This is a genomic window from Geodermatophilus sp. SYSU D00815, from assembly GCF_054050035.1.
Map to the genome: position 1 here is coordinate 1 of NZ_JBJGYO010000027.1, position 55120 is coordinate 55120.

Annotated in this window: 62 protein-coding genes, 2 pseudogenes and 1 riboswitch; of the genes and pseudogenes, 50 read left to right on the forward strand and 14 right to left on the reverse strand. The window is 75.8% G+C overall.

The window, feature by feature from the left end:
• Positions 1 to 152: 152 nt before the first annotated feature.
• On the forward strand, positions 153 to 1901 hold the full coding sequence (locus ACI78S_RS21190; protein ID WP_456976952.1) for a proline--tRNA ligase: 1749 nt from the start codon (positions 153 to 155) through the stop codon (positions 1899 to 1901).
• Here the strand turns inward: ACI78S_RS21190 and ACI78S_RS21195 are convergent.
• Positions 1898 to 2323: pseudogene (locus tag ACI78S_RS21195) on the reverse strand (bestrophin-like domain); the annotation flags it as partial. The gene ACI78S_RS21190 and the pseudogene ACI78S_RS21195 overlap by 4 nt on opposite strands.
• A gap of 346 nt (positions 2324 to 2669) precedes the next feature.
• On the opposite strand from ACI78S_RS21195, the gene rpsP reads away from it, so the two are divergent.
• The 17 genes from rpsP to ACI78S_RS21280 all read left to right on the forward strand — a co-directional run bounded on the left by rpsP (position 2670) and on the right by ACI78S_RS21280 (position 14962).
• The gene (gene rpsP, locus ACI78S_RS21200; protein WP_456976953.1) at positions 2670 to 3158 is read left to right on the forward strand and encodes a 30S ribosomal protein S16; all 489 of its coding nucleotides are present in this window, start codon (positions 2670 to 2672) and stop codon (positions 3156 to 3158) included.
• A gap of 3 nt (positions 3159 to 3161) precedes the next feature.
• Positions 3162 to 3398, forward strand: a complete 237-nt coding sequence (locus tag ACI78S_RS21205) for an RNA-binding protein (RefSeq protein WP_263551940.1) — start codon at positions 3162 to 3164, stop codon at positions 3396 to 3398.
• 40 nt (positions 3399 to 3438) lie between these two features.
• The gene (rimM, locus tag ACI78S_RS21210; RefSeq protein ID WP_456976954.1) at positions 3439 to 3939 is read left to right on the forward strand and encodes a ribosome maturation factor RimM; all 501 of its coding nucleotides are present in this window, start codon (positions 3439 to 3441) and stop codon (positions 3937 to 3939) included.
• Complete coding sequence (gene trmD / locus ACI78S_RS21215; RefSeq protein WP_456976955.1) at positions 3939 to 4703, forward strand: tRNA (guanosine(37)-N1)-methyltransferase TrmD; 765 nt, start codon at positions 3939 to 3941, stop codon at positions 4701 to 4703. Before rimM ends, trmD begins: the two co-directional genes overlap by 1 nt.
• Positions 4696 to 5196, forward strand: coding sequence for an NUDIX hydrolase (locus ACI78S_RS21220; RefSeq protein WP_456976956.1), 501 nt, complete (start codon positions 4696 to 4698; stop codon positions 5194 to 5196). Before trmD ends, ACI78S_RS21220 begins: the two co-directional genes overlap by 8 nt.
• 146 nt (positions 5197 to 5342) lie before the next feature.
• Entirely contained in the window at positions 5343 to 5699 is a 357-nt protein-coding gene (gene rplS, locus ACI78S_RS21225; protein WP_456976957.1) for a 50S ribosomal protein L19, read from the forward strand.
• A gap of 79 nt (positions 5700 to 5778) precedes the next feature.
• Positions 5779 to 6681: a signal peptidase I gene (lepB, locus tag ACI78S_RS21230; protein WP_456976958.1), complete on the forward strand. Its 903-nt coding sequence runs from the start codon at positions 5779 to 5781 to the stop codon at positions 6679 to 6681.
• A 173-nt stretch (positions 6682 to 6854) separates the two neighbouring features.
• The gene (locus tag ACI78S_RS21235) at positions 6855 to 7562 is read left to right on the forward strand and encodes a LuxR C-terminal-related transcriptional regulator (RefSeq protein WP_456976959.1); all 708 of its coding nucleotides are present in this window, start codon (positions 6855 to 6857) and stop codon (positions 7560 to 7562) included.
• A 136-nt stretch (positions 7563 to 7698) separates the two neighbouring features.
• Complete coding sequence (locus tag ACI78S_RS21240; protein WP_456976960.1) at positions 7699 to 8493, forward strand: ribonuclease HII; 795 nt, start codon at positions 7699 to 7701, stop codon at positions 8491 to 8493.
• The gene (locus ACI78S_RS21245; RefSeq protein WP_456976961.1) at positions 8490 to 8798 is read left to right on the forward strand and encodes a DUF2469 domain-containing protein; all 309 of its coding nucleotides are present in this window, start codon (positions 8490 to 8492) and stop codon (positions 8796 to 8798) included. Before ACI78S_RS21240 ends, ACI78S_RS21245 begins: the two co-directional genes overlap by 4 nt.
• A 79-nt stretch (positions 8799 to 8877) precedes the next feature.
• Positions 8878 to 9237, forward strand: a complete 360-nt coding sequence (locus ACI78S_RS21250) for a YraN family protein (RefSeq protein ID WP_456976962.1) — start codon at positions 8878 to 8880, stop codon at positions 9235 to 9237.
• Positions 9234 to 10754 carry a YifB family Mg chelatase-like AAA ATPase gene (locus ACI78S_RS21255; protein ID WP_456976963.1) on the forward strand — a complete coding sequence of 507 codons (1521 nt, stop codon included), beginning with the start codon at positions 9234 to 9236 and terminating at the stop codon, positions 10752 to 10754. The genes ACI78S_RS21250 and ACI78S_RS21255 overlap by 4 nt, the downstream gene beginning before the upstream one ends.
• Positions 10751 to 11992 carry a DNA-processing protein DprA gene (gene dprA / locus ACI78S_RS21260; RefSeq protein ID WP_456976964.1) on the forward strand — a complete coding sequence of 414 codons (1242 nt, stop codon included), beginning with the start codon at positions 10751 to 10753 and terminating at the stop codon, positions 11990 to 11992. Before ACI78S_RS21255 ends, dprA begins: the two co-directional genes overlap by 4 nt.
• Before the next feature lie 77 nt (positions 11993 to 12069).
• The gene (locus ACI78S_RS21265; RefSeq protein ID WP_456976965.1) at positions 12070 to 13005 is read left to right on the forward strand and encodes a tyrosine recombinase XerC; all 936 of its coding nucleotides are present in this window, start codon (positions 12070 to 12072) and stop codon (positions 13003 to 13005) included.
• A gap of 79 nt (positions 13006 to 13084) precedes the next feature.
• The gene (whiG, locus tag ACI78S_RS21270) at positions 13085 to 13888 is read left to right on the forward strand and encodes an RNA polymerase sigma factor WhiG (RefSeq protein ID WP_456976966.1); all 804 of its coding nucleotides are present in this window, start codon (positions 13085 to 13087) and stop codon (positions 13886 to 13888) included.
• 25 nt (positions 13889 to 13913) lie between these two features.
• The gene (locus ACI78S_RS21275; protein ID WP_456976967.1) at positions 13914 to 14489 is read left to right on the forward strand and encodes a GrpB family protein; all 576 of its coding nucleotides are present in this window, start codon (positions 13914 to 13916) and stop codon (positions 14487 to 14489) included.
• A 44-nt stretch (positions 14490 to 14533) separates the two neighbouring features.
• Complete coding sequence (locus tag ACI78S_RS21280; RefSeq protein WP_456976968.1) at positions 14534 to 14962, forward strand: hypothetical protein; 429 nt, start codon at positions 14534 to 14536, stop codon at positions 14960 to 14962.
• A gap of 9 nt (positions 14963 to 14971) precedes the next feature.
• Here the strand turns inward: ACI78S_RS21280 and ACI78S_RS21285 are convergent, their stop codons facing one another.
• From ACI78S_RS21285 to ACI78S_RS21295, 3 genes are read right to left on the reverse strand one after another with little or no spacing between them, the layout of a single operon-like run.
• Positions 14972 to 15256, reverse strand: coding sequence for a hypothetical protein (locus tag ACI78S_RS21285; protein WP_456976969.1), 285 nt, complete (start codon positions 15254 to 15256; stop codon positions 14972 to 14974).
• A 31-nt stretch (positions 15257 to 15287) separates the two neighbouring features.
• Positions 15288 to 15893, reverse strand: a complete 606-nt coding sequence (locus ACI78S_RS21290; RefSeq protein WP_456976970.1) for a TMEM175 family protein — start codon at positions 15891 to 15893, stop codon at positions 15288 to 15290.
• 9 nt (positions 15894 to 15902) lie between these two features.
• Positions 15903 to 16409, reverse strand: a complete 507-nt coding sequence (locus tag ACI78S_RS21295) for a murein hydrolase activator EnvC family protein (protein WP_456976971.1) — start codon at positions 16407 to 16409, stop codon at positions 15903 to 15905.
• A gap of 318 nt (positions 16410 to 16727) precedes the next feature.
• On the opposite strand from ACI78S_RS21295, the gene rpsB reads away from it, so the two are divergent.
• From rpsB to ACI78S_RS21320, 5 genes are all read left to right on the forward strand, one after another.
• Positions 16728 to 17648 (forward strand): 30S ribosomal protein S2, encoded by a 921-nt coding sequence (gene rpsB, locus ACI78S_RS21300; protein ID WP_456976972.1) that lies wholly within the window; start codon positions 16728 to 16730, stop codon positions 17646 to 17648.
• Positions 17649 to 17694: 46 nt separating this feature from the next.
• Positions 17695 to 18510: a translation elongation factor Ts gene (gene tsf, locus ACI78S_RS21305; RefSeq protein ID WP_456976973.1), complete on the forward strand. Its 816-nt coding sequence runs from the start codon at positions 17695 to 17697 to the stop codon at positions 18508 to 18510.
• A gap of 182 nt (positions 18511 to 18692) precedes the next feature.
• On the forward strand, positions 18693 to 19472 hold the full coding sequence (gene pyrH / locus ACI78S_RS21310) for a UMP kinase (protein ID WP_456976974.1): 780 nt from the start codon (positions 18693 to 18695) through the stop codon (positions 19470 to 19472).
• A gap of 68 nt (positions 19473 to 19540) precedes the next feature.
• Positions 19541 to 20098, forward strand: a complete 558-nt coding sequence (gene frr / locus ACI78S_RS21315) for a ribosome recycling factor (RefSeq protein WP_456976975.1) — start codon at positions 19541 to 19543, stop codon at positions 20096 to 20098.
• Between the two features lie 19 nt (positions 20099 to 20117).
• Positions 20118 to 21179: a phosphatidate cytidylyltransferase gene (locus ACI78S_RS21320; RefSeq protein WP_456976976.1), complete on the forward strand. Its 1062-nt coding sequence runs from the start codon at positions 20118 to 20120 to the stop codon at positions 21177 to 21179.
• Here the strand turns inward: ACI78S_RS21320 and ACI78S_RS21325 are convergent.
• Positions 21146 to 22294, reverse strand: a complete 1149-nt coding sequence (locus ACI78S_RS21325) for a GNAT family N-acetyltransferase (RefSeq protein ID WP_456976977.1) — start codon at positions 22292 to 22294, stop codon at positions 21146 to 21148. The two genes, ACI78S_RS21320 and ACI78S_RS21325, sit on opposite strands and share 34 nt — an antisense overlap.
• Before the next feature lie 32 nt (positions 22295 to 22326).
• Between ACI78S_RS21325 and ACI78S_RS21330 the strand changes: the two genes are divergently transcribed.
• Positions 22327 to 22977, forward strand: a complete 651-nt coding sequence (locus tag ACI78S_RS21330) for a TrmH family RNA methyltransferase (protein ID WP_456976978.1) — start codon at positions 22327 to 22329, stop codon at positions 22975 to 22977.
• 1 nt (position 22978) lies between these two features.
• On the opposite strand, the gene ACI78S_RS21335 is transcribed toward ACI78S_RS21330, so the two are convergent.
• The gene (locus ACI78S_RS21335; protein WP_456976979.1) at positions 22979 to 23743 is read right to left on the reverse strand and encodes a polyphosphate kinase 2 family protein; all 765 of its coding nucleotides are present in this window, start codon (positions 23741 to 23743) and stop codon (positions 22979 to 22981) included.
• Between the two features lie 152 nt (positions 23744 to 23895).
• On the opposite strand from ACI78S_RS21335, the gene ACI78S_RS21340 reads away from it, so the two are divergent.
• On the forward strand, positions 23896 to 25047 hold the full coding sequence (locus ACI78S_RS21340) for a hypothetical protein (RefSeq protein ID WP_456976980.1): 1152 nt from the start codon (positions 23896 to 23898) through the stop codon (positions 25045 to 25047).
• 9 nt (positions 25048 to 25056) lie between these two features.
• Here the strand turns inward: ACI78S_RS21340 and ACI78S_RS21345 are convergent, their stop codons facing one another.
• Complete coding sequence (locus tag ACI78S_RS21345; RefSeq protein WP_456976981.1) at positions 25057 to 25716, reverse strand: response regulator; 660 nt, start codon at positions 25714 to 25716, stop codon at positions 25057 to 25059.
• Positions 25713 to 26852: a sensor histidine kinase gene (locus ACI78S_RS21350; protein WP_456976982.1), complete on the reverse strand. Its 1140-nt coding sequence runs from the start codon at positions 26850 to 26852 to the stop codon at positions 25713 to 25715. The genes ACI78S_RS21345 and ACI78S_RS21350 overlap by 4 nt, the downstream gene beginning before the upstream one ends.
• A 141-nt stretch (positions 26853 to 26993) precedes the next feature.
• On the opposite strand from ACI78S_RS21350, the gene ACI78S_RS21355 reads away from it, so the two are divergent.
• From ACI78S_RS21355 to ACI78S_RS21365, 3 genes are all read left to right on the forward strand, one after another.
• Entirely contained in the window at positions 26994 to 27398 is a 405-nt protein-coding gene (locus ACI78S_RS21355) for a hypothetical protein (protein WP_456976983.1), read from the forward strand.
• A gap of 78 nt (positions 27399 to 27476) precedes the next feature.
• Positions 27477 to 28652 (forward strand): 23S rRNA (adenine(2503)-C(2))-methyltransferase RlmN, encoded by a 1176-nt coding sequence (gene rlmN / locus ACI78S_RS21360; RefSeq protein ID WP_456976984.1) that lies wholly within the window; start codon positions 27477 to 27479, stop codon positions 28650 to 28652.
• A complete protein-coding gene (locus ACI78S_RS21365; protein ID WP_456976985.1) occupies positions 28649 to 29368 on the forward strand; it encodes a VIT1/CCC1 transporter family protein in 720 nt (239 codons plus the stop codon). Before rlmN ends, ACI78S_RS21365 begins: the two co-directional genes overlap by 4 nt.
• Positions 29369 to 29389: 21 nt before the next feature.
• Here the strand turns inward: ACI78S_RS21365 and ACI78S_RS21370 are convergent, their stop codons facing one another.
• Positions 29390 to 29710, reverse strand: coding sequence for a DUF2631 domain-containing protein (locus ACI78S_RS21370; RefSeq protein WP_456976986.1), 321 nt, complete (start codon positions 29708 to 29710; stop codon positions 29390 to 29392).
• An 82-nt stretch (positions 29711 to 29792) separates the two neighbouring features.
• Between ACI78S_RS21370 and dxr the strand changes: the two genes are divergently transcribed.
• From dxr to ACI78S_RS21400, 6 genes are all read left to right on the forward strand, one after another.
• The gene (dxr, locus tag ACI78S_RS21375) at positions 29793 to 30986 is read left to right on the forward strand and encodes a 1-deoxy-D-xylulose-5-phosphate reductoisomerase (protein ID WP_456976987.1); all 1194 of its coding nucleotides are present in this window, start codon (positions 29793 to 29795) and stop codon (positions 30984 to 30986) included.
• Positions 30987 to 31029: 43 nt separating this feature from the next.
• Positions 31030 to 32364 carry a M50 family metallopeptidase gene (locus tag ACI78S_RS21380; protein ID WP_456977014.1) on the forward strand — a complete coding sequence of 445 codons (1335 nt, stop codon included), beginning with the start codon at positions 31030 to 31032 and terminating at the stop codon, positions 32362 to 32364.
• Between the two features lie 65 nt (positions 32365 to 32429).
• On the forward strand, positions 32430 to 33614 hold the full coding sequence (gene ispG / locus ACI78S_RS21385; RefSeq protein ID WP_456976988.1) for a flavodoxin-dependent (E)-4-hydroxy-3-methylbut-2-enyl-diphosphate synthase: 1185 nt from the start codon (positions 32430 to 32432) through the stop codon (positions 33612 to 33614).
• 8 nt (positions 33615 to 33622) lie between these two features.
• Positions 33623 to 34474, forward strand: coding sequence for a GNAT family N-acetyltransferase (locus tag ACI78S_RS21390; protein WP_456976989.1), 852 nt, complete (start codon positions 33623 to 33625; stop codon positions 34472 to 34474).
• Positions 34475 to 34672: 198 nt separating this feature from the next.
• On the forward strand, positions 34673 to 35155 hold the full coding sequence (locus ACI78S_RS21395; RefSeq protein WP_456976990.1) for a GyrI-like domain-containing protein: 483 nt from the start codon (positions 34673 to 34675) through the stop codon (positions 35153 to 35155).
• 58 nt (positions 35156 to 35213) lie between these two features.
• Positions 35214 to 37112: a penicillin-binding transpeptidase domain-containing protein gene (locus ACI78S_RS21400; RefSeq protein ID WP_456976991.1), complete on the forward strand. Its 1899-nt coding sequence runs from the start codon at positions 35214 to 35216 to the stop codon at positions 37110 to 37112.
• Between the two features lie 25 nt (positions 37113 to 37137).
• Here the strand turns inward: ACI78S_RS21400 and ACI78S_RS21405 are convergent, their stop codons facing one another.
• From ACI78S_RS21405 to ACI78S_RS21415, 3 genes are all read right to left on the reverse strand, one after another.
• Complete coding sequence (locus ACI78S_RS21405; protein ID WP_456976992.1) at positions 37138 to 37857, reverse strand: hemerythrin domain-containing protein; 720 nt, start codon at positions 37855 to 37857, stop codon at positions 37138 to 37140.
• A gap of 163 nt (positions 37858 to 38020) precedes the next feature.
• Positions 38021 to 38479, reverse strand: a complete 459-nt coding sequence (locus ACI78S_RS21410; protein WP_456976993.1) for a ferritin-like domain-containing protein — start codon at positions 38477 to 38479, stop codon at positions 38021 to 38023.
• A gap of 2 nt (positions 38480 to 38481) precedes the next feature.
• On the reverse strand, positions 38482 to 38970 hold the full coding sequence (locus ACI78S_RS21415) for a hypothetical protein (RefSeq protein ID WP_456976994.1): 489 nt from the start codon (positions 38968 to 38970) through the stop codon (positions 38482 to 38484).
• Positions 38971 to 39241: 271 nt separating this feature from the next.
• On the opposite strand from ACI78S_RS21415, the gene rimP reads away from it, so the two are divergent.
• The 12 genes and pseudogenes from rimP to larE all read left to right on the forward strand — a co-directional run bounded on the left by rimP (position 39242) and on the right by larE (position 49732).
• Positions 39242 to 39835 (forward strand): ribosome maturation factor RimP, encoded by a 594-nt coding sequence (gene rimP / locus ACI78S_RS21420; RefSeq protein ID WP_456976995.1) that lies wholly within the window; start codon positions 39242 to 39244, stop codon positions 39833 to 39835.
• Complete coding sequence (nusA, locus tag ACI78S_RS21425; RefSeq protein ID WP_456976996.1) at positions 39832 to 40971, forward strand: transcription termination factor NusA; 1140 nt, start codon at positions 39832 to 39834, stop codon at positions 40969 to 40971. Before rimP ends, nusA begins: the two co-directional genes overlap by 4 nt.
• 41 nt (positions 40972 to 41012) lie before the next feature.
• Positions 41013 to 41357, forward strand: coding sequence for a YlxR family protein (locus tag ACI78S_RS21430; RefSeq protein WP_456977015.1), 345 nt, complete (start codon positions 41013 to 41015; stop codon positions 41355 to 41357).
• Positions 41358 to 41443: 86 nt separating this feature from the next.
• Positions 41444 to 41584, forward strand: a pseudogene (locus ACI78S_RS21435) (translation initiation factor IF-2 N-terminal domain-containing protein); the annotation flags it as partial.
• Positions 41585 to 42565: 981 nt separating this feature from the next.
• Positions 42566 to 44398 (forward strand): translation initiation factor IF-2, encoded by a 1833-nt coding sequence (infB, locus tag ACI78S_RS21440; protein ID WP_456977016.1) that lies wholly within the window; start codon positions 42566 to 42568, stop codon positions 44396 to 44398.
• A gap of 88 nt (positions 44399 to 44486) precedes the next feature.
• Complete coding sequence (locus ACI78S_RS21445; RefSeq protein ID WP_456976997.1) at positions 44487 to 44780, forward strand: DUF503 domain-containing protein; 294 nt, start codon at positions 44487 to 44489, stop codon at positions 44778 to 44780.
• An 80-nt stretch (positions 44781 to 44860) separates the two neighbouring features.
• Entirely contained in the window at positions 44861 to 45349 is a 489-nt protein-coding gene (gene rbfA / locus ACI78S_RS21450) for a 30S ribosome-binding factor RbfA (protein WP_456976998.1), read from the forward strand.
• Positions 45346 to 45588, forward strand: coding sequence for a hypothetical protein (locus ACI78S_RS21455; RefSeq protein WP_456976999.1), 243 nt, complete (start codon positions 45346 to 45348; stop codon positions 45586 to 45588). Before rbfA ends, ACI78S_RS21455 begins: the two co-directional genes overlap by 4 nt.
• Before the next feature lie 3 nt (positions 45589 to 45591).
• Positions 45592 to 46620, forward strand: a complete 1029-nt coding sequence (locus tag ACI78S_RS21460; RefSeq protein WP_456977000.1) for a DHH family phosphoesterase — start codon at positions 45592 to 45594, stop codon at positions 46618 to 46620.
• A 1-nt stretch (position 46621) separates the two neighbouring features.
• A complete protein-coding gene (locus ACI78S_RS21465; protein WP_456977001.1) occupies positions 46622 to 47968 on the forward strand; it encodes an MATE family efflux transporter in 1347 nt (448 codons plus the stop codon).
• On the forward strand, positions 47965 to 48885 hold the full coding sequence (gene truB / locus ACI78S_RS21470; RefSeq protein ID WP_456977002.1) for a tRNA pseudouridine(55) synthase TruB: 921 nt from the start codon (positions 47965 to 47967) through the stop codon (positions 48883 to 48885). The genes ACI78S_RS21465 and truB overlap by 4 nt, the downstream gene beginning before the upstream one ends.
• A 10-nt stretch (positions 48886 to 48895) precedes the next feature.
• Complete coding sequence (gene larE, locus ACI78S_RS21475; protein WP_456977003.1) at positions 48896 to 49732, forward strand: ATP-dependent sacrificial sulfur transferase LarE; 837 nt, start codon at positions 48896 to 48898, stop codon at positions 49730 to 49732.
• 59 nt (positions 49733 to 49791) lie between these two features.
• On the opposite strand, the gene ACI78S_RS21480 is transcribed toward larE, so the two are convergent.
• Both ACI78S_RS21480 and larB read right to left on the reverse strand, forming a co-directional pair.
• Positions 49792 to 50904, reverse strand: a complete 1113-nt coding sequence (locus ACI78S_RS21480; protein ID WP_456977004.1) for a transglycosylase family protein — start codon at positions 50902 to 50904, stop codon at positions 49792 to 49794.
• A gap of 5 nt (positions 50905 to 50909) precedes the next feature.
• Positions 50910 to 51057, reverse strand: a riboswitch (cyclic di-AMP (ydaO/yuaA leader).
• A 314-nt stretch (positions 51058 to 51371) separates the two neighbouring features.
• Positions 51372 to 52058, reverse strand: coding sequence for a nickel pincer cofactor biosynthesis protein LarB (gene larB / locus ACI78S_RS21485; RefSeq protein ID WP_456977005.1), 687 nt, complete (start codon positions 52056 to 52058; stop codon positions 51372 to 51374).
• A gap of 51 nt (positions 52059 to 52109) precedes the next feature.
• Here larB and ACI78S_RS21490 point away from each other — a divergent pair, with 51 nt between their 5' ends.
• The 4 genes from ACI78S_RS21490 to rpsO all read left to right on the forward strand — a co-directional run bounded on the left by ACI78S_RS21490 (position 52110) and on the right by rpsO (position 55059).
• Positions 52110 to 52439 carry an antibiotic biosynthesis monooxygenase family protein gene (locus tag ACI78S_RS21490; RefSeq protein WP_456977006.1) on the forward strand — a complete coding sequence of 110 codons (330 nt, stop codon included), beginning with the start codon at positions 52110 to 52112 and terminating at the stop codon, positions 52437 to 52439.
• Positions 52440 to 52505: 66 nt separating this feature from the next.
• Positions 52506 to 53645, forward strand: a complete 1140-nt coding sequence (locus ACI78S_RS21495; RefSeq protein ID WP_456977007.1) for a branched-chain amino acid aminotransferase — start codon at positions 52506 to 52508, stop codon at positions 53643 to 53645.
• A gap of 2 nt (positions 53646 to 53647) precedes the next feature.
• Positions 53648 to 54625 (forward strand): bifunctional riboflavin kinase/FAD synthetase, encoded by a 978-nt coding sequence (locus ACI78S_RS21500; RefSeq protein WP_456977008.1) that lies wholly within the window; start codon positions 53648 to 53650, stop codon positions 54623 to 54625.
• A 164-nt stretch (positions 54626 to 54789) separates the two neighbouring features.
• The gene (gene rpsO / locus ACI78S_RS21505; RefSeq protein WP_456977009.1) at positions 54790 to 55059 is read left to right on the forward strand and encodes a 30S ribosomal protein S15; all 270 of its coding nucleotides are present in this window, start codon (positions 54790 to 54792) and stop codon (positions 55057 to 55059) included.
• Positions 55060 to 55120 lie beyond the last annotated feature (61 nt).

A 55120-nucleotide genomic window follows, 5' to 3' on the forward strand; every position in this document is an offset into this window, starting at 1 on the left:
CCCCCCCCCCCCCCCCCCCCCCCCCCCCCCCCCCCCCCACCCCCCCCCCCCCCCCCCCCCCCCCCCCCCCCCCCCCCCCCCCCCCCCCCCCCCCCCCCCCCCCCCCCCCCCCCCCCCCGTATTCCGCTGGCACGGGCTGGGAGACTGGGCCCGTGCTGTTGCGGATGTCCTCCTTGTTCCTGCGCACGCTGCGCGACGACCCGGCCGACGCCGAGGTGCCGAGCCACAGGCTGCTCGTGCGGGCCGGCTACATCCGCCGCGCCGCCCCCGGCGGCTTCACCTGGCTGCCACTGGGCTACCGGGTCTTCCGCAACGTCGAGCGGGTGATCCGCGAGGAGATGGACGCCATGGGCGCCCAGGAGGTGCACTTCCCGGCCCTCCTGCCGCGCGAGCCCTACGAGGCGACCGGCCGCTGGACCGAGTACGGCGACAGCCTGTTCCGGCTCAAGGACAGGCGCGACGCCGACTACCTGCTCGGCCCGACGCACGAGGAGATGTTCACGCTCCTGGTGAAGGACCTGTACTCGTCGTACAAGGACCTGCCGCTGTCGCTGTACCAGATCCAGACCAAGTTCCGGGACGAGGCGCGGCCCCGGGCGGGCCTGATGCGCGGCCGCGAGTTCACGATGAAGGACAGCTACTCCTTCGACGTCGACGACGCCGGGCTCGAGGCCTCCTACACCGCGCACCGCGACGCCTACATCCGCATCTTCGACCGGCTCGGCCTCGAGTACGTCGTCGTCTCGGCGATGTCCGGGGCGATGGGCGGGTCGAAGAGCGAGGAGTTCCTGCACCCGACCGAGATCGGCGAGGACACCTTCGTCCGCTCCCCGGGCGGCTACGCGGCCAACGTGGAGGCGGTGCGCACCGTCGTCCCCGACCCGGTCCCGCTCGACGGGCTGCCGGCCGCGCACGTCGAGGACACCCCCGACACCCCCACCATCGAGACCCTGGTCGCGGTGGCCCGGCAGCTGTTCCCCGACGAGGGCTACACGGCGGCCTCGACGCTGAAGAACGTCGTGGTCACCCTCGTGCACCCGGACGGCGTCCGCGAGCCGCTGGTGGTCGGCGTCCCCGGCGACCGCGAGGTCGACGCCAAGCGGCTGGAGGCGCAGGTCTCGCCGGCCGAGGTGGAGCCGTTCACCGACTTCGAGGAGCACCCGGCGCTGGTCAAGGGCTACATCGGCCCCGAGGTGCTGGGCAAGGACAGCCCGACCGCCATCCGCTACCTGGTCGACCCGCGGGTCGTGCCCGGCACCCGGTGGATCACCGGCGCCAACGAGGCCGGCAAGCACGTCTTCGACCTGGTCGCCGGCCGCGACTTCACCTGGGACGGCGTCATCGAGGCCGCCGAGGTGCTCCCCGGCGACCCGGCGCCGGACGGCTCGGGCCCGCTCGAGCTCGCCCGCGGGGTCGAGATCGGCCACATCTTCCAGCTCGGCCGCAAGTACGCCGACGCCCTCGGCCTGCAGGTGCTCGACGAGAACGGCAAGCTCGTCACGGTCACCATGGGCTCCTACGGCATCGGGGTCTCCCGTGCCGTCGCCGCGATCGCCGAGTCCACGCACGACGAGCTCGGCCTGTGCTGGCCGCGGGAGGTCGCGCCCGCCGACGTGCACCTCGTCGCCACGGGCAAGGACGCCGCGGTCTTCGAGGCCGCCGAGGCGCTGGCCGGTGAGCTGGTCGGCGCCGGCCTCACGGTGCTCTACGACGACCGGCCCAAGGTCAGCCCGGGGGTGAAGTTCAAGGACGCCGAGCTGCTCGGCATGCCGACCATCGTCACCGTGGGCCGCGGCCTGGCCGACGGCGTGGTCGAGCTGCGCGACCGCACGAGCGGGGAGCGCCAGGAGGTGCCGGTCGGCGAGGCCGCCGCGCGGGTGCTTGCCGCCGTCCGGGGCTAGTCGCCGTCCGCGGGGCCGCCGAAGTCGTCGAGCACCCGCTCGAAGGGTGTGGGGTGCACGGCGACGTCGCCGGCGAACGGGTAGTTGAACCCGACCGCGACGAACAGGAGGCCACCGATCAGCACCGAGAGGCTGCCCACCATCACCACGTGCAGCTCGGCGCGCTCCAGGCCGAACAGCAGCGCGAAGCCGACGGTGACCAGTGCCCCCACGACCAGCGCGATCCACAGGCTCGCGGGGATGCCGCCCTCGACGAAGTCCAGCCGCTGGCTGCGCAGGCTCACGAGGTCGTTCAGCCGCTCCACCTCCGCGCCCACGAACGCCTGCTCCGCGGGCGTGGTGACGGTCGTGCCGGCGAGCGCGTCGGCCATCTCCTGCAGGATGTCGCGGGCCATGCCGGCTTCCCGGCGCTCCTGGTCCCGGGCGCCCGGGCCCGCGTCGCGGTCGAGGTCAGGGTCGCACTCCCCGCCGGGCGCGGGAACCCGATCCGGTGCCGGCTCCCCGCGCCGCGGCGCCCGGGCGGGTGGGCAGCCGGCCCCACGAGCCCTCGGCCCGGCCGGGACCGGGCACCCACGACCCCGCGTGGCGGAGCCGACCCGAGCTGGCCGTGAAGGGTTCCGCCGGCATCTGGCATGATGGACGGTCGAACACGGCGGTGGGCGGCCCTCTCACCGTTGCCGGCCGTGTCCCTGGCTCCGCCACCGGCGTACCCCCACACGTCGCGTCCGGCGAGCACCGACACTGCGTTCGAGGAGTACACCACCCACCGTGGCCACCAAGATCAAGCTCATGCGCCTGGGCAAGATGCGCGCGCCGTACTACCGCATCGTCGTCGCCGACGCCCGTACCAAGCGCGACGGCCGCTCGATCGAGACGATCGGCAAGTACCACCCGAAGGAGGACCCCTCCTTCATCGAGGTCGACAGCGAGCGCGCCCAGTACTGGCTGGGCGTCGGCGCCCAGCCGACCGAGGCCGTGGCGGCCATCCTCCGGGTCACCGGCGACTGGCAGAAGTTCAAGGGCGAGCCGGCCCCGGCCCCGATGAAGGTCGCCGAGCCCAAGCCGGACAAGAAGGCGCTCTACGAGGCCGCCGTCAAGGCCGCCGGTGGAGAGGAGCCCGCCGCGGGCGCCACCACGCCGAAGAAGAAGGCCGCCCCGAAGAACGCCGACGCGCCGGCCGACACCGTCGCCGAGGCCGCGGCCGCCGGCGGCGAGGGCCCGGCCTCCGGCGGGCCGGCTGCGACGCCCGCCGAGTAAGACGTGCTCGAAGAAGCGCTCGAGCACCTGGTCAAGGGCATCGTCGACCACCCCGACGACGTCACCGTCGACCTGCTCACCAGCCGCCGCGGCAAGACCCTCGAGGTCCGGGTGCACCCCGACGACCTCGGCAAGGTCATCGGCCGCGGCGGGCGCACCGCCAAGGCGCTGCGCCAGGTCATGACCGGCGTGGGCGGCCGCGGCCTGCGGGTCGACGTCGTCGACACCGACGGACGCTGAGCTCACTCCTCTGAGCACTCTACCCGGCACCCCGGACACCGTGGTCGTCGGCCGCATCGGCCGGCCCCACGGTGTCCGGGGTGAGGTGACCCTGGAGGTCCGCACCGACGACCCCGACCTGCGTTTCACCCCCGGGGCCGTCCTGCGCACCGATCCCGCGTCGCGCGGCCCGCTGACCGTCGCCCGCGCCCGCTGGCACCGCGAGGTCCTGCTGCTCACCCTCGAGGGTGTCGAGAGCCGCGAGGGCGCCGAGGAGCTGCGCGACACCCTCCTGCTCGTCGACGTGGCCGCGCTGCCGGCGCTGGACGACCCCGACGACTTCTACGACCACCAGCTGGTCGGCCTGACCGCCCGGCTGACCGACGACTCCGTGCTGGGCGAGGTCGCGGCGGTGCGCCACGAGGGCGCCGACCTGCTGGTCGTGCGCCGGCCCGACGGCGGCGAGGTGCTGATCCCCTTCGCCAAGGCGATCGTGCCCACCGTCGACCTCGCGGCCGGGCACGTCGTGGTCGACCCGCCCGAAGGCCTGCTGGAGCTCTGATGGGCCACCTGATGGGCCACCGCGTCGACGGCTTCCGGATCGATGTCGTCACGATCTTCCCCGAGTACCTGGCGCCGCTGCGCCAGTCCCTGCTCGGCAAGGCCGCCGAGCGCGGGCTGGTCAGCATCGCCGTCCACGACCTGCGGCGGTGGACCGACGACGTGCACCGCACCGTGGACGACGCCCCGTACGGCGGCGGCCCGGGCATGGTCATGCGGCCCGAGCCGTGGGGCCGGGCCCTCGACGAGGTGCGCCCGCCCGGCACCCGCCTGGTCGTGCCCACGCCGGCCGGCCGTCGGTTCACCCAGGCGATGGCCGCCGAGTGGGCGGCCGAGCCGGGCCTGGTCTTCGCCTGCGGCCGCTACGAGGGCATCGACCAGCGGGTCGCCGACTGGGCCGCGGGCGCCGGCCCGGTGTCCGAGGTCTCCCTGGGCGACTACGTGCTCGCCGGCGGCGAGTCCGCGGTGCTGGTGATGGTCGAGGCGGTCACCCGCCTGCTGCCGGGCGTCGTCGGCAACCGCGAGTCCGTCGAGCTCGACTCGCACGCCGACGGGCTGCTCGAGGGCCCCTCCTACACGCGGCCGGCGTCCTGGCGGGGCCTCGACGTCCCGCCGGTGCTGCTCTCCGGCGACCACGCGGCGATCGCTCGCTGGCGGCGCGCGGAGTCGCTGCGGCGCACCGCGGCCCGCCGTCCCGACCTGCTGGCCGCGCTGCCGGAGGACGCGCTCTCGGACGCCGACCGGGCGGTCCTCGAGGGTGGCTGACCGACCGCGGATCCGCGTCAGCGCGCGCGTCGTCCTGCTCGACCCGGCGGGCCGGGTCCTGCTGTTCGGCGCGCGGCTGGTCGACCTGAGCACCCCGCCCGGGCCGGTCCTGTACTGGTACACGCCCGGCGGCGAGGTGGAGCCGGGGGAGCCGGTGCGGCTGGCCGCGGCCCGGGAGCTCGCCGAGGAGATCGGTCTCGTCGTCGACCCGGCGGCCCTCGAGGGCCCGGTCTGGATCCGGCGCGTCGTCGTCCCGTTCCTGGGCGAGCTGATCGACGCGCGCGAGACCTACTTCGTCCTGCGCGACGTCGAGCACGAGGTGGACGTCAGCGGCCAGACCGAGCTGGAGGCGTACGAGGACCAGCCGTGGCGGTGGTGGCCCCTCGAGGACGTCGCCGCGAGCGGCGAGCGGTTCGCCCCGCGGGAGCTGGCCGCGGTGCTCCCCGAGCTGCTCGCCGGGCCCTGGACGGGGCCGCCGCGCGCCGTCGACTGAAGTTGTGGCACAGTAGAGAGCTGCTGCAGACGTCAGCGCCGCTGACGCGCGCTCTCCGCGAGAGCCGAGGCCCCCGGGAACGACCGCCGGGGCCGCGGGCTGTCCGGACCGGAACGAGCCACCGCTAGGACGACAGGACTGCTGAGATGAACACCCTGGACGCACTCGACGCCGACTCGCTGCGCGACGACATCCCCGAGTTCCGTCCCGGCGACACCGTCAAGGTGCACGTCCGCGTCGTCGAGGGCAACCGGTCGCGCATCCAGGTCTTCCAGGGCGTCGTCATCCGCCGTCAGGGCGGCGGCATCCGCGAGTCGTTCACCGTGCGCAAGGTGAGCTTCGGCGTGGGCGTCGAGCGCACCTTCCCGGTGCACACCCCGGTCGTCGAGAAGATCGAGGTCGTCACCCGCGGTGACGTCCGCCGGGCGAAGCTGTACTACCTCCGCGAGCTGCGCGGCAAGGCCGCCAAGATCAAGGAGAAGCGCGAGCCGGTCGCCCGCTGACCGCACGCACCGACATGTCGCGCCCGGGTCGCCCCGGGCTGCCCACGGCGGGTCCCGCCCGGCCGTACGCTGGTCCCCGATGAGCAGCGATCGGCCCGCGGGGCCCGCCGACCGCGTACCGGGGGACGACGGCCTGCCCGGCTCCGGGGAGCCGGAGGTCACCGAGGAGCAGCGGCCGGCGCGCTCCCGGCGCCGTCACGGCGGGGCGCCGAAGAAGAAGGGCTCGCTGCTGCGCGAGCTGCCGGTGCTGCTGCTGATCGCCTTCGTCCTGGCCCTGCTGGTCAAGACGTTCTTCGTGCAGGCGTTCTTCATCCCCTCCGGGTCGATGGAGCGGACCCTGCACGGCTGCACCGGGTGCACCGGCGACCGCGTGCTGGTCAACAAGGTCCCGTACTGGTTCGGCGAGCCCGAGCCCGGTGACATCGTCGTGTTCGAGGGCCCCGACACCTGGTCGCCGGAGATCCAGGTCTCCGAGCCCGGCAACTGGTTCTCCGGCGCGCTGCTCTGGCTGGGGCGCTCGATCGGCGTCGCGCCGCCCAGCGAGGACGACTACGTCAAGCGGGTGATCGCCACCGGGGGCCAGACCGTCGCCTGCTGCGACCCGCAGGGCCGCGTCACGGTCGACGGCGAGCCGCTCGACGAGCCCTACATCTACGAGGACAACCCGCTGGAATCGCGCGCCTTCGGCCCGGTGACCGTGCCGGAGGGGCGGCTGTGGGTGATGGGTGACCACCGGTCGGCGTCGGCCGATTCGCGCACCCACGTCGGCGACGAGCACGCAGGCACGATCGCCGTCTCCGACGTCATCGGAAAGGCCGCGGTCATCGTGTGGCCGCTCGACCGGTTCGGGTTGCTCGATTCCCCCGACATCCAGGGCACCGAGGCCGCGGGCGCGCCCGGCGCCGTGGTGGCCCCCGAGGTCGTGGGCCTGGCCACCGTCGTGCCCTTCGCGATGTGGCGCCGCCGGCGCCGGAATCGCTGACACCATTTCCGGAATGCCGTTCCCCGTTGCGGATGGGACTCGAACCGCGCGGAACGGCCGGCCGGTATTGCTCGCAGAAAATTCTCGGAGAAAGTTAAAGCAACCGTTTCACCCTTCCGATGGAGGTGTTGGAACTTCCCGGAGTTGAAACGGAGTCAGTTGTGTCTGCACCCATGGCGAGCACCGCCCGCGGCGTGACCCGCGTGCTCCTCCTCGCCGACAGCCCCGTGCTGCGTCGCGGCCTGGTCAGCATGGTCAACGAGACCGCCGGCATGCAGGCCGTGGGCACCCCGGGCGAGCTGCGCCGGGCCCTGACCCTGGTCGAGACCGCCCGTCCCGACGCCGTCGTGGTGGAGCTGGGCTCGGGCAGGGCCGCGACCCTCAACGCCTGCCGGGACCTGCGCCGCCGCTTCCCCCGCGTGACCATCGTGGCGCTGGCCACCTCCGAGGACCCGGCCGTGGTGAACGAGGCGATCGCCGCCGGCGTCCGCGGCTACCTGCTGCTCAACACCTCGCCGACCCTGCTCGGCTGGGCGATCCTGGCCGCCCGTGCCGGGCGCACCGTCGTCGACCCGCAGATCCGCCGGGTCGAGCCGTCGGCCGCGCCGGTGGGCAAGCCGTTCGTCCCCGAGGTGCCGCTGACCCGCCGCGAGCAGGACGTGCTCGACGAGCTCATCCAGGGCCAGTCCAACCGCCAGATCGGCCGCAACCTGTTCATCAGCGAAGACACGGTCAAGAGCCACGTGAAGGCGATCCTGCGCAAGCTGGGTGCCCGCGACCGCGCCCACGCGGTGTCGCTGGTCCTCTCCTCGCGGGGCGGCGGCGCGGGCGCCTGCACGTGCGGCGCGCACCCGCTGACCCCGGCCGACGCGGAGGCCTGACCCCCCGCTCCGCAGCCCCGGACCGTCCGCCTCCTCGGCGGTCCGACCGGCCCGGGCCGGTCCCCTCCGACGGGGACCGGCCCGAGCCATGTCCGGACGCCCTCGCGTCGGTCCCCCGTCGTAGGGTCGGACGGCGATGGCTCTGCTTCCTCCCCCCGCCCGCTCCGCTTCCCCCGAGCAGCCGGCCGACGAGCGTGCCGACGCGCTGTGGGACATGGAACGCCGCCTGCGCCGCCGCGGCTTCGCCGCGATCGCCGGCGCCGACGAGGCCGGCCGCGGCGCCTGCGCCGGGCCGCTGGTGGCCGCCGCCTGCATCCTCCCCGCGGGCCGGCGCGGCCGCGTGCCCGGGCTGGCCGACTCCAAGCTGCTCACCGCCGCCGCGCGCGAGCGGGTCCACGCCGAGGTGGTCGACCGCGCCGTGGCGTGGTCGGTCGTCGTCATCCCGGTCGAGGACCTCGACGCCCGCGGGATGCACGTCACCAACCTCGAGGCGCTGCGCCGTGCCGTCTGCGCCCTCGACCCGTCCCCGGACTACGTGCTCACCGACGGCTTCCCGGTACCGGGGCTGGCCGCGCCCACCCTCGCCGTCTGGAAGGGCGACCGGGTGGCCGCGTGCGTGGCCGCCGCCTCGGTGCTGGCCAAGGTCACCCGCGACCGGATCATGCTCGAACTGCACGACCGCTGGCCCGAGTACGACTTCGCCGGGCACAAGGGCTACATCACCGACGTCCACAGCGCCGCCCTCGAGCGCCACGGGCCCTGCCCGGAGCACCGGATGCGCTTCGTCAACGTGGCCCGGGCCCGCGATGCCCACCGCGCCGCCGACCGCGCCGCCCACCTCGCCACCCACGCCGGTCGGGCCCTCCAGCTGACCGGTTCCGGCGCGATGGTCGAGAATGGGTCCATGCGTCCGGTCGGAGACCTGCGATGAGCACCGAGGATCTCGAGAAGTACGAGACCGAGATGGAGCTGCAGCTCTATCGCGAGTACCGGGACATCGTGCGCCAGTTCACCTACGTGGTGGAGACCGAGCGCCGCTTCTACCTGGCCAACGCGGTGGACCTGCAGGTCCGGGAGGCCGGCGGCGAGGTCTTCTTCGAGCTCAAGCTCAGCGACGCCTGGGTGTGGGACATGTACCGGCCGGCCCGGTTCGTGCGCAACGTGCGCGTGCTGACGTTCAAGGACGTCAACGTCGAGGAGCTGGACAAGCCCGACCTCGAGCTGCCCTCGTCCTAGCCCGTCCACAGCCGGGGGGCGGATCCACAGACCGCGCCGGACGGCTGACCGCGGGCCGCCGGCGGGCGAGGGTCGAGGGGTGTCCACCACCTCGGACCTGGGGGTCCACGGCGAGCGGGTCGCCGCCGCCTACCTGACCGACGCCGGCCTGCGCGTGCTCGCCCGCAACTGGCGCTGCCGCGAGGGCGAGCTCGACATCGTGGCCCGCGAGGGCGACGCGCTGGTGTTCTGCGAGGTGAAGACCCGGCGCGGCACCGGCTTCGGCCACCCCGTCGAGGCGGTGACCCCGGTGAAGCAGCGGCGGCTGCGCACCCTCGCGCAGCGCTGGCTGGCCGCGCACGACGAGCACGCCCCGGAGCTCCGCTTCGACGTCGTCGGCGTGCTGGTCCGCCCGGACCGCCCGGCGCTGGTCACCCACCTGCGGGGAGCGTTCTCGTGACGCTGGCGCGCACGTGGTCGGTCGGGCTGGTCGGTGTCCACGGGGCGCTGGTCGAGATCGAGGTCGACATGGCGCAGGGGTTCCCCCAGACGGTGCTGGTCGGGCTGCCGGACGCGGTGGTGCGGCAGTCGGTCGACCGGGTGCGCGCGGCGATCACCAACGCGGGGGCCAGCTGGCCGCAGCGGCGGATCACCATCGGGCTGTCCCCGGCGTCGATGCCCAAGCAGGGCAGCGGCTTCGACCTCGCGCTGGCCGCCGCGCTGCTCGCGGCGGCGGGCACCGTGCCGGCCGCCGCGGTCGAGGACCTGGTGCTGCTCGGCGAGCTCGGGCTGGACGGGTCGGTGCGCGGCATCCGCGGCGTCCTCCCCGCCGTCCTGGCCGCCGCCCGGGCGGGGCACCGGCGGGTCGTGGTGCCGCCGGCCAACGCCGACGAGGCCGCGCTGGTCGCCGGCGCCGAGGTCCTCGCCGCACCCACGCTGGCCGCGCTCGTCGACCACCTGACCGGCGGGGACCGGCTGGTCCCGCACGCGCGCGGTGCCGTGCCGGCGGCCCGGCCCGGGCCGGACCTCGCCGACGTCGTCGGCCAGACCGCGGGACGGCGGGCCGTCGAGGTCGCCGCGGCCGGCGGGCACCACCTGTTCCTGACCGGTCCGCCGGGGGCGGGCAAGACGATGCTGGCCGAGCGGCTGCCCGGGCTGCTCCCGCCGCTGGACGACGACGCCGCGCTCGAGGTCACCGCGATCCACTCGATCGCCGGCACGCTGCCGTCGGGGGCGCCGCTGATCACCCGGCCGGCGTTCGAGTCGCCGCACCACTCCGCGACCCTCGCCTCCCTCGTGGGCGGCGGCTCGGGCCAGATCCGGCCGGGCGCCGTCTGCCGCGCCCACCGCGGCGTGCTGTTCCTCGACGAGGCGCCGGAGTTCCCGCGGGCGGTGCTCGACACCCTGCGCCAGCCCCTCGAACGGGGCTCGGTGACCATCCAGCGGGTCGGGGGCTCCGCGACCTTCCCGTGCCGCGCCCAGCTGGTGCTGGCGGCCAACCCCTGCCCCTGCGCCAGCGCCGCCGGCGACGCCGCCTGCACCTGCAGCCCGGTGGAGCGGCGCCGCTACCAGTCGCGGCTGTCCGGGCCGCTGCTCGACCGCATCGACCTGCGGGTCGACCTCCCGCCGGTCACCCGCGCGGCCTGGCTGGACGGGCTGGGGACGCCGGAGCCGACGGCCGCGGTGGCCGCCCGGGTGGCGGCGGCGCGGGCGGCCGCGGCGGAGCGCCTGCGGGGGAGCGGCCTGGACCTCAACGCGAACGTGCCGGGGCGGCTGCTGCGGGAGCGGTGGACCGTCCCGCGGGCGTCGCTGGCGCTGGTCGAGCGGGCCCTGGAGCGCGGCGCGCTGTCCGTGCGCGGCTACGACCGGGTGCTGCGCGTCGCGTGGACGCTCGCCGACCTCGCCGGGCGGACGGTGCCGGGCGCCGACGACGTGGCGGAGGCCCTGGGCATGCGGCTGCAGCGGGCCGCGGCATGACGCTCGACCAGGACCTGGCCGAGGCCGCGGCGGCGCCGGGGGAGCGCACCCCCGGCCTGCTGCGGGCGCGGGCGTGGCTCAGCCGGGCGGTGGAGCCCGGCACGATCGACCTGTGGCGGTTCGTCGACCGGCACGGCCCGGTCGAGGCGGTGCGGCGGATCCGGGCACGGCAGGCGCCCCCGCGCGTGCTGGGGCTGCTGGGGGCGCGCGCCGAGCGGGACGACGGCCTCGACGACCTGCGCCGCGCCGAGCGCTGCGGCGCCCGCCTGGTCGTCCCCGAGGACGACGAGTGGCCGGCGTTCCCCCTGCACGCGCTCACGGTGGCCACCGCCGAGGAGCCCGACGATCCGAAGCGCCAGTCCGACCGCACCGTCGCCCTGGTGCCGCCGCTGGCGCTGTGGGTGCGCGGGCCGGGCCGGCTCGACGAGCTGGTCGACCGGTCGGTGGCCCTCGTGGGGTCCCGCGCGTGCACGGCCTACGGCGAGCACGTCGCCGGCGACCTGGGCCACCGGTTGGCGGAGCGGGGGTGGACGGTGGTCTCCGGCGGCGCCTTCGGGATCGACGCGGCCGCCCACCGCGGAGCCCTCGCCGCCGGCGGGCCGACGATCGCCGTGCTCGCCTGCGGGGTCGACCGGCCCTACCCCGCCGGCAACGGCGCCCTGCTGACCCGCATCGCCGACAGCGGGTCACTCGTCAGCGAGTGGCCACCGGGCGCGGCGCCGCACCAGCACCGGTTCCTGGTCCGCAACCGGATCATCGCCGCGCTCACCCGCGGCACGGTGGTGGTCGAGGCGGCGGCGCGCTCCGGGGCGATGGCCACGGCCAACCGGGCGAGGAAGCTCGGCAGGTCCGTCATGGCGGTGCCCGGGCCGGTGACGAGCGCGATGTCGGTCGGCTGCCACGAACTCCTGCGCGGCACCCCCGACGACCCGGCTGCGCGGCCGGTCGCCTCCGCGGCGCACGTGCTCGAGGAGGTGGGCGGGCTCGGCGTCGACCTGGCCCCGCCCGCCGAGCGCCGGGACGACGTCCGCGACGGCCTCTCCGACGTCGCGCGGCGGGTGCTCGACGCCTGCCCGGTCCGGGTCGGGGTGGCCCCCGAGCGGCTCGCGGCCGTCGCCGGCTGCGACGTGCTCGAGGTGCTGCGCGTGCTGCCCGCGCTGGAGCTCGCCGACCTGGTGCAGTGGACCGGCACGGGCTGGCGGCTCGCGCCGTCGCCGGAGGGCGCCCGGCGCCGCTGACGTCGCGCGGTCGGTCGTGGGCAACCGGACGGCGCGGCGCCTTGACCGTGGCGGCCGCGCCACGGACGGTTGCCGCCGTGGCGGCATCGACGGCAGAGCTGCGCGCCGGGCTGCCCCCGGCGCTGGCCGAGGCGCTGGACGGGTTCGAGGAGCACCTGCGCGCCGGCCGCGACCTGTCCGAGCACACCGTCCGCGGCTACCTGGGCGACGTCGTCCGCCTGCTGGACCACCTGGCGCGGCGCGGCGGGACGACCGCGGCCGACCTCGACCTCGCGTCGCTGCGCAGCTGGCTGGCGAAGGGCCGCACGACCGGGCACAGCCGGGCCACCACCGCCCGCTCCGCCGCGGCCGCCCGCTCCTTCACCGCCTGGCTGCGCCGCAGCGGCCGGACGACGGAGGACGTCGGCCTGCGGTTGGTGAGCCCCAAGGGGCACCGCACCCTGCCCGACGTCCTCGACCCGGTCCAGGCGCGGGCGGTGCTCGACACCGCCGCCGGCGCCGACGAGCCGGTCGCGCTGCGCGACGCCGTCGTCCTGGAGCTGCTCTACGCCAGCGGCATCCGGGTCAGCGAGCTGGTCGGGCTCGACGTCGACGACGTCGACCGCGGCCGGCGGCTGCTGCGCGTGCTGGGCAAGGGCCGCAAGGAACGCAGCGTCCCGTACGGCGTCCCGGCCGAGCGGGCGATCGAGGCCTGGCTCGTCCGGGGCCGGACCGCGCTGGCCACCGGCGAGTCCGGTCCGGCGCTGCTGCTCGGCGTCCGTGGTCGCCGGCTCGACCCGCGCGAGGCGCGGCGGGTGGTGCACGCCGCCGTCCAGGCCACCCCGGGCGCCCCGGACATCGGCCCGCACGGCCTGCGGCACTCGGCCGCGACGCACGTCCTGGAGGGCGGTGCCGACCTGCGCTCGGTCCAGGAGCTGCTCGGCCACGCTAGCCTCGCCACCACGCAGATCTACACGCACGTGACGGTCGAACGGCTCCGTGCGGTCCACGCGCAAGCGCACCCCAGGGCCTGAGAGGACGGTCGAGTGCGGCAAGTACGGGGAATCCTCCCGACCGAGGCGGGAGCAGATGCAGGACCGAGGAGCGCAGATCGTGCCTGAGGCGACCATCCACCGGCTGGACGAGCACAGCGAGGACGCCGACGCGGCCCTGGCCGATCTCTGGGCGCGCTACGTCGCCGACCGCTCCCCGGAGCTGCGGGACCGGCTGATCCTGCACTACGCCCCGCTGGTGAAGTACGTCGCCGGCCGGGTCGGCAGCGGCCTGCCCTCGCACGTCGAGCAGGCCGACCTCGTCTCCTACGGCACGTTCGGGCTGATCGACGCGATCACCCGTTACGAGCCGACCCGCGAGGTCAAGTTCGAGAGCTACGCGATGGCCCGCATCCGCGGCGCGATCATCGACGAGCTGCGCAGCACCGACTGGATCCCGCGGTCGGTGCGCATGAAGGCCCGCCAGTTCGAGCGGGCCGTCGCCGAGCTGGAGAGCCGGCTGCAGCGCACCCCGAGCGACGAGGAGGTCGCCGAGGAGATGGGGATGGAGGTCGAGGAGGTCCGCAAGTTCCTCGGCCAGCTCTCCCTGGTCAACGTCGTGGCGCTCGACGAGCTGCTCGTCGACGACGACGGCGGCGGCTCGCCCCGCCTCGTCGACACCCTCCAGGACTCCACCGCCCCCGACCCGCAGGCGCTGGCCGAGCACGGCGAGGCCCGTCAGCTGCTCGCCCGCGCCGTCGAGCAGCTGCCCGACCGCGAGAAGGTCGTGGTCAGCCTGTACTACTTCGAGGGGCTGACGCTGGCCGAGATCGGCCGGGTCCTCGGCGTCACCGAGAGCCGCATCTGCCAGCTGCACACCAAGGCCGTGCTGCACCTGCGCACCAAGCTCGCCGACATCGCCTGACCGGTCCTCCCGGACCCGAGGGACGATGGATCCCGAGCGCGACCGCCACCTCGACGCCGTCCTGATCGGCGGCCGCGAGCCCGTGACGGTGGTCGTCGCCGACCACGACCCCGACCGGCCCGTCCGGTTCGCCGGGGTGGCGGCCGGCCTGCGCGCGGCCCTCGGGGACCGTGCGCTGGGCGTCGAGCACATCGGCAGCACGTCGGTGCCGGGCCTGGCCGCCAAGCCGGTCGTCGACGTCCTCCTGGCCGTGGCCGACGTCGAGGACGAGGCGTCGTACGCGCCGGCGCTGGAGGGTGCCGGCTTCGCCCTGCGGGTGCGCGAGCCGGGACACCGGATGTGCCGCACGCCCGCCCGGGACGTGCACGTCCACGTCCACGAGCCCGACGACGCGGCGGTCGCCGACTACCTGGATCTGCGCGACTGGCTGCGCGTGGACGAGGCGGACCGGCTCCGGTACGAGGCCGTCAAGCGGGAGCTGGCCCGGCGGCCGTGGCCCGACATGAACCACTACGCGGACGCCAAGTCCGACGTGATCGCCGAGGCGCTCGACCGGGCACGGCGCTGGCGCGCCTCCGGGAGCGGGCACGGCGCCACCTAGGATCCCCCCGTTCGAGGACGGCGACGACGGGGGCCGGGGGCGCGATGGGGCTGAGGGACCGGCTCGGCGGCGGCACGCAGGTCGTGCCGGTGCCCCTGGCCGACGGCGAGACCGAGCTCGCCCGCGAGGTCGCCGCCGTGCACCCCGGCACGCTCTCCTCGATCCCCGGCGAGCTGCTGCTCACCAGCGCCCGGCTGGTCTTCGCGCCCGTGCAGGGCAGCCGGGCGCCGACCGTCAGCTGGCGCCTCACCGGGGGGCGGGGCCCGACGCGGGCCGCCGACGCCCTCGCCGCGGTGCGCGCCGGCGACCGTCCCGGGCTGATGCGCCCGCCCACGCTCGTCGTCACCACCGGCGACGGCACGACGTGGGAGATCGGGATCCTCGCCGGGCGCCGCAAGCCCAACCGCTCACCGGACAACGCCACCGCCCGCGACCGCATGGTCGAGGCCATCCAGGGGCGCCTGGCCGGCTGAGGCCCGGCGTCAGCCCGGCTCGGACGTGGACCCGGGCCGGGTGGGCTCGCGGGCACCGATCACCGCGCCGACGAGCCCGCAGACCAGCACGCCCGCGGCGAGCACCCACTCGCCGGGGGTGTCCGGCGGCCGGTCCACGTCCGGCGGCGTCACGCCGACCGTCGCGTCGAGCCCGGCGAGCGCCAGGACGGCGAGCAGCGCGAACACCGCGGCGCCGATGCCCGCGCCGCAGACCACGCCGACGACGCACATGACGCGGTACTCGATCCGGTCGCCCCGCGTGGGCTCCGCCATCCCCGCCTCCCGTCCCAGACGCCGGCGGACCCTAGCCGTGCCACCGCCGGCGCAGCCAGGCCTCCAGCGGCGAGGTGAGGAACAGCAGGAACATCGCCCAGTAGCTCACCGCGGGCACCGCCGTCCCCACCACCAGCGCGACCACGAGCAGGCCGGTCGTGGCCAGCCCGGCGCGCGGCGGTTCGACGGGCCCCGCGTCACCGCGGCGCAGCGCGGGACGGCGCCACAGCAGCACCGACATCCCCGACAGGCAGGCCGAGCTCACGGTGATGCAGCCGATGTAGAGCACCACCGACAGGCGTTCGGGCCCGTACTCGCTGCTGACCACCTGCGTCACGAACGGCAGCAGCACGATCGTGAGGATCCACAGCAGGTTCAGCAGCAGGAACGCCCGGTCGTAGGCGCCGACCGACTCGACCAGCCGGTGGTGCGCCAGCCACAGCTGCGCGATGACGGCGAAGCTGAGGAAGAACGCGCCGAACTCGGGCGCCTCCGCGGCCAGTGCCGCGCCGAGGTCGGCCTCCTGCCCGTCCCCGGCGAACAGCTCCGCCAGGGGCAGCACCAGCAGCGTGATCGCGATGGCCACGACCGCGTCCAGGAAGGTGACGAACCTGTCGAGCCCGCGTTCGGTGCGCACCCGCGCAGGCTAGGGACTCCCGACCCACGGCAGGAGGCGCACGCGCACGGGGCGCAGCAGGGCCAGCGGGTCGAGGTAGGTCTCCGCGCGGCGCACACCCCAGTGCAGGCAGGCGTCCGCGGGGCAGCCCCCGTGCCCGCCCAGCAGCGTGCCGATCGGCGACCCGCGGGCGACCGCCTGCCCCGCGGCGACCGAGGGGTCGACCGGCTCGTAGGTCGTGCGCAGCCCGCCCGGGTGGTCGACGCTGACCACCGGCCGCCCGGCCACCGTCCCGGCGAACGCGACCACGCCGTCCCCGGCCGCGAGCACCGCCGCACCGGGCGCGGCTCCGAGGTCCACGCCGCGGTGACCGGCGCCGTAGGGCCCGTCCGGCGGCTCGAACGGCCGGGTCACCGGGGGCGGCCCCGGCAGCGGCCACGACCACACCGCGCCGGGGACGGCCGGCTCGGGGGCGGCCGCCGCCGGGGCGGGCGCGAGCAGGGCCAGGCACAGGACGGCGACGAGCAGGGAGCGCACCGGGCCACCCTGCGCCGCGGGCGGCGCCGCCGGCCCGCTCCGGCGGCGGTCTGTGGACGGCTCCGGAGCGCGGGGAGACCCGTCCCGCACGGCGGGTATGCTTGCCGTGCGATCCGTCTGCGACGGGTCGACTTCGCGCGTTCTCCCTCCCGCCGCACGGCGGGGCAGTCGCCACCTCGGTCCCGAGCGAGGGCCCCCTGCGGGGCAACCGCCGGGGGAGTGGCGCTGCGGAACGCCAGGGCGGCGCACCACCCGGTGCCCGCGTCAACCGAGGAGCGCGGTCCCGCGGACCGCGCGCAGACAGAAGGGCTGCACGGCATGGCAGTCGTCAGCATGAAGCAGCTGCTCGACAGCGGCGTCCACTTCGGGCACCAGACCCGCCGCTGGAACCCGAAGATGAAGCGCTTCATCTTCACCGAGCGCAACGGCATCTACATCATCGACCTGCAGCAGACGCTCGGGTACATCGACAACGCCTACGAGTTCGTCAAGCAGACCGTGGCCCACGGCGGCACGATCCTGTTCGTCGGCACCAAGCGCCAGGCGCAGGAGGTCGTCGCCGAGCAGGCCCAGCGGGTCGGCATGCCCTACGTCAACCAGCGCTGGCTGGGCGGCATGCTCACCAACTTCTCCACCGTCCACAAGCGGCTGCAGCGCCTCAAGGAGCTCGAGGACATGGAGCAGACCGGCGTCATGGCCGGCCTGTCCAAGAAGGAGCAGCTGGGCCTGACCCGCGAGAAGGCCAAGCTGGAGCGCTCCCTCGGCGGTATCCGCGACATGCAGAAGGTGCCCAGCGCCATCTGGATCGTCGACACCAAGAAGGAGCACATCGCCGTCGGTGAGGCCCGCAAGCTGGGCATCCCGGTCGTGGCGATCCTCGACACCAACTGCGACCCCGACGAGGTCGACTACAAGATCCCGGGCAACGACGACGCGATCCGCAGCATCACGGTGCTCACCCGCGTGGTCGCCGACGCCGTCGCCGAGGGCCTCATGGCCCGGTCCGCGCAGCAGGCCAACGCCGGCCGCGAGGACGGCGGCGAGCCGGTCATCGGTGGCGACGAGCCGCTGGCCGACTGGGAGCGCGAGCTGCTGACCGGCCAGCAGGAGGGCGCCACCCCGCTGCCGGAGACCCCGGCCGAGCCGCCGGCGGTCACCGCCGAGCAGGTCGCCCCGGTCGAGGGCGTCCCCGCCACCGGCAGCACCGAGACGGGCACCCAGGGCGCCCAGAACGGCTGACGCCGCGCCGTCCACCTTCCGAACCGCAACTTTCGAGGGAAGAGACATGCCTGCCTTCACCGCCGCCGACGTCAAGCGTCTCCGTGACGCCACCGGCGCCGGCATGATGGACGCCAAGAAGGCCCTGACCGAGGCCGACGGCGAGTACGACAAGGCCGTCGAGCTCCTGCGCATCAAGGGTGCCAAGGACGTCGGCAAGCGCCTCGAGCGCTCCACCACCAACGGCGTCGTCGTCAGCAAGGACGGCGCGCTGCTGGAGCTGGACTGCGAGACCGACTTCGTCGCGAAGAACGCCGACTTCGTCAAGCTGGCCGAGCGCCTGCTCGACATCGCGGTCGCGAACGAGCCGGCCGACGTCGCCGCGCTGCTGGCCACCGAGGTCGACGGCCAGACCGTCGAGAAGCTGATCGAGGCCGAGTCGGCCCGCATCGGCGAGAAGCTGGTCCTCTCGCGCTTCGCCGTCTTCGACGGCCCGACCGCGGTCTACCTGCACAAGCGGGCCACCGACCTGCCCCCGGCCATCGGTGTCGCCGTGCAGTACAGCGGCGGCAGCGAGGAGGCCGCGCGCAGCCTGGCGATGCACATCGCGGCCGCGCGCCCGCGCTTCCTCACCCGCGACGAGGTCCCGGCCGAGGCCGTCGAGACCGAGCGCCGCGTCGCCGAGCAGACGGCCAAGGAGGAGGGCAAGCCGGAGCAGGCGATCGTCAAGATCGTCGAGGGCCGGGTGAACGCCTACTACAAGGACTTCGTCCTGCTCGAGCAGCCGTCGATCACCGAGCCGAAGCGCACGGTCAAGCAGATCCTGGACGAGGCCGGCCTCACGGTCGACCGCTTCGTCCGCTTCGAGGTCGGCCAGGCCTGAGAAAGGACCCCGGTGCCCCCCACCGCTCGCACGCTCGCGGCGGGCCCCTGCACCGGGGCCACCCACCGGCTCCGTCCCCTCCGGGGACGGAGCCGGTGGCGCGTCCGGGCCCGCTCCGGCGGGCCCACCCCCGCAGGAGTGCGGCAGGATCCACCCCAGCCCGACCGAGTGAGGATGAGCCGTTGACCGACATCGCCGACCGGGAAGCCCCGCTGTCCGCCCCCACCGCGTTCGCCCCCGCCGACGGCCAGGGCTACAAGCGCGTGCTGCTCAAGCTGTCCGGCGAGACCATGGGCGGCGGCAAGGTCGGCGTCGACCCGGCCGTCGTCAGCGGGATCGCCCGCCAGCTCGCCGAGGTGGTCGCGGGCGGCACCCAGGTCGCGGTCGTCATGGGCGGCGGCAACTTCTTCCGCGGGGCCGAGCTGTCCCAGGCGGGCATGGACCGCACGAAGGCCGACTACATGGGCATGCTCGGCACGGTCATGAACTGCCTGGCCCTGCAGGACTTCTGCGAGAAGGAGGGCCTGCAGACCCGCGTCCAGACGGCGATCACGATGGGGCAGGTGGCCGAGCCCTACATCCCGCGCAAGGCGATCCGGCACCTGGAGAAGGGCCGGCTGGTCATCTTCGGCGCCGGCGCCGGCATGCCGTACTTCTCCACCGACACCGTCGCCGCGCAGCGGGCGCTCGAGATCGAGTGCCAGGTGCTGCTGATGGGCAAGAACGGGGTGGACGGCGTCTACGACTCCGATCCGCGCACCAACCCGGATGCCCGCATGTACCACCAGCTGGAGTACGCGACCGTGCTGGCCGAGCAGCTCAAGGTGGCCGACGCGACGGCCATCAGCCTGTGCATGGACAACGCCATGCCGATCGTCGTGTTCAACCTGCTGCAGGACGGCAACATCGCGCGGGCGGTCGCAGGTGAGAAGATCGGGACGCTGATCAGCCAGCCCGCCTGAGCGGCCGGCCGGTCCAGCACCCGCAGACGAGACCCGGCGGTACGCCCCGCCGGCAGGAGGAGAGACCCGTGATCGACGACACCCTGCTCGACGCCGAGGAGCGGATGGACAAGGCCCTGTCGGTCGCGCGCGAGGACCTGGGCTCGGTGCGCACCGGTCGCGCCGCTCCGTCGATGTTCAACAAGATCCTGGTCGACTACTACGGTGCCCCGACGCCGGTGCCGCAGATGTCCTCGATCACCGTGCCCGAGGCCCGCATGGCGGTGATCAAGCCCTACGACAGCGGCCAGCTCGGGGCGATCGAGAAGGCGATCCGCGACAGCGACCTCGGCGTGAACCCGACCAACGACGGCCAGATCATCCGCGTGGTCTTCCCGCAGCTCACCGAGGAGCGCCGGCGCGACCTGGTGAAGATGGCCCGCTCGAAGGGCGAGGACGCCAAGGTCGCCATCCGCAACATCCGCCGCCGCTCCAAGGAGGAGCTCGACCGCATCGCCCGCGACGGCGAGGCCGGCGAGGACGAGGTGCGCCGCGCGGAGAAGGAGCTCGACGACCTCACCGCCCAGCACGTCCACCAGATCGACGAGGCGGTCAAGCACAAGGAGGCCGAGCTCCTCGAGGTCTGAGCCAGACCGGTCGTCCGCCATGACCCCCCCGCCCGCGCGCCGTCCCGGTCCGCTCGAACCGGGCACGGTCGAGCTGCCCGTGCTCCCAGCGGGGCGCGCGCCCGACCGGGCCCCCGACGACACCGGGCCGATCCCGGTCGCCGGCGCCCGCCCGGCGCCGCCGCCGGTGCCACCGGCCGCCCCGGTCGCGTCGCCCCCTCCGCCCGCGCCGCCGACGGACGACGGCACCGCCGAGCTGCCGGTCGCCGAGCAGGCGCCGACCCCGCCGTCACCCGGGCGGGCCGGGCGCAACCTCGGCGCCGCCATCTCGGTCGGCCTCGGCCTCGGTGCGGTCATCGTGGTCTCGCTGCTGGTCTACCGGCCGGCCTTCCTGCTGGTCGTCGGGGCGGCGGTGCTGGTCGGCGTCGTCGAGCTCACCCGCGCCCTGCAGGCCGGGGGCTTCCGCCCGCCGCTGGTGCCGGTCCTCGTCGGTGCGGTGGCGATGCTGGCGCTGGCCTGGACCCGCGGCCCCACCGGGCTCGTCGTCGGCTTCCTGCTCACGGTGCTCGCCGTCGTCCTGTGGCGGCTGGCCGACGGGCCGGGCGGCTACCTGCGGGACGCCGCCGCCGGCGTGCTGATGGCGCTGTACGTGCCGTTCCTCGCAGGCTTCGCCGTCCTGCTGCTCGTCCCCGACGACGGCGTCGCCCGCGTGCTGGTCTTCATCGGGACCGTCGTCTGCAGCGACGTCGGCGGGTACGCCGCCGGCGTGCTGTTCGGCAAGCACGCGATGGCGCCGTCGATCAGCCCGAAGAAGTCGTGGGAGGGGATGGCCGGCTCCATCGTGTTCTGCGTCGCCGTGGCCACGGCCGTGCTGACCCTCACCTTCCACGCGCCGTGGTGGACCGGGCTGGTCTTCGGCACGGCGCTCGCGGCGTCGGCCACCATCGGCGACCTGGGGGAGTCGCTGATCAAGCGCGACCTCGGCATCAAGGACATGGGGCACCTGCTGCCCGGCCACGGCGGGATCATGGACCGGCTGGACTCGCTGCTGCCCTCGGCCGCCGTGGCCTACCTGCTGCTGGCGGTCCTCGCCCCGGCCTGAGGCGCCGAGACGTCCCACGTGGACCCCAGCGGCGCGAAGCCGCGCCGGGCGTACCAGTGCCGCGGCCAGTCCTCGCCGGCCGCCTCGAGCACGACGAGGTCGCAGCCGGCCTCCGCGGCCAGGGTGACGATCCGCGCCAGGACGGCGTCGGCGTGGCCCCGGCCGCGCGCCGACCGGTCGGTGACCACCGACTCGACCGCCGCGGTCGCACCGTCCACCCGCAGCTGACCGGCGGCCACCACCCGGCCCGCCTCCCGGACCACGACGTCGGTGACGGCGACGACCGCGTCGTTGCGCGCCTCGCGGCCGATCAGCTGCGCGACGACCTCGTCCAGGCGGTCGCCCGGGCGCGCGAGCTCCTCCCGCCACGACCGGTCCCACAGCTCGTGCACCGCCGCCTGCGGCACCACCTCGGCGCGCTCGCCGCCCGGCAGCGGGGCGGCCGGGCGGGCCATGAGCACCAGCTCGTCGGCGGACCAGCCCCGCGCGGCGAGCGCCTGCGCGACCCGCGACGCACCGGCCCAGCGCAGGGTCGCCGCCCGGGCCGTCCACCCGGCGTCGCCGGCCACCTCCGCCGCGGTCGCCGCCACGGTGGCGGGGGCGACCGGGTCCGACAGCAGCAGGCGGTTGTCGTCGCGCGACCACGGGAAGCGGCCGTCGAGCACCGCCACGCCGCCGGGCACGTCGCGGACCTCGGCCGCCCGGCGCACCGCGAGCGACAGGTGCAGCGCCAGCGCCCGGGCGAGCGCGTCGTCCGGCCGGGGCAGCACCGGGGGAGCGGGCGGGCGCCAGGGCACCACGGCCACCACCGCGCCCACCGGCAGCGGTCCGTACAGGTGGGGGAAGCGCATCGCCGCGGGGTCGCCGGGCGCGCCGGGCTCCCACCGCACCGGGCCGGGCAGCCGCGCCGGGTCGACGACGAGCAGCGCGAGGTCGCGCCGTCCCGGGAACCACCGCTCGGCCGGCAGGTGCACCTGGTCCGGGGTGGAGAGGTGGACGAACCCCACCTCGGCCAGCGACGCGGGGCGCAGCGATCCCTCGCGCAGCGCCGCCCGCCAGGCGGCCGGCTCCACCAGGTGCACCAGGAGGTCGGCGGTCACCACGGCATCCTGCATGCCACCATCCCTGCCGTGAGGGGCGAGCTGCCGTGACGGACGAGGTCGGGCCGGGGCCCACGGAGTGGGGGACGGCGGTCGGTGTCGGCCCGTGGCCCGGACCGTGGCCCGAGGACCCGCGCTACGACCCCGACCTGCTCGCGCACGGGGACCGGCGCAACGTCGTCGACCGGTACCGCTACTGGACCGTCGAGGCGATCGTCGCCGACCTCGACGCCCGGCGGCACCCGTTCCACGTCGCCATCGAGAACTTCGGTCACGACCTGAACATCGGGACCGTGGTGCGGACGGCGAACGCGTTCCTGGCCGCGGAGGTGCACGTCGTGGGCCGGCGGCGCTGGAACCGCCGGGGAGCCATGGTGACCGACCGGTACCAGCACCTGCGCCACCACCCCGACGTCGCCGGGCTGGCCGCCCACGCCGCCGCCGAGGGGCTGGTCCTGGTGGCCGTCGACACCGGCCCGGGGGCCGTGCCGCTGGAGACGGCGGACCTGCCGCAGCGGTGCGTGCTGCTCTTCGGGCAGGAGGGCCCCGGCCTGACGCCCGAGGCGCGCGCGGCCGCCGCCCTGACCGTGTCGATCGCCCAGTTCGGCTCGACCCGGTCGATCAACGCCGGCGTCGCCGCCGGGATCGCGATGCACGCCTGGATCCGGCAGCACGCCGACCTCGGCGCGCCGCGCTGACTCACCCGAGGGGCGGGTCGGGGTCGACCCCCCGCGCCCGCAGCGCCGCCTCCACCGCGTCGCAGACGGTGCGGACGACCGCCACCCGCGCCCAGCGCTTGTCGTCGCCGGCGATCACGTGCCAGGGCGCCACCGCGGTGTCGGTGCGCTGCAGCATCTCCTCGACCGCCGCCTGGTACTCCTCGCGCTTGCCCCGGTTGCGCCAGTCCTCGTCGGTGAGCTTCCAGGCCCGGTAGGGGTCGTCGCGACGGGACTCGAAGCGCCGCAGCTGCTCCTCCGGCGAGACGTGCATCCAGAACTTCACGATCACCGTGCCCTCGGCGGCGAGGGTGTCCTCGAGGTCGACGATCTCGCCGTAGGCCCGCTGCCACGCCTCCCGGGGGGCGAAGCCCTCGACGCGCTCGACCAGCACGCGGCCGTACCAGGTGCGGTCCAGCACGGCCATGCCGCCCCAGCCCGGCAGCACCGGCCAGAACCGCCACAGGAAGTGGTGCCGCTTCTCGTCGTAGGTCGGGGCGGCGAACTGCGCCACCCGCACGTGCCGCGGGTCGAGCTCCTCGACCAGCCGCTTGATCGCCCCGCCCTTGCCCGAGGCGTCCCAGCCCTCGAACAGCACGAGCAGCGGCGGGCCGATCTCGCCCGACCCGATCTGACCGCCGAGCAGCAGCCGCAGGTGCACCAGCCGACGCTGCGCGGCGGTGAGCTCCTTCTTCGCCTCCGCCTTGCCCAGGCGGATGCTCAGGTCGACATCGGAGAGCCGGCTCATGCCCTGAGCGTGGCAGGACGAGCGCGATCGCACCGGCCGCGCCTGCCGGACGGCCGGCCACCCGTCCGGCACGATGACAACCGGACACAGCGCGTCAGCGAATGATCACTGCGCGTGGGCAAACCTCACGGGGGTGGTGAGGAGGCAACCGCATGGGGACGACCCGCCCGGACGACGCCGACGCGTCGCTCCCGTCGGGGACGGCGGAGGTTCCCGCGTCGCCGGCCGAGGAGCCGGCGGACTGGGACTCGGGCTGGCTGCCCGGGTGGCTGGAGGACGAGGAGCCGTCGTCCGGGGAGGACGCCGGGCCGGTGCCCGCCGACGACGCCCGGGACGACGCGGTCGACGCGGACGACCCCGCGCCGGCCGAGGGGGACGCGGACGCCGAGGACGGCGAACCCGCCGCCGACGCCCCCGGCGACGAGCCGCCCGCCCCCCGGGCCGCCGAGGAGTCGCAGCCGGACGACGACGTCCCCGAGGACGGCGACGGCCCGGCTGATGACGACGGCCCGGCCGGTGACGAGGACCCGGCCGAGGGCGACGACCCGGCCGAGGGCGACGACCCGGCCGAGGGGGAGGGGACCGACGAGCCCGCCGAGGTCCTGCCCCTCCCGGCGCCGGCCTCCGCCGTCGCCGAGCTGCCGACGGTCGTCGTCCCGCACGTGGTCGTCACCGCCCGCCCGCGGCCCCGCCGCCGCGCCCGGCTCTCGGTCGCTGTGGGCCTGCTCGTGGCCGGCGTCCTCACCGGCGTCTCCCTGGTCGCCGGCCGCTCCGACGACCCGCGCCCGGCCGCCGACGCCGGGACGTCGACGGTGAGCCCCACCCGGACCCCGACGCCCACGCCGACCCGGGCGCCCACCCGGGCCACCCCGGCGCCGGCGCCGGCGCCGACCTCGGCCGCCCCGACGACGGCGGCCGCGCCGACCGTCGTGCCCGTCGCCCCCGCCCCCGCCGTCCCGGCCCGGGTGCGAGCCACCACGCCGCGCAGCACCGCGACCGCCGCGCCGGCGCCGCCGGCCCCCGACGTCGTCGTGCCGCCCGCCCCGCCCGTCGTCCCCGAGGTGCCGGCCGACGTCGACCCGGTCGAGCCCCCGGTCGACGAACCGGACCCGACGCCGACGCCGACGCCGACGACGACGCCCGCGCCGCCCGACGAGCCGGACCCGACGGCGACGCCCGCGCCGCCCACCGACGGCGACGGGGCCGGGGACGGCCAGGGCGACGGCGCGGGCGAGGGGGACGCCGCCACCCCGACCCCGGCCCCGCAGCTCACCGCCACGCCCACGCCGAGCCCGGTCCCCTGACCGCGGCGGTCAGCCGCGGGGCAGCGCCTCGACCAGCCCGCACTCGTGGGCGAGCACGATCGCCTGCGCGCGGTCGCGCAGGTCGAGCTTGGCGAGGATGTGCCGGACGTGGCTCTTCACCGTCGCGAGGGAGATGAACAGCTCCTCGGCGATCTCGGTGTTCGAGCGGCCCGCGCCGATCAGCGCCAGGACCTCGGTCTCCCGGTCGCTCAGCGGCGCCAGGCGCTCGCGCGCGGCCGGCGGCCCCTGCGGCGTGCGCACGTAGTGGGCGACCAGCCGCGCCACGATCGCCGGCGCCAGCGGCATCTCGCCGGCGGCCGCCGACCGCACCGCCGCCACCAGCCGGTCCCCGCCGACGTCCTTGAGCAGGTAGCCGGCCGCGCCGGCCCGCAGCGCCTGGTACGCGTGCTCCTCCCCGTCGAAGGTGGTGAGCACGAGGATGCGGCTCGGGCAGCCGGCCGCCACCAGCCGGCGGGTCGCCTCGATGCCGTCCACCCGCGGCATGCGCAGGTCCATGAGGACGACGTCCGGACGGCGGTCGAGCACCACGGCGACGCCCTCCTCGCCGTCGGCGGCCTCGCCGAGCACGTCCACGCCGGCGAGCTCGAGGATGAGCCGCAGCCCGTCGCGCACCAGGGCCTGGTCGTCGACCAGCACGACCGACGTCACCGCGCCGCCTCCAGCACCAGGGGCAGCCGGGCCCGGACGACGAACCCGTCGGCGGCGGGCCCGGCCTCGAGGGAGCCGCCGTGCATGCGCGCCCGCTCCCGCATGCCCACGAGGCCGTGGCCGCCCCCCGGCCCGCCTCCGGGACGGCCGCGCCGGTTGGCCACCTCCACGGACAGCGCGTCCGCGCCCGCGCCCACCCGCACCCGCACGGGGGCGCCCGGAGCGTGCCGCCGGGCGTTGGTCAGCGCCTCCTGGACGATCCGGAACACGGTCAGCTGCAGGCTCGGCGGGGGAGGGGCCGGCGGCAGGTCCAGCCGCAGGTCGACCTCGGCGCCGGCCGCGCGGGCGTCCTCCACCAGCGCGGGCAGGTCCGCCAGGCCCGGCTGCGGTCGCAGGTCCTCGTCCTCGGCCGGGTCGCGCAGCAGGCCCACGACCCGGCGCATCTCGGTGAGGGTGCGCGCGGCGGTGGTGCGGATCCGGTCGACGGGCACCGCCGCGCGCTCCGGCGCCCGCGCCAGGGCGGCCGCGGCGGCGTCGGCCTGCAGCGCGATCACGGTGATCTCGTGGCCGATCACGTCGTGCAGCTCGCGCGCGATGCGGGTGCGCTCCTCGGCGGCGGCCACCCGCTCGGCGGCGTCGCGCTCGCGGACCAGCTCGGCGGTGAGCTCGCGCAGCCGGGCGTTCTGCGCCCGGTCGTGCGCCACCAGGCGGCCGGCCACCGCCGGGCCGACGATGGCCAGGGCGGCGCCGATCGCGGCCTGCCAGATCTCGGGGCCGAGCAGGGTCACGACCACGCTCGTGGTCAGGGAGACGGCGGTGACGACCACGACCCGCCAGGTGTTCGGGTCGTGCAGCGCGAGGGAGTAGAAGAGCAGCCCGGCCATGACGTAGCCGAGCAGCAGGTAGCCGCCGGGCGTGGGGACGGCCCAGGCCGCCGTCATCGCCAGCGCCGCGGCCGCGGGCTGCACCCGCCGCCAGGCCAGGGGCAGCGGGATGGCGAACGCGACCAGCACCGACACCGCCGGGGACGCGACGGGCGCGATGGCGACCTGCGCCAGGGAGGCGGCCACGAACCCCGCCGCCAGGAGCACGTCGGCCCGCGGCGGCACGAGGGACGGGTGGGTGGACCGGGTCACGGAGCGGAAGCGTAGGGCGGATCGGGCCCGCCGCCATCAGCCCGAGGGCTGAGCGCGCAAGCCGCCCGCGGGGCGATGCCCGCCGGTCGCGGCGTCCCTAGCGTTCCCGCCGCATCCAGCCGAAGCGTTCGAGGAGCTCCCGTGACCACCACCGCACCCCCCACCCCGACGGCCACCGGCCGCCCCGTCCTCGTCCCCACCACCCGCGTCCTGGCCGCGCTGTTCGGCGCGCTCAAGCTCGGCGCCACCGCCTGGTTCGTCCTGTTCGCCACCGCCGAGCAGGGTGGCGACCCCCAGGGCGTCGGCGACTGGTCGGTGGGCGTGTGGTCGGTGCTCCTCGGCGCCGGGTACCTCGTCATCGCCGCGCGCCTCGGGCGGGATCCCAGGGTCCTGCCGTTCACCGTCGGGCTCGCCATCGCCGACGTCGCGTTCAGCTTCGTGAAGTTCTTCGTCTACGACGAACCCGAGGCGATCGGCTTCACGGTGACGACGCTCGTGCTGCTCGCCCTGGTGGCCGCGGCGTCCCGGCGCCGCCGCGCCGCCTGAACGCCGGACGGGCTCCGGGGTGACGTTCACCTCGGGGCCCGTCGCGCCGCCCGCGCCGGTGGGACCATGGACGACGCCATGACTGCCCTCCCGCTCGTCTTCGACGCCCCCCGCCGGGGCAAGCCGCCGCGCCACCTCGCCGACCTGTCCCGCGAGGAGGCGCGCGCCGCCGTCGCCGAGCTCGGGCAGCCGGCCTTCCGCGCCGACCAGCTCGCGCGGCACTTCTACCGCGGCGTGACCGACCCGGCGCGGATGACCGACCTGCCGGCCGCCGTCCGCGAGGACCTGGCGCAGGCGCTGCTGCCCGGGCTGCTCACGCCCGTCCGGCACCTGTCGGCCGACGGTGGCCGCACCCGCAAGACGCTGTGGCGGCTGCACGACGGCGCGCTGGTCGAGAGCGTCCTGATGCGCTACCCCGACCGGGCGACGGTCTGCATCTCCAGCCAGGCCGGCTGCGGGATGGCCTGCCCGTTCTGTGCCACCGGCCAGCAGGGCCTCACCCGCAACCTGTCGGCCGCCGAGATCATCGGCCAGGCGGTGGCGGCCGCCGCGGCGATGGCCGACGGGGAGCTCCCCGGCGGCCCGGGCCGGCTGTCCAACGTCGTCTTCATGGGCATGGGGGAGCCGCTGGCCAACTACGCCCGCGTGCGCCGCACGCTCGACGCCCTGGTCACGCCGGCGCCGCACGGACTGGGGCTGTCCCAGCGCTCGGTCACGGTCTCGACCGTCGGGCTGGTGCCCGGCATCCGCCGGCTGACCGAGGAGGGCCTGCACGCCACCCTCGCCGTCAGCCTGCACGCCCCCGACGACGAGCTGCGCGACACCCTCGTGCCGATCAACACCCGCTGGAAGGTCGCCGAGGTGGTCGAGGCGGCCGACGAGTACGCCCGCCGCACCGGCCGGCGCTACTCGGTGGAGTACGCCCTCATCCGCGACGTCAACGACCAGCCCGAGCGGGCCGACCTGCTGGGCCGGCTGCTGGAGGGCCGGCTCGCGCACGTCAACCTCATCCCGCTCAACCCCACCCCCGGCAGCCCCTGGGACGCCAGCCCGCTGCCGGCGCAGCGCGAGTTCGTGGCCCGGCTGCGCGCCGCCGGGGTGGCGACGACGGTGCGCGACACCCGCGGCCAGGACATCGACGGCGCCTGCGGCCAGCTGGCCGCGGCGGACCGCGTGGAGGGCGTCCCGGCGGTCGCCCTGCCGACCCCGTCCGCCGAGCCGGCGGTGGCGCTGGGCGCGGAAGCCGACCAGTGAGCGACGCCGTCGTCCCGGCGGCCGAGGCGCACGGGCACACGCACGCCGACGTCTCCGGCGGGTGGCTGCGGGCGGCGGTCTTCGGCGCGATGGACGGCCTGGTCAGCAACACCGCGCTGGTGGCCGGCGTCGGCGGCGGCGGCGTCCCCTCGCGGGCGGTCGTGCTCACGGGCGTCGCCGGGCTGATCGCCGGCGCGATCTCCATGGCGCTCGGCGAGTACACGTCGGTGAAGACGCAGAACGAGCAGCTCGACCTCGAGGTCGACAAGGAACGCCGGGAGATGGAGCGCAACCCCGCCGGCGAGGTCGCGGAGCTGGCCGAGATGATGCGCGTCCGCGGGGTGGACCCGGTCCTCGCGGACGAGGTGGCCGAGCAGCTGCACCGCGACCGCGAGGCGGCGCTGCGGCTGCACATCGTCGCCGAGGTCGGGATCAACCCCGCCGACAAGCCGTCGCCGTGGGTGGCGGCGGTCTCCTCGCTGCTCACCTTCTCGGCCGGCGCGGTCTTCCCGCTGCTGCCCTACCTGCTCGGCCTCCCGCTGCTGTGGGTGGCGCTGCTCTCCGGCGGCGTCGGCCTGTTCGCCGCCGGCGCGCTCTCGTCGCGCTTCACCCCCCGGCCGTGGTGGTACGCCGGGCTGCGCCAGCTGCTGTTCGGCGCGGTCGCGGCGGGCGCGACGTACCTCATCGGGCTGGCGATCGGGACGACCGTCGGCTGACGGCCGCCGCGGCGAGGTCCGCTACTTGGCGCGCCAGGCGTTCTTCCGGCGGACCCGGTCCATCAGGAAGATCAGCACGAGCAGGGCGGCGATGCTGATCAGCCACACGTTCTCGACGTTGCCCTCGTGGTTGCCGATCAGCAGCAGGAGGATGAAGGCGGGGGCCAGCCACCAGGTGCGGCGCCCCCACTTGCCCATCTCACCGTGCCAGCCCCAGTCCTCGGGCCGCTCGTGCTCGACGGGGTGCGCCCCGGCACGGACGACGGCCTCCTCGCGACCGGGCTGGCTCACCCGCTGGGTCGCCGGGTTGTCATGACGGGATTCCTGCACCACGGTCGTCATCTTGCCAGGACGGGTCCGCCGGAAACCGTCCGGGACCGCCTCGCGAGTCGGACGCGGCGTGCCGTCGGGGAGGATCCCCGGTGTGGCTCCTCGTGAGGTGACGGTCCTCGGCTCGACCGGCTCCATCGGCACCCAGGCGATCCAGGTGGCGCAGCAGAACCCCGACCGGCTGCGGATCACCGCGCTGGCCGCCGGCGGCGGCGACGTCGCCCGGCTCGCCGAGCAGGCGCTCACCCTGGGCGTGCGCACCGTCGCCGTGGCGCGGGCCACCGCCGCCCAGGACCTGCAGCTGGCCTTCTACGCCGCGGCGCAGCAGCGCGGCTGGGCGAAGGGGGAGTACGCGCTGCCCGAGATCCTGGCCGGGCCGCGCGCCGCCGAGGAGCTGGCCGCGCGGCCCGCCGACGTCGTCCTCAACGGGATCACCGGCTCGATCGGGCTCGGCCCGACGCTGGCCGCGCTGCGGGCCGGCACCACCGTGGCGCTGGCCAACAAGGAGTCCCTGGTCGCCGGCGGCGACCTGGTCACCGCGGCGGCCGCGCCCGGGCAGCTGGTGCCGGTCGACTCCGAGCACTCCGCGCTGGCCCAGTGCCTGCGCGGCGGGGCCCGCGGCGAGGTGGCCCGGCTGGTGCTCACCGCCAGCGGCGGGCCGTTCCGCGGCCGCACCGCCGCCGAGCTGGCCGGCGTCACCGTCGAGGACGCGCTGGCCCACCCCACGTGGGCCATGGGCCCGGTCGTCACGGTCAACTCGGCCACGCTGGTCAACAAGGGCCTGGAGCTGATCGAGGCGCACCTGCTCTTCGACGTCCCCTACGCCGACATCGACGTCGTGGTGCACCCCCAGTCGATCGTGCACTCGATGGTCACGTTCACCGACGGCGCGACGATCGCCCAGGCCAGCCCGCCGGACATGCGGCTGCCGATCGCGCTGGCGCTGGCCTGGCCGGCGCGGCTGCCCGACGTGCAGCCGGCGCTGGACTGGTCCAGCGCGAGCAGCTGGGACTTCGCCCCCCTGGACCACGACGCCTTCCCGGCCGTCCGGCTGGCGCGGCGGGCGGGGGAGGAGGGCGGCGTGGTGCCGGCGGTGTTCAACGCCGCCAACGAGGAGGCCGTGACGGCCTTCCTGGCCCGGCGGCTCGCGTTCTCGGCCATCGTGGACGTCGTCGCGCGTACCCTCGACGCCGCGCCGGACCTCGGCGCACCCACGTGCGTGGAGGACGTGCTGGCCGCGGAGAGGTGGGCCCGGGAGCACGCCCGCGCCGCCATCGCCGGAGGCTGACCTGTCCGCTCTGCTGACCGCTCTGGGGATCGTCGCCTTCGCGATCGGCCTGCTGTTCTCCATCGGCTTCCACGAGTACGGCCACTTCTTCTGGGCGCGGAAGTTCGGCATGCGGGTGCCGCAGTTCATGGTCGGGTTCGGGCCGACGATCTACTCCCGCACCCGCGGCGAGACGGAGTTCGGCGTCAAGGCGGTGCCGTTGGGCGGCTACATCCGCATCGTCGGCATGATCCCGCCGGCCGAGGAGGGCGAGAGCAAGCGCGCCACCCGGATGCGCCGGTTCATCGCCGAGGTGCGCGGGCAGGCGCTCAACGACATCCGCCCCGGCGACGAGGGCCGCGTCTTCTACGCCAAGCCCTGGTGGCAGCGCGTGATCGTCATGTTCGCCGGGCCGTTCCACAACCTCGTGCTCGCGGTGCTGTTCTTCACGGTGGTGCTGACCGCGGTCGGCACGAACGTCTACACCACCACGCTGAGCAGCGTCCCCGCCTGCGTGCTGCCGGCCGGCGCGGTCACCGCGGGGGCCGAGGACCCGTGCTCCGAGCCGATCGTCACCTCCGGCGCCGACGCCGGGCAGCGGTGCACCGCGGGGACGGCCAACTGCGCGCTGCCCCAGGAGAGCCCCGCGGCCGCGGCCGGCCTGCGCCCCGGCGACACGATCGTGGCGATCGACGGCAGCCCCCTCGAGACCGACGCCTACGACAGCTGGACGACGGTGCAGGAGGCCATCCGCAGCGCGCCGGGGCAGGACGTCGTCCTCACCGTCGAGCGCGACGGCGAGCGGCGCGACGTGACCGTCACCCCGATCGAGAACACGGTCTACGTCGAGGCCGGCAGCGACGAGACCACCACGGCCGGCTACCTCGGGGTCAGCCCCACCGCCGGCTTCGCGCGCCAGGCGTTCTCCGACGTCCCCGGCTACTTCGGGATGATCGTGTCGCAGTCGGTCGAGAAGCTGGTGCAGATCCCCGAGCGGATCCCGCAGCTGTTCCGCGCCGCCTTCCTGGGGGAGGAGCGCGACCCGAACGGGCCGATCGGCGTGGTCGGCGTCGGCCGCATCTCCGGCGAGGTGTTCGCCGAGCAGAACTTCACCGGGTTGCAGAAGGTCAGCCTGTTCCTGAGCCTGCTCGCCTCGATCAACCTCGTGCTGTTCCTGTTCAACCTGCTGCCGATCTACCCGCTCGACGGCGGGCACGTCGCCGGGGCGCTGTACGAGAAGGCCCGGTCCACCGTCGCGCGGGTGCGCGGCCGGCCCGACCCCGGCCCGTTCGACATCGCCCGGCTGATGCCGGTCGCCTACGCGGTCGCGGGGTTGTTCCTGGTGCTCTCGGCGCTGCTGCTCATCGCCGACGTCGTCAACCCGATCACCCTGGGCTGAGGCGGCGCAGCAGGTCACACGGCCGTTCGCGGCACCCGCCGCGGGAGCGGGCGATACTGGGAGCCATGGCGATCCCGGTCAGCCTCGGCATGCCCACCGTCGGCGAGCACGTGCCACCGCCCGTGCTCGCCCCCCGTCGCAGGACCCGTCAGCTCGACGTCGGCGGCGTGGGCGTCGGCAGCGACTTCCCCGTCAGCGTGCAGTCGATGACGACGACGAAGACCGCCGACGTCAACGCGACGCTGCAGCAGATCGCCGAGCTGACCGCCGCCGGCTGCCAGATCGTGCGGGTCGCCGTCCCCGACACCGACGACGCCGAGGCGCTCCCGGCGATCGCGAAGAAGTCGCAGATCCCGGTGATCGCCGACATCCACTTCCAGCCGCGGTACGTGTTCGCCGCGATCGACGCCGGGTGCGCCGCCGTCCGCGTGAACCCCGGCAACATCAAGAAGTTCGACGACCGCGTCGGCGAGATCGCGAAGGCGGCCAAGGACGCCGGCATCCCAATCCGGATCGGCGTGAACGCCGGCTCGCTCGACAAGCGGCTGCTCGCGAAGTACGGCAAGGCCACGCCGGAGGCGCTGGTCGAGTCGGCGCTGTGGGAGTGCTCGCTGTTCGAGGAGCACGACTTCCGCGACATCAAGATCTCGGTCAAGCACAACGACCCGGTGGTCATGGTGCGGGCCTACGAGCTGCTCGCCGCGCAGTGCGACTACCCGCTGCACCTCGGCGTCACCGAGGCCGGGCCGGCGTTCCAGGGCACGATCAAGTCCGCGGTCGCCTTCGGGGCGCTGCTCTCCCAGGGCATCGGCGACACCATCCGCGTCTCGCTGTCCGCCCCGCCGGTGGAGGAGGTCAAGGTCGGCACCCAGATCCTGGAGTCGCTGAACCTGCGCCAGCGCGGCCTGGAGATCGTCAGCTGCCCCTCCTGCGGCCGCGCCCAGGTCGACGTCTACAAGCTCGCCAACGAGGTCACCGCCGGCCTCGACGGGCTGGAGGTGCCGCTGCGCGTCGCGGTCATGGGCTGCGTCGTGAACGGGCCGGGCGAGGCCCGCGAGGCCGACCTCGGCGTCGCCTCCGGCAACGGGAAGGGGCAGATCTTCGTCAAGGGCGAGGTCATCAAGACCGTGCCCGAGTCGCAGATCGTCGAGACCCTCATCGAGGAGGCCATGCGCCTCGCCGGGGACGTGGCCGGGGAGCGGTCCGCGGAGGGCGCGCCCACCGGCTCGCCCGTCGTCACCGTCTCCTGACGCAGCCCGTGCTGCGTACGCCGACCGCCCGGGTCCTCGACGAGTCGGACGAGCGCGCCGTCAGCCGGCTGCTCGCCCGGGACCCGGTCGCGGCGTGCGTCATCGCCGGGCGGGTGGAGGCGGCGGGCACCGACGCCTCCTCGCTCGGGGCGCCGCTGTGGGGCGTCGGCAGCGGCAGCACCCTCGACGCGGTCTGCCTGGCCGGCGCCAACCTCATCCCCTTCGCCGCGCCCGGCTCCGAGCGCGCCGCGGCGGTCGCCTTCGCCGAGCGGGCCCGCCGGGCCGGCCGCCGGTGCTCGACCATCGTCGGCCCCGCCGCCGCCGTCGACCCGCTGTGGGAGCTGCTCGCCCCGTACTGGGGACCGTGCCGCGACCACCGCCCGCGCCAGCCGCTGATGGCGATCGACGGCCCGCCGGCCGTCGCCCCCGAGCCCCGGGTGCGCCCGGTCCGCCCCTCGCAGATCGACCTGCTCATGCCGGCCGCGATCGCGATGTTCACCGAGGAGGTCGGCGTCAGCCCGCTGCGCGCCGACGGCGGGGCGGGCTACCGCGCCCGGGTCTCGGAGCTGGTGCGGGCCGGTCAGTCGCTGGCCTGGATCGAGGGCGGCGAGGTGCTGTTCAAGGCCGAGATCGGCGCGGTCTCCCGGGCCGCCTGCCAGATCCAGGGCGTGTGGGTGGCGCCCGCCTACCGCGGCCGGGGCGTGGGCACCGCCGGGACGGCGGCCGTGGTGGAGTACGCCCGCACCACGATCGCGCCGGTCGTGAGCCTGTACGTCAACGACTTCAACTCCCCGGCGCGCGCCGCCTACCGGCGGGTGGGGTTCCGCGAGGTCGGCCGCTACGCCAGCGTGCTGTTCTGACCGCTGCTCCGTAGGCGTTCCCGCGGGAACGCCGGACGTCCCTGCGCCCGGCGGGTGGGGCTCTGCGAAGTCGGCGCACGCCAACCCGGCCGGACACCGCGCCGCAGGGGGTGTCGAGCAGCGCGCCGGCGGGCCACCATGTGGTCTGCCCGCACCGGGGCAGCCGCCCTCCCGCGGGCCGTCCTCCCGGGAGCCGCGATGACCGCAGGCCTCATCGAACTGGTCGAGCACGAGCCGCAGCGGGTGGCGGTGGTGCACGGGCACGTGGGGAACTCCGAGTTCGACGAGTTCCTCACCCGCGCGTACGGCGAGGTGCGGGCGCTGCTGGATCACCAGCGCCTGGCCGCGGTCGGGCCGCCCTTCGCCCGCTACCGCGCCACCGGGCGCGGTCTGGACGTCGAGGCCGGCCTGCCGGTCGAGGACGACGTCCGACCGGCGGGGCGGGTCACCGTGGAGACCCTGCCCGGCGGCCTCCGGGTCACGGCGGCGCACGAGGGGGACTACGGCACCGTCGGGTTCACCTACGAGACCCTCCGCGAGTGGCTCGCCGGCAACGAGTACGCCGCCACGGACGATCCCTGGGAGTCCTACGTGGACCTGCCGGATGGGTCCACGGTCACCGTGGTGACCGTCCCCTGCCGGCGGCTCCCGCCGTTCCCGCCGCCCCGGGTGCACGTCTGACCGCGGCGCTCAGCGGGTCCGGACGGATCCGGGCCGGAGGTCTGCGAGAGTTGCCGATGTGCACCTGCGTCGGCGCTCCGGCCTCCTGCTGACCGCGGCGGTTCTCGCCGCACCGCTGCTCACCGCCTGCTCCGGCGGCTCCGAGGACGACGTCCGGGCGGCGGCGCAGGAGTTCCTGGACGCCTGGTCCGGCGGGGACCCCGCCGCCGCGGCCGGGCTGACCAGCGACCCCGACGCCACGACGACGCTGCTGGAGCAGACGGCCCAGGACCTGCCGGAGGCGACGCTCTCCGGGGAGCTGGGGGAGGTCACGGTCGACGGCGAGAACGCGACGGTCGGCTGGACCGCCACCTGGGACCTCGCCGCGGCGCCCGACTGGAGCTACGACGCCACCCTGGACCTGCGCGAGGCCGAGGACGGCTGGCAGGTCGTCAGCGCCCCGACGATCGTCAGCCCCGAGCTGTCCGAGGGGCAGCGCCTGCGGCTGACCCGCCTGCTGCCGGAGCGGGCCCCGATCACCGACGGGACCGGCGCGCCGCTGTTCACCGCCACCGAGGTGGTCAACGTCGGCGTCGACCCGGCCCAGGTCACCGACCTGCCGGCCCTCGCCGCCGCGCTCGCCGCCGCCACGGGGGTCGACGCCCAGCAGATCGTCCAGGACGTGCAGGCCGCCCAACCCGGCCAGTTCGTGCCGGTGATCACGCTGCGCCGTCCCGACTTCGAGGCGATCCGCGCCCAGGTGTTCGACCTGCCCGGGGCGGTCTTCCCCACCGAGACCCGCATGCTCGCGCCCACCTCGCGGTTCGCCCTCGCGCTGCTCGGCCGGGTGGGCCCGGCGACGGCCGAGGTCCTCGAGGAGTCGCAGGACGAGGACGGCGAGTCCCGCTACGCCGCCGGTGACCAGCTGGGCCTGTCCGGCCTGCAGCGGGCCTTCCAGGAGCAGCTGGCCGGCACGCCCGGCTACACCGTCGCGGTCGTCAGCCTCGACGAGAGCACCGGTGACGAGGGCCGCGAGATCGCCTCGGTCGCCCCCGAACCCGGCACGCCGGTGCAGACGCCGCTGGTCCCGGCGGTGCAGACCGCCGCCGACGCGGCCGTCGCCACCTCGCCGCTGCCCACGCACGTCGTCGTCGTCCGCCCCGGCACCGGCGAGCTCCTCGCCGTCTCCTCCAACGAGGCCGCCGACCCCGGCAACGCGCTGCGCGGCCAGTTCCCGCCCGGGTCGAGCATGAAGACGATGACGGCGACCGCGCTGCTCTCCGCCGGCGCCGTCACCCCGGACACCCCCGTGCCGTGCCCGGGGACGACGACCGTCGAGGGCCGCGAGTTCGAGAACGAGGACCGGTTCGACCTCGGCACGGTGCCGTTCACCGAGGCGTTCGCCCAGTCCTGCAACACCACCTTCATCCAGCTCGGGCTCCAGCTGCCCGACGACGCGCTGGCGCAGGCCGCCGCGGCGTACGGCGTCGGCTCCGAGTGGGACCTGCCGATCGGCATCTACAGCGGGTCGGTGCCCGGCGACGCCACCGGCACCACCAAGGCGGCCGACCAGATCGGGCAGGGCGAGGTGCTGATGAGCCCGGCGCAGATGGCGCTGGTCGCCGCCGGGATCGCCAGCGGCACCCCGGCGCCGCCGGTCGAGGTCGTCGGCGGGGACCCCGCCGGTGCCGCCCCCGCCGGCCCGCCGGCCGGGGTGCTCGACGCGCTGCGCCCGCTGATGCGGCAGGTCGTGCTCAGCGGGACCGCGACCGCGCTGGCCGACCGGGGCGAGGTGTACGGCAAGACCGGCACGGCGGAGTACGGCAGCGGCGACCCGCCTCCCGCGCACGGCTGGTTCGTCGGCTACCAGCTCGCCGGGCCGCAGGGCGACATCGCCTTCGCCGTCCTGGTGGAGGGCGGCCAGTCCAGCAGCGCCGCCGTCGCGGTCACCGACACGTTCCTCGGCAGTCTGGGCTGACGGCCCGCCGTGCCGCCGGGGTGGCTCAGATGTGCCGGAAGCACATCGCCTCGGCGCGCTGGTAGCGGGCCCGGGTCATCGACAGCACCACCTTGAGCGCCGGGTTGGCGGCCCGGGCGAACTGGTCGAACACCGGCTCCGGCAGCCCGTCGGCCAGCCACGGCACCAGGAAGGCGACCTTCCGCGGCGACCGCTCCGAGCTCGCCATGCGCTCGGCCGACCGCCAGCCCGTCGCGGAGAGGTGCCGCTGCAGGATGGGCAGCGCCTCGGTCTCCTCGTGCGCCAGGTGCCAGTAGACGCTGTCGCGCGCGGCGTGGACCACCTCGGCCAGGTGGGCGCGCGCCTGCGGGGTCGGCGCGGCGGCCATCGCGGCGAAGGCGGCCGCGCAGGCGGCCAGCATCGGGTCGACGACGTCGTGCTCGGCCTCCATCTCGTCGAGGGTGACGTGCGCGCCGCGATCGCCCTGGGCGTCGACCGCGGCGAACAGCTCCGGCCAGATCGCGGTGTCCTCGGTGACGTGGTGGTGGTGCAGGATCTCGCCGAACCGCGCCCAGCGGGTGGCCAGCGCCGACCAGGTGCGGACGTCGTCGACGGGGGTGGCCCGGGTGGCGGCGGCGAACCGGTAGAGGTCGCGGCGGAAGCCGTGGTGGGCGACGAACATGCCGCTCAGGTCGTGGGGGCCGGGTGCGGTGTGGACCTGGCCGGGCAGGGCGAGCTGCGGCGGAGCGGACGTGGTCGCGGTCATCGGGTCCTCCTCGGGAGCCTGTTCCCGGGAGCGGACGCGTCCCGGCAGGCAGGAGGTTCGGAGCCGGCGCTGAAGAAGCGCTGAAGTCCCCACGCCGGCGACCGGCGGCCACCACCCGCAGGGCGCCGCGTGGTCGGCGACCGCACCGCGGGGCGCGGCCCGACTACGCCGGGAGGCCGGGGAAGGCGGTCGTCGTGGGGTTCTGGCCGGCCGCGGAGCGCCAGGCGACGGCCCGCACCTCGGCGGCGCTGAGCTCATCGACGGCGAGCTGCCGGATCTCGCGGTCGGCGGCCCCGGCGAGCACGCGCACCCACGCGCTCGCCACCCCGTCCTCCAGCACGACGGCGAGCGCCGCCGCGTCGACCGCCGAGAGGAGCGGGAACGGCAGGGTGTAGGCGGCCTCCGGGGGCGCGGGGTCGGTGCCCCGCTCCACCAGCAGCGCGACCAGGCGGTCGCGCGCGTCGCGGTGCGCGGTCTCGGCCGCCGCGGCGGGGCCCCGCGCGTCGGGCGTCAGCGCGGCCCCCACGACGCCGTAGCCCCACACCGCGGCGTGCTCGGCGGCCAGCGCCTCGCCCAGCGCCTCCGTCTCGGTGCCCGCGTCGACCCGGGTGTCGTCGGCCACGGCTACGCCAGCCTCCCGTCCATGCCCCGCAGCCCCGCCGCGAGGGAGCCCAGCAGCGCCGCGCGCGCACCGGTCTGCTCGAGGCAGGCGGACGCGTGCGAGTCGGCGGCCGTGGCCACCTGGGCGCGCAACCAGCCCGTGGCCTCCGCCGGCGACGCGGGACCGGTGCCGGCCGGGCTGCTGGCCGCCGGGCTCGTCCCGGGCGCCGCCGCGCGCAGCCGGTCCAGCTGCTCCGCGGCCTGGGCGGCGAGGTCGGCCACCTGGGCGCCCAGGGCGGGGTCCGCCGCCGCGGCCGCGGTGAACGCGGCCACCAGGGCCTCCTGCACGGGGACCTGACCGGCCAGCTCGTCGGCCTGCTCCGGCGTGACGGCCGCCGCGTCGTCGTCGCCGGAGGTGCACCCGACCAGGAGCAGCCCGAGGCCCGCGGCGGTACCCGCGAGGAGGGTGCGCCGCGAGAGGAGCGGGGAGCCGGGTGTCGGGGGCGGGACCATCACCGCCATCCTGACAGCCCGTCGCCCGGCGGGTCCGGACGAGGCCGGGAGCGCGCCGCGCCGTCCTCGCGGGCCCGTCACAGGTGTCCCGCCCGGCTCGGCAGGCACGCGGTGGGGCCACCGGCTCCGCCCACCGCCGGGATCGCCGGGCGGTAGCCTGGCCTCTTCCCGCCGTCCGCGGCCGGGCCCGCACCCCGCGCCGCTCGGGCGGCGGGTCGCGCTGTGCCCGAGCACCCCGCCGCCAGACGGCGCACGACAGGAGGAGGACCCCGTGCCCGCGTCCCGCGGCAGCCGACGGCCCGATCCGGCGATCGAGCGGCTGACCGGCTGGATCGAGCCGGTCGTCGACGCCGCCGGGTACGAGCTCGAGGAGCTGGTGGTCACCCCCGCCGGCCGGCGCAGCGTCGTGCGGGTGGTGGTGGACCGCGACGAGGGGGTGACCCTCGACGACATCGCCGAGGTCAGCCGCGCGGTCTCCGCGGCGCTCGACGACAACGACGGCGACCTCGGCCGCGCGCCCTACGTCCTCGAGGTCACCAGCCCCGGGGTCGACCGGCCGCTCACCGAGCCGCGGCACTGGCGGCGCAACACCGGCCGGCTCGTCCGCGTCGCCGTGGGCCCGGCGGGCGCGACCGAGCAGGTCACCGCGCGGGTCACCGCCGTCGACGACGCGGGGGTCACGCTGGCCGTGGAGGCCGCGGCTAAGCCGGGGGCGAAGAAGCGCCCACCGGTGCCGCGGCAGGTGCCCTGGGCGGAGCTGGGCACCGGACGGGTGCAGGTCGAGTTCGGCCGGGCCGGGGCGGGGGACGCCGGGGACGGCGACGCGCGCGAGGACGACGCGGGGGACGACGGAGGAGAACGGTGAACATCGACGTGACCGCGCTCAAGGCGGTCGAGCGCGAGAAGGGCATCCCCGCCGACACGGTGATCGAGGCGATCGAGTCGGCGCTGGTGACCGCCTACCGGCACGCCGACGGCGCGGCCAAGCACGTCCGCGTGCACGTCGACCGCAAGACCGGGAAGGTCGCCGTCCTGGCCCAGGAGCTGAGGCCGGACGGGGAGGTCGTGCGCGAGTGGGACGACACCCCCTCGGACTTCGGCCGGATCGCGGCCAGCACGGCCAAGCAGGTCATCGTGCAGCGGCTGCGCGACGCCGAGCACGAGCAGACCTTCGGCGAGTACGCCGGCAAGGAAGGCGACATCGTCAGCGGGATCGTGCAGGCCGACCAGCGCCGCAACGCCAGCGGCGTGGTGTTGATCGACATCGGCAAGGTCGAGGCGGTGCTCCCCGCCGCCGAGCAGGTGCCGGGCGAGACCTACGCGCACGGCACCCGGATCAAGGCCTACGTCGTCTCGGTCTCCCGCACGTTCCGGGGCCCGCAGGTGACCGTCTCGCGCACGCACCCGAACCTGGTGCGCAAGCTCTTCGCCCTCGAGGTGCCCGAGATCGCCGACGGCAGCGTCGAGATCGTGGCCGTCGCCCGCGAGGCCGGCCACCGGTCCAAGATCGCCGTCCGGACCAAGGTGCCCGGGCTCAACGCCAAGGGCGCCTGCATCGGCCCCATGGGGCAGCGCGTGCGCAACGTCATGAGCGAGCTGCACGGCGAGAAGATCGACATCGTGGACTGGTCGGACGACCCGGCCACGTTCGTCGCCTCGGCGCTGAGCCCGGCGCGGGTCAGCAGCGCCCGGGTGGTCGACCCGCAGGCCAAGGCGGTGCGGGTGATCGTCCCCGACTACCAGCTGTCGCTGGCCATCGGCAAGGAGGGGCAGAACGCGCGCCTGGCGGCCCGGCTCACCGGCTGCCGGATCGACATCCGCAGCGACGCCCAGCCCGACGACCCGTCCGCGCCCTCGCCCGGTGTCGGCCGCCCGCCGCTGCGCTCCGGCCCGCCGCCGGCGCGGCAGGGCGCCCCGGCCGGGCGGGGCCAACCCCCGGCGGGGGGAGGATCACGGCCCCCGGCACGCCGGGCGGAACATCCGGGACCTGCCGCGCGCTAGAGTTACCGGTGGCCGAAACGTCGATCCCGGTACGCACCTGCGTGGGGTGCCGGAAGCGCGCTCCGGTCACCGATCTGCTGCGTGTCGTCGCCAGGAACGGGGCCCTCGTCCCCGATCCGCGGCGGCGGCTCCCCGGCCGGGGTGCCTCGCTGCACCCCACACCGGAGTGCCTGCACGCAGCGGAGCGACGCCGGGCCTTCGTCCGGGCGCTGCGCTGCAGCGGCCCGCCCGAGGCCGGTCCGCTGCGGGTCCACGTCCTCGGCGCCTCCCCGGAGGCGCGCGCGGACGGGGCCGGGCGGGCGCACGACGGCGGGACGGACCGCACCACCACAGTCGGACCGGCAACCGGCCGGTCCGCACGTCGAGAGCAGGACGTCGTCGGATGAGCCAGCCGTGAAGTCCCCACGATGACCATGCGCCACTAACGAACAGGTCGAGCGGGTCCAGCCGCCGGCCTTCGAACAGGAGATCCGTGCCAGGCAAAGCCCGCGTACACGAACTCGCCAAGGAGTTCGGTGTCGACAGCAAGACGGTGCTCGCCAAGCTCAAGGAGCAGGGCGAGTTCGTGAAGTCCGCCTCCTCGACCGTCGAGGCCCCCGTGGCCCGGCGGCTGCGGGAGGCATTCGTCGCCGGTGGGGCCAACGGCTCCGGCAACGGCGGCGGTGCGCCCGCTCCGGCGCCCGCCCGCCCGTCCGCCCCGGCTGCGCCCGCCGCCCCGCGTCCCGCGGCCGCGGCTCCCGCCCCGTCGGCTCCGGCGGCGCGTCCCGCAGCCCCGACCCCCGGCCCGCGTCCGGCGCCCCGGCCCGCCGCGCCCCAGGCGCCGGCGGCCGCCGCGCCGTCCGCCCCGGCTCCGTCGCCGGCCCGTCCGGCCCCGGCCGCTGCGGGCGCTGCGGGCGCTCCGGGCGCTCCGCGCCCCGGTGCGCCGGCTCCGCGTCCGGCTCCGGCCGGCGGTGCGGCGCCCGGTGCCCCGCGGCCCGGCGCCGCCGGCCCGCGTCCGGGTCCCCGTCCGGCTCCGCGGCCGGGCAACAACCCCTTCAGCAGCACCCCGCGTCCGGGTCCGGCGGCCGGTGGGCCGCGTCCCGGTCCGGCGGCCGGTGGGCCGCGTCCGGGTCCGGCGGCCGGTGGGCCGCGTCCGGGTCCGGCGGCCGGTGGGCCGCGTCCGGGTCCGGCGGCCGGCGGTCCCCGTCCCGGCGGCCCGCGTCCGGGCCCGGGTGCCGGCGGTCCGCGCCCGGCGGCCGGTCCCGGCGGTCCGCGGCCGAACCCGGGCATGATGCCGCCCCGGCCCTCGCCGGGCATGATGCCGCCCCGTCCGGCCGGTGCCGGACGCCCCGGCGGCCCCGGTGGCGCAGGTCGCGGCCGTCCGGGTGGCCCCGGTGGCGGCGGCGGTTTCCGTCCCGGTGGCGGTGGCGGCGGCGGCGGCGGTGCGCCTGCCGGTGCCGGTGGTGGCTTCCGTCCCGGTGGCGGCGGCGGTGGCCGCGGCCGCGGTCGCGGTGGCTCGGGTGCGGGTACCGCGGGCGCCTTCGGGCGTCCGGGTGGCCGCGGTCCGGTCCGCGGGCGCAAGAGCAAGAAGCAGCGGCGTCAAGAGTTCGACCAGATGGCCGCGCCGACCATGGGCGGGGTCTCCCTGCCCCGTGGCAACGGCCAGACGGTCCGGCTGCCGCGCGGCGCCTCGCTGACCGACCTGGCCGAGAAGATCGGCGCCCAGCCGGCCGCGCTGGTGACCGCCCTGTTCCACCTGGGCGAGATGGTCACCGCCACGCAGTCGGTGAACGAGGACACGCTGCAGCTGCTCGGTGCCGAGATCGGCTGGGACATCCAGGTCGTCTCGCCGGAGGACGAGGACCGCGAGCTCCTCGAGACCTTCGACCTCACCTTCGGCGACGAGGGTGACGAGGAGGACTGGGAGGTCCGTCCGCCGGTGGTGACCGTCATGGGTCACGTCGACCACGGCAAGACGAAGCTGCTCGACGCCATCCGGAACACCAACGTGGTGGCCCGGGAGGCCGGCGGCATCACCCAGCACATCGGCGCGTACCAGGTCGCCACCGAGCTGGACGACCAGGAGCGGGCGATCACCTTCATCGACACCCCGGGTCACGAGTCGTTCACCGCGATGCGTGCCCGTGGCGCGAAGGTGACCGACATCGTCGTCCTGGTGGTCGCGGCCGACGACGGCGTGATGCCGCAGACGATCGAGGCGCTCAACCACGCCCAGGCGGCCGAGGTGCCGATCGTGGTCGCGGTGAACAAGGTGGACAAGGAGGGGGCCAACCCCGCCAAGATCCGCCAGCAGCTCACCGAGTACGGCCTGGTGGCCGAGGAGTACGGCGGCGACACCATGTTCGTCGACGTCTCGGCGGTCACCCGCCAGGGCCTCGACGACCTGCTCGCGGCGATCCTGCTCACCGCCGACGCGGCGCTCGACCTGCGGGCCAACACCGAGATGGACGCGCAGGGCGTCGTCATCGACGCCAAGCTCGACCGCGGCCGCGGCCCCGTGGCCACCGTCCTGGTCCAGCGCGGCACGCTGCGGGTCGGCGACTCCCTGGTCGCCGGCGACGCGTTCGGTCGCGTCCGGTCGCTGCTCGACGAGCACGGCACCCGGCTCAAGGAGGCCCTGCCGGCGCGTCCGGTGCAGGTCGTGGGTCTGACCTCGGTGCCGCGTGCCGGTGACACCTTCCTCGTGGTCGAGGAGGACCGCGTCGCCCGGCAGATCGCCGACCGGCGCCAGGCCCGCATCCGCAACGCGCAGAACGCGCAGATGCGCAAGCGGATCAGCCTGGAGGACCTCGACGCGGCGCTGAAGGAGAACCGTCAGCTCAACCTGATCATCAAGGGCGACAACTCGGGCACCGTCGAGGCGCTCGAGGACGCGCTGATGAAGATCGAGGTGGGCGACGACGTCTCGCTGCGGGTCATCCACCGCGGCGTGGGCGCGATCAGCAAGAGCGACATCGACCTGGCGCTGGCCGACGACGTCATCGTCATCGGCTTCAACGTCCGGGCCGAGGGGCAGGCCACCGAGCTGGCCAACCGCGAGGGCGTCGACGTCCGGTACTACTCGGTCCTCTACCAGGCGATCGAGGAGATCGAGGCGGCCCTCAAGGGCATGCTCAAGCCGGAGTTCGAGGAGGTCGAGCTCGGCACCGCGGAGATCCGCGAGGTCTTCCGCGTGCCGCGCATCGGCAACGTCGCCGGTTCGATTGTCCGGTCCGGCACGATCAACCGGAACTCGAAGGCCCGCGTCATCCGCGACGGCGTGGTCATCGCCGACAACCTCACCGTCGAGTCGCTGCGCCGTTTCAAGGAGGACGTCACCGAGGTCCGCGAGGGCTACGAGTGCGGTATCGGCCTGGGGTCGTTCAACGACATCAAGGTCGAGGACGTCATCGAGACCTTCGAGGTCCGCGAGAAGCCGCGCGACTGAGGAAGGACCCCCGTGCCCCCCACCACTCGCACGCTCGTGGCGGGGCCCTGCACGGGGGCCACGCGGCGGGTCGGCGGAGGGTGACCCGGTGTTCACCGGGAGCCTCTCCGCCGACCTGCTGCTGGGCGACGTCCACTCGCTCAAGGGCAAGCGCGCCGTGGTCCGGCCGATCGTGGCCGAGCTGCGGCGCCGCTTCGCCGTCTCCGCCGCCGAGGTCGGTGACCAGGACCTGCACCGCCGCGTGCAGATCGGCGTCGCCACGGTGGCCGGGGACGCCGGTCAGGTGACCGACGTCCTCGACTCCTGCGAGCGGTTGCTGGCCGATCGGCCGGAGGTGACGCTGCTGTCGACGCACCGACAGCTGTTCAGCGACACCGACTGAGCCACCGGTCGAGCAGTTCCCCTCGCTCCCTGTCCGCTCGGGCGCTGCGTGCCGCGCCCCCGTCCCCCCTGGAGGGTCCGATGGCCGATCCGGCCCGCGCCCGCAAACTGGCCGTCCGCATCCGGCAGATCGTCTCGGCCGCGATCGAGACGCAGATCAAGGACCCCCGGCTGGGCATGGTCACCGTCACCGACGCGCGCGTCACCAACGACCTGCGCGAGGCGACGGTCTACTACACCGTCTTCGGCGACGACACCCAGGTGGCCGACTCGGCCAAGGCGCTCGCCAGCGCCACCGGTGTGCTGCGCTCCACCGTGGGCCGGCAGACCGGGGTGAAGTTCGTCCCGACGCTGACCTTCGTCGCCGACGCCGTCCCCGACACCGCCCGCGAGCTCGACGCCGCCATCGAGCGGGTCAAGCACGCCGACGCCGAGCTGGCCCGGGCCCGCGAGGGCGCCAGCTACGCCGGCGAGCCGGACCCCTACCGCCGTCCGGCGGAGGCCCGGGACGACGACGAGACTGCCGATGAGAGTGCTGACGAGACCGCCGACTCCGGGAGCCGTTCGTGAGTGAAGTCGATCCGGATCCGCACCTGCCGGCCGAGGAGCAGGGCCGCGCGACCCTGGGCGGCCGGGAGGAGCCCGGCGCCGGCGACCCCACCGAGGGCGGCAAGCGCGGTCAGATCGGCGAGGCCCCCAGCATCGCCGCCGACGAGCCCGCCGACGGCGGCAGCTACGCGCCCGGCGGCGGACGCGTCGAGGACGAGAAGAACGCCCCGCCGGTCGCCGACCCGGGACCGGACGCCTGAGCGATGAGCCTGCCCCTTCGCGAGGTGGCGCAGCCGAGCGTCGCCTCCGTCCTCGACGAGGCCGCCGCCGCGCGCGCCACCGTCGTCCTGTCGGGTCACGTGCAGCCCGACGCCGACGCCCTCGGCAGCACGCTCGCCCTCGCCGAGGGGCTGCGCCGGCGTGGCGCCCGCGTGCTGCCCACGTTCCCGGACCCCTTCGTGCTGCCGGCCTCGCTGGGCTGGCTGCCCGGCGCCGACGCGCTGGTGCCCCCCGGCGAGCTGCCCTCGTCGCCGGACGTCTTCGTCAGCCTCGACGCGGCCTCGCCCGGGCGGCTCGGTGAGCTGGCCGTCCTGCTCGGGTCCGCCGGCACGTCCCTGGTCGTCGACCACCACGCCAGCAACCCCGGGTTCGGGGACGTGGCGCTGGTCGACCCCGCGGCCCCCGCGACGGTGACCCTGGTCGCCGGCGTCCTCGACGAGCTGGGCGTGCTCGTCGACCGCACGATCGCCACCTGCCTGTACGCCGGGCTGGCCGCCGACACCGGCTCCTTCCGCTTCGGCAGCACCCGCCCGGAGACCCACGAGCTGGCGGCCCGGCTGCTGGCCACGGGCATCGACCACGCGGCGATCAGCCGCCGGCTGTTCGACACCGCCCCCTTCGGCTGGCTGAAGCTGCTGTCCGCGGTGGCCGGGCGGGCCGTGCTCGAGCCCGCGGTCGGCGCCGGCCTGGTCTGGACCTGGTCGAGCACCGCCGAGGCGGCCGAGCACGGCCTGCCCGGTGAGCAGCTCGAGGCTCTGGTCGACGTCGTCCGGTCCACCGAGGAGGCCGACGTCGCCTGCGTGCTCAAGGGCCAGGACGACGGCTCGTGGTCGGTCTCCCTGCGCTCCCGCGGGGCGACCGACGTGTCCCGTGTCGCGATGGCGCTCGGCGGCGGGGGCCACCGGGCCGCCGCCGGCTACACCTCGTGGCTCGACCGCGAGGAGACGCTGGCGGCGCTGCGCCCCCTGCTGTCCTCCGGGCAGCACCCGCGGCCGGGGGACGTCCCCGCCTGACGTGGAGCCGCACCCGGGTCCCGCCTCGGAGGACCTCCGGCCCCCGCGCCGCGGCACCTCCCGGCGGGGCGTCCTGGCCCTCGCCGCCCCCGCGCTCGTCGTCCTCGCCGCCGAACCGCTGTACCTGCTGGTCGACACGGCCGTCGTCGGCCACCTCGGCACCGTCGCCCTCGGTGGCCTCGCCGTCGGCGGCGGGCTGCTGGCCTGGGCCACCGCGCTGCTGAACTTCCTCGCCTACGGGACCACGGCGCGCGCCGCCCGCCGGGCCGGCGCCGGTGACCGCGCCGGCGCCGTCGCCGAGGGGGTGCAGGCGTCCTGGCTGGCGCTCGCCCTCGGCGCCGGTGTGCTGCTGCTGTTCCAGCTGCTCGCCGGGCCGCTCGCGCGGCTGCTCGCCGGCAGCGCCGGCCCGGTGGCCGAGGCGGGGGAGACGTGGCTGCGGATCGCCTCGTTCGGCGCCCCGCTGCTGCTCCTGTCGCTGGCCGGCAACGGCTGGCTGCGCGGGGTGCAGCAGCTGCACCGGCCGGTGCGCTACGTGCTGGCCGGCAGCCTGGTCAGCCTGGTGCTCTGCCCGCTGCTGGTGCACCCGGCCGGCCTCGGCCTGCCCGGGTCCGCGCTGGCCAACGTGGCCGGCCAGGCGGTCTCGGCGGCGCTGTTCCTGCGCGCGCTGCGGCGCGAGGGCCTGCCGCTGCGCCCCCGCCCCGCGGGCATCCGCGCCCAGCTCGCCATCGGCCGCGACCTGCTGCTGCGCGCGGCGGTCCTGCAGCTGTCGTTCCTCGTCGCGGCGGGGGTGATCGCCCGCGAGGGCGCCGCGGCGCTGGGGGCCCACCAGATCGCGCTGCAGCTGTTCTTCTTCCTCGCGCTGGTCCTCGACGCCTACGCCATCGCGGCGCAGACGCTGGTCGGGTCCGCCCTCGGGGCGCAGCGGCCCGACGAGGCGCGGGCCACCGCGCGGCGGGTCACCCTCTGGGGCCTGGGCACCGGCGTGCTGGTGGCCGCCGCGCTGCTCGCGCTGCGCGACGTCCTGCCGCCGTTGTTCAGCGGCGACCCCGCCGTCCTCGACCGGGCCGCGCTGGTCTGGTGGTTCCTCGCGCTCATGCAGCCGCTGGCCGGGGTGGTGTTCGCCCTCGACGGCGTGCTCATGGGCGCCGGCGACGTCGGCTACCTGCGCACCACCACCATCGGCGCCGCGCTGGTCGGGTTCCTGCCGCTGTCGCTGCTGTCGCACCCGCTGGGCTGGGGCCTGGCGGGGGTGTGGACGGGCTTGGACCTGTTCATCGCGCTGCGGCTGGTCGCCGTCCTGGCCCGGGTGGCCGGCCGCCGGTGGCTGTCTGCTGGGGTGGGGGCGTGAGCCCCCGCCGACCCGACGCCGACGTCCCGCCCGGTCTGCTGCTGGTCGACAAGCCCGGCGGCATGACCTCGCACGACGTCGTCGCCCGGGCCCGCCGGGCGCTGTCGGTGCGCAAGGTCGGCCACGCCGGCACGCTCGACCCGATGGCCACCGGCCTGCTGGTCCTCGGCGTCGGCGCCGCCACCCGGCTGCTCGGGTACGTGGGCGGGCACGACAAGACCTACGACGCCACGATCCGGCTCGGCCAGGCGACGGTCACCGACGACCGCGAGGGGGAGGTGCTGACGCCGGCGTCGACGGCCGGGCTGGCCGACGACGACGTGCGCACGGCGCTCGCGGCGCAGACCGGCCCGCTGCAGCAGGTGCCCTCGTCGGTGAGCGCGGTCAAGGTCGCCGGCCGGCGCTCCTACGACCGGGTGCGCGCGGGGGAGGCGGTGGAGCTGGCCCCGCGGGCGGTCACCGTGCACGCCCTCGTCGTCCACCGGATCGCCCGGCCCACCGCCGACCTCGTCGACGTCGACGTGACCGTCTCGTGCACCGCCGGCACCTACATCCGGGCCATCGCCCGCGACGCCGGGGCGGCGCTCGGCGTGGGCGGCCACCTCACGGCGCTGCGCCGGACCGCCTCGGGGCCGTACACGGTCGGTCGGGCGGCGCCGGTGGAGGACGCCGCGGCGGCGCTGGTGGCCGGTGGGGGAGCGGGCTTCCTCCCGCTGACCGAGGCGGCCACCACCGTCTTCCCCCCGCGCGCGGTGTCGGGGGAGGAGGCGCGGGCCCTCGTCTTCGGCCGGCGCATCCCGGCCACCGGGGCGCCCGGCCTGCACGCCGCGATCGACCCCGGCGGCCGGCTGGTGGCGCTGGTCGAGGACGCCGGCCGCACGGCCCGCGTCGCGGTCGGCTTCCCGCCGGCTGGCTAACCTCGCGGGCGTGACCCTCGACGAACGGCTGGCCGCGCTGCACGAGCAGCTGGCGCCCCTGCCCGGGGTGCTGGTCGCCTTCTCCGGCGGCGTGGACTCCGGGGTGCTGCTGGCCGCCGCCGTCCGCGCGCTCGGCGCCGGCCGCGTGGTCGCCGCGACCGCCGTGTCGCCGAGCCTGCCGGCCGCCGAGCGGGCCGGCGCGGCGGCGTTCGCCACCGGGCTCGGCGTCCGGCACGAGCTGCCGCGCACCGACGAGCTGTCGCGGCCCGGCTACGTGGCCAACGCCGGCGACCGCTGCGCGTTCTGCAAGACCGAGCTGGTCGACGTGCTCCGGCCGCTGGCCGCCCGGCTCGGCATCGCCGACGTCGTCACCGGCACCAACGCCGACGACGTCGTGGCCGGCTTCCGCCCGGGCATCCGGGCCGCCGCCGACCGCGGGGCCTGGGCGCCGCTGGCCCGGGCCGGGCTCACCAAGGACGACGTCCGGGCCGCCGCCCGCCGCTGGGGGCTGGCCCTCGCCGACAAGCCGGCCGCGGCCTGCCTGGCCAGCCGGATCGCCTACGGCGTCCCGGTCACCGCCGGGGGGCTGGCCCGCGTCGAGGCGGCCGAGGCCGCGCTGCGCGCCGCGCTCACCGCGGCCGGCCTGCCGGTGCGCGACCTGCGCGTGCGGGACATGGGCGACGACGTCGCCCGGGTGGAGGTCGACGCCGCGCTGGTCCCCGAGGTGCGGGCGCGCCCCGGGCTGCTGGCCGCCGTCGGCGGGTTCGACCGGGTCGAGCTCGACCCGCGTGGCTTCCGGTCCGGCTCGATGAACGAGCTGCTGCCCGATCCCGTCCGCCACCGCTGAACGCGCGAACGGCCCCCACCCCGCGTGGGGGTGGGGGCCGTTCGCGCGGCGCCGGTCGGTCAGCCGGCGTAGTTCACGTGCACGTGGTCGAAGTGGTTGGCCGTGGCGCTGCCCCGGTCCTCCATCGCCTTCCACGCGCCGTCCGGCGACGTGATGATCCGCTGCTGCCAGATGATGTACTCGACGCCCAGCTCGGCCCAGTGGTCGATGTGGTACTGGGCGATGGCGTCGCCCAGCGCGGCGTCGGACATGACCATGTAGTCCAGCGCCAGACCCGACGGGTGGCCGTTCGGGTCGACCGCGCTGCCGCGGGTGCCGCCGAGGGTGATGCCGGCGGCGCCCGGGACGTTGCTGACCACGTTGTCGGCCGCGGCCTGCACCTGCGACTTGATGGCGCCGGCGGTGTTGGTGATCGTCGCGGTCACGGCGGCCGGCGCGGGGGCCGGAGCCGCGGCCGCGGCCGGGGCGGGCGCCGGGGCGGCAGCGGCCGGCGCCGAGTCGCCGACCGTGCCCGTGCTGGCGGGCGCGGTCTGCGCGGTGATGTCGACCGACAGCACCTGACCCGGGAAGATCAGGTTCGGGTTGCCGCCGATGACGTCGACGTTGCGCTGGTACAGGTCGCGCCACTGCTGCTGGTGGGCGGCGGCGATCTTCGCGACCGTGTCGCCGCGGACGACGGTGTAGTCGCCCGCGGGGGCGGCCTGCTGGCCCTGGTCGTCGGCCTGCTCGGCGGGAGCCGCCTCGGCGGCGGGCGCCGGGGCCGCCTCCGGAGCGGGGGCGGGCGCCTCGGCCGCGGCCGGGGTGGTGCCCTCGGTCAGGTTCTTGCCGCACGTCGGCCAGGCGCCGATGCCCTGCCCGGCGAGGACCTTCTCGGCGATGTCGATCTGCTGGGCCGGGGTGGCCAGGTCGGCGCGGGCGGCGTAACCGGTCCCGCCGAACGCCTCCCAGGTCGACTGGCTGAACTGCAGCCCGCCGTAGTAGCCGTTGCCGGTGTTGATGCTCCAGTCGCCGCCGGACTCGCACTGGGCGACGCCGGTCCAGTCGTGGGTGGTGGACGCCTGCGCGGGCGAGCTGAAGACGCCCAGCCCGACGACGGTGGCACCCGCGGCCACCGGGGCCTTGGCGAGAGCCTTCTTGGTGCGGACATAGCGGGGCGCGCGATGCTTTGCCATGGGATTGGGTCTCCGATCACCGCCGGCGAGGTGAGCTGTCGGGTTCGGGCGATCGGTGCCCGGCCGCGCGACGCGGCTTCACCCCCAGGCGCGCCCCCCGCGCGCCGCAAAAACGTGGGTCCCCCACCCCTGCCCTGAAAGCTGATCCGGATGGCGGCCGGTGGGCAGGGTTTGGCGGACCGGCGAGCCACGCTCCTGTTTGCTGAGCGCACACAAAACGCTACGAGTGGTTATGTGGATTGTCGCCGTGACGCCGGTCACAGGCGGGTTTCAGTGCTGGTCGTGGCGGGGTGGCGTGACGCGCGTCGCGCCCCGGCCCAGCGCCCCCGCGACACCGCCCGCACGCCCCGCTGCACCCCCGGCCGACGGCGAACCCGCAGGTCGGCGGCCCGCGGTCAGCCACGCGAGGCCGGTGCACGGCACGGGCCGTGTCCGCGCCCCCGCCCGGTGCCCGCCGGGCGCGGCGGTCACGCCGGCCGGCCGCCGGCGGCCGAGCGGGCGATCCGCGCGGCGGCCACCCCCGCGCCGAAGCCGTTGTCGATGTTCACGACCAGCACCCCCGGCGCGCAGGCGGTGAGCATGGTCAGCAGCGCGGCCAGCCCCTCGAACGCCGCGCCGTAGCCCACCGAGGTGGGCACCGCCACGACCAGCCGGTCGGTCAGCCCGGCCACGACGCTGGGCAGGGCGCCGTCCATGCCGGCGACGACGACCACGACGTCGGCCGCGGCGACGTCCGGGGCCACCGCGAGGACCCGGTGCACGCCGGCCACGCCGACGTCGTCGACCCGCCGGGCCCGCACGCCGCAGGCGGCCAGCGTCGCCGTGACCTCGGCCGCGACCGGGCCGTCGGAGGTCCCGGCGGTGAGCACCAGGACGTCCCCGGACGGTTCCGGCAGCTCGCCGACGAAGACGCAGCGGGCCTCCTCGTCGACCACGGCGTCGGGCCAGCGCGCCAGCACGGCCGCGGCCGTGGTCGCGTCGACCCGCGTGGCCCACGCCAGCGGGGCGCCGGCGTCGAGCAGGCCGGCGAGGCACGCCACCGTCTGCTCCGGGGTCTTGCCGGCGGCGTAGACCACCTCGGGGGTCCCGGTCCGCCCGGCCCGGTCGACGTCGAGGCGGGCGAACCCCAGGTGTGCCGTGCGCTGCGCGTCCACGCGTAGAGCATGCGGGATTGATCACCTGCCGCGCCGGGAAGGGGAGCGGCCATGAGCATCGTGAAGATCAACGCGATCACCGTGCCCAAGGACAAGCAGGAGCGCTTCGAGGAGCGCTTCCGCGGCCGGGCGGGGGCGGTCGAGGAGACCGAGGGCTTCGAGTGGTTCGAGCTGCTGCGCCCCCAGGAGGGCACCGACCAGTACCTCGTCTACACGCGGTGGAGCAGCGAGGAGGCCTACCGGGCCTGGGAGAGCGGCCAGGACTTCGCCCGCGCTCACCAGGGCGGGGGCAGCGACCTCGCGCCCGCGGCCAGCGACTCCCACCACCTGTGGAGCTACGAGGTCGTCGAGAGCACGGGTCCGAAGTCGGGCACGGCCTGAGCAGCGGGCTACTGTGACGAGGCGGGCCGCGCGCCCGCCTCGCCCCCGCACGTGCAGGTAGGAGCCATGACCGACACGCTCGCCGACAGCCGCACCACCGACCGGATCTTCGGCGAGGGCGTGCCGATCGTCGTGGAGGACGTGCGGCGCCGTCCCGCCGCCGAGCGCACCGCGGTGCTGGCCGACCCCGGGTTCGGCAAGCACTTCACCGACTCGATGTTCGTCGCGCGCTACCGCACCGGCCAGGGCTGGTACGACGCCCGGCTGACCGCCTACGCCCCGCTGCAGATGGACCCGAGCACCGCGGCCCTGCACTACGCGCAGTCGATCTTCGAGGGGCTGAAGGCCTACGCCCAGCCCGACGGCAGCGTGGCCACCTTCCGGCCCGAGTCGAACGCGGCCCGGTTCGTCCGCGGCGCCAAGCGGCTGGCCATGCCGCCGGTGCCCGAGTCGGCGTTCATCGCCGCCGTCGACGCCCTCGTGGACGCCGACCGCGACTGGGTGCCCACCGGACCCGACCAGACCCTCTACATCCGGCCCTACCAGCTGGCCACCGAGCCGTTCCTCGGCGTGCGGCCCGCCAACGAGTACCTGTTCCTGGTCATCGCCAGCCCGGCCGGCCCCTACTTCGCCCGCGGCGTGCAGCCGGTGTCGGTCTACCTCTCCGAGGACTACATCCGCGCGGCGCCCGGCGGCACCGGCGACGTGAAGTGCGCCGGCAACTACGCCGCCAGCCTGCTGGCGCAGGAGCAGGCCATCGCGGCCGGCTGCGACCAGGTGGTCTGGCTCGACGCGGTGGAGAAGCGCTACGTCGAGGAGATGGGCGGGATGAACCTGTTCTTCGTCCTCGGCTCCGGCGCCGACGCCGAGCTGGTCACCCCCGAGCTCACCGGCACCCTGCTGCCCGGCATCACCCGCGACTCGCTGATCACCCTGGCCCGCGAGAGGGGCCACCGGGTCACCGAGCGGCGGTTCAGCGTGGAGGAGTGGCGCAAGGGGGTCGCCGACGGCACGGTCACCGAGACCTTCGCCTGCGGCACCGCCGCCGTCATCACCCCGGTCGGCGAGGTGCGCGCCCGCACCGGCGACTTCGTCATCGGCGACGGCTCGCCCGGTCCGATCTCCACGGGGCTGCGGCAGGCGCTGCTCGACATCCAGCACGGCCGGGTGCCCGACACCCACGGCTGGCTGCACCGGGTCGCCTGAGCGTGCAGCGCTGGCGGGGGCTGGACGCCACCCCGGGCGACCTGGGCCGCACCGTCGTCACCATCGGCATGTACGACGGGGTCCACCGGGGCCACCAGAAGCTGATCGGGGAGGCGGTGGCGCGCGCCCGCGCGCTGCGCCGCCCGTGCCTGCTGCTCACCTTCGACCCCCACCCGGCGGAGGTGATCCGGCCCGGCTCGCACCCGGCGATCCTCACCTCGATGGACCGCAAGGCCGAGCTGGTGGCCGAGCTCGGTGTCGACGCCATGTGCGTCCTGCCGTTCACCCAGGACTTCATGCGCCTGTCGCCGGAGACCTTCACGCACACCGTGCTCGTCGAGCACCTGCACGCGGCGCAGGTCGTGGTCGGCCAGAACTTCACCTACGGGCACAAGGCCGCCGGCAACGTCGGGACCCTCGCCCAGGAGGGGCGGCGGTTCGGCTTCACGGTCGAGGGGGTCGCGCTCGCCGCCGTCGGCGAGGACGGCGGCGAGGACGACGTCACCATCTCCTCCACCTACATCCGCGCCTGCGTCGCCGCCGGCGACATGGAGCCGGCGGCCCGCGCGCTGGGCCGGCCGCACCGGGTCGACGGCGTCGTCGTCCGCGGCGACCGGCGGGGCCGGGCGCTGGGGTACCCGACCGCCAACGTCGAGACGCCGGCGTACACCGCCATCCCGGCCGACGGCGTCTACGCCGGTCACCTGGTGCTGCGCGACCCCCGCAGCGGGGCCAGCAAGGAGCGCTACCCCGCGGCGATCTCGGTGGGCACCAACCCGACGTTCCAGGGCAGCCGGCGCACCGTCGAGGCGTTCGTCCTCGACTACGACGGGGACCTCTACGGCGAGCACGTGGGCGTCGAGTTCGTGTCCCGGCTGCGCGGCATGGCCCGGTTCCCGGACGTCGGGTCGCTGGTGGCCGCGATGGACGACGACGTCGCCCGCACCCGGGCGCTGCTCGACGTCCCCCCGCCCTCCTGAGCGGCCGCGCCGGCGCGCCGGGAGGCGCCGGTCGGGAGCTCGTGGGCAGGCGCTGATCGGCTCGCTGGTAGCGTGGGAGGGACGTCGGTGAACCCGACGTGTGTGCAGGCTGCCCCCGTGACCCAGACCGGGGGCCACACGCGACCTGGCCAGGGAGGCCGTCCATGGCGCTCGACAGCGCTGTCAAGAAGCAGATCATGACCCAGTACGCGACGGTCGAGAACGACACCGGCTCGCCCGAGGTCCAGGTGGCCATGCTGACCCGCCGGATCAGCGACCTCACCGAGCACCTCAAGCAGCACAAGCACGACCACCACAGCCGGCGGGGCCTGCTCCTGCTGGTCGGCCGCCGCCGGCGGCTGCTGAACTACCTGGCGAAGACCGACATCAACCGCTACCGCTCGCTGATCGAGCGGCTCGGCCTGCGCCGGTAAGCACGTCGAGGGGACCGCCCCCCGGGCGGTCCCCTCTCTCGTGCGGCACCCGCCGCACGGG

Bases quoted from the DNA above. Each gene is read 5' to 3' on its own strand.
- trmD (WP_456976955.1), top strand. From the start codon at position 3,939: ATGGGCCACCTGATGGGCCACCGCGTCGACGGCTTCCGGATCGATGTC.
- rplS (WP_456976957.1), top strand. From the start codon at position 5,343: ATGAACACCCTGGACGCACTCGACGCCGACTCGCTGCGCGACGACATC.
- lepB (WP_456976958.1), top strand. From the start codon at position 5,779: ATGAGCAGCGATCGGCCCGCGGGGCCCGCCGACCGCGTACCGGGGGAC.
- ACI78S_RS21235 (WP_456976959.1), top strand. From the start codon at position 6,855: ATGGCGAGCACCGCCCGCGGCGTGACCCGCGTGCTCCTCCTCGCCGAC.
- ACI78S_RS21240 (WP_456976960.1), top strand. From the start codon at position 7,699: ATGGCTCTGCTTCCTCCCCCCGCCCGCTCCGCTTCCCCCGAGCAGCCG.
- ACI78S_RS21245 (WP_456976961.1), top strand. From the start codon at position 8,490: ATGAGCACCGAGGATCTCGAGAAGTACGAGACCGAGATGGAGCTGCAG.
- dprA (WP_456976964.1), top strand. From the start codon at position 10,751: ATGACGCTCGACCAGGACCTGGCCGAGGCCGCGGCGGCGCCGGGGGAG.
- ACI78S_RS21275 (WP_456976967.1), top strand. From the start codon at position 13,914: ATGGATCCCGAGCGCGACCGCCACCTCGACGCCGTCCTGATCGGCGGC.
- ACI78S_RS21280 (WP_456976968.1), top strand. From the start codon at position 14,534: ATGGGGCTGAGGGACCGGCTCGGCGGCGGCACGCAGGTCGTGCCGGTG.
- ACI78S_RS21285 (WP_456976969.1), bottom strand. From the start codon at position 15,256: ATGGCGGAGCCCACGCGGGGCGACCGGATCGAGTACCGCGTCATGTGC.
- rpsB (WP_456976972.1), top strand. From the start codon at position 16,728: ATGGCAGTCGTCAGCATGAAGCAGCTGCTCGACAGCGGCGTCCACTTC.
- tsf (WP_456976973.1), top strand. From the start codon at position 17,695: ATGCCTGCCTTCACCGCCGCCGACGTCAAGCGTCTCCGTGACGCCACC.
- ACI78S_RS21320 (WP_456976976.1), top strand. From the start codon at position 20,118: ATGACCCCCCCGCCCGCGCGCCGTCCCGGTCCGCTCGAACCGGGCACG.
- ACI78S_RS21325 (WP_456976977.1), bottom strand. From the start codon at position 22,294: ATGCAGGATGCCGTGGTGACCGCCGACCTCCTGGTGCACCTGGTGGAG.
- ACI78S_RS21335 (WP_456976979.1), bottom strand. From the start codon at position 23,743: ATGAGCCGGCTCTCCGATGTCGACCTGAGCATCCGCCTGGGCAAGGCG.
- ACI78S_RS21340 (WP_456976980.1), top strand. From the start codon at position 23,896: ATGGGGACGACCCGCCCGGACGACGCCGACGCGTCGCTCCCGTCGGGG.
- rlmN (WP_456976984.1), top strand. From the start codon at position 27,477: ATGACTGCCCTCCCGCTCGTCTTCGACGCCCCCCGCCGGGGCAAGCCG.
- ACI78S_RS21370 (WP_456976986.1), bottom strand. From the start codon at position 29,710: ATGACGACCGTGGTGCAGGAATCCCGTCATGACAACCCGGCGACCCAG.
- ispG (WP_456976988.1), top strand. From the start codon at position 32,430: ATGGCGATCCCGGTCAGCCTCGGCATGCCCACCGTCGGCGAGCACGTG.
- ACI78S_RS21395 (WP_456976990.1), top strand. From the start codon at position 34,673: ATGACCGCAGGCCTCATCGAACTGGTCGAGCACGAGCCGCAGCGGGTG.
- ACI78S_RS21405 (WP_456976992.1), bottom strand. From the start codon at position 37,857: ATGACCGCGACCACGTCCGCTCCGCCGCAGCTCGCCCTGCCCGGCCAG.
- ACI78S_RS21415 (WP_456976994.1), bottom strand. From the start codon at position 38,970: ATGGTCCCGCCCCCGACACCCGGCTCCCCGCTCCTCTCGCGGCGCACC.
- infB (WP_456977016.1), top strand. From the start codon at position 42,566: ATGGCCGCGCCGACCATGGGCGGGGTCTCCCTGCCCCGTGGCAACGGC.
- rbfA (WP_456976998.1), top strand. From the start codon at position 44,861: ATGGCCGATCCGGCCCGCGCCCGCAAACTGGCCGTCCGCATCCGGCAG.
- ACI78S_RS21460 (WP_456977000.1), top strand. From the start codon at position 45,592: ATGAGCCTGCCCCTTCGCGAGGTGGCGCAGCCGAGCGTCGCCTCCGTC.
- ACI78S_RS21480 (WP_456977004.1), bottom strand. From the start codon at position 50,904: ATGGCAAAGCATCGCGCGCCCCGCTATGTCCGCACCAAGAAGGCTCTC.
- ACI78S_RS21490 (WP_456977006.1), top strand. From the start codon at position 52,110: ATGAGCATCGTGAAGATCAACGCGATCACCGTGCCCAAGGACAAGCAG.
- ACI78S_RS21495 (WP_456977007.1), top strand. From the start codon at position 52,506: ATGACCGACACGCTCGCCGACAGCCGCACCACCGACCGGATCTTCGGC.
- rpsO (WP_456977009.1), top strand. From the start codon at position 54,790: ATGGCGCTCGACAGCGCTGTCAAGAAGCAGATCATGACCCAGTACGCG.